This window comes from Nocardioides guangzhouensis (assembly GCF_004519545.1).
Lineage (GTDB): Bacteria > Actinomycetota > Actinomycetes > Propionibacteriales > Nocardioidaceae > Nocardioides > Nocardioides guangzhouensis.
The window spans coordinates 1-56187 of the sequence record NZ_SDKM01000011.1; the positions used below are offsets into that span (position 1 = coordinate 1).

A 56187-nucleotide genomic window follows, 5' to 3' on the forward strand; every position below is an offset into this window, starting at 1 on the left:
GCCCGGTCTTGCTGGCCGAGGTGCCCGGTCTTGCGCGAGAGGCCAGGTCTTGCGCGTCGAGAGGCCAGCTCCTGCGCAAGAAGTGGCCCCTCGCCCCGCAAGAAGTGGCCCTTCGGCGCGCAATTCGGGGCACCTCGGCGGGGTTGGTCAGCCGAAGGTGAGGGCGAAGTCCGTGATCGTGAAGGAGGCGACGGGGCGAGCGCCGGCGAGGTGGGCGAGCGGGCCGTTGGGGGCGAACTCCCAGTGCGAGCGGGCCGGGAGAGCCCGGCCGCGGCCGGCGACGCGGGCCTCGACCAGGGTGCCGGTGGGGCCGCCGGTGCGCTCGTCGTGCGTCTGGTGGGTGCGGAACCGGAACGGCACCGGCGGGGCCAGCGCCGAGACGTCGGTGAACCGGGCGCCGGCGATCGGGCGGTTGTCGAGCCCCGCGTGCCACGACGTACGGCGCACAGGGCCGGAGGCGGACGAGTCCAGGCCGAAGTCGGCCAGGTCCTTGGGGATCGCCCACAGGGCCCGGCCGCCCTCGAGCGAGTCGGGGGAGTCGACCCAGATCTCGGTGATCGTGATGGTGACCGGCACCCGCCTCTGGGGCACATCGGCGAGCCGGGCCACCAGCAGCTCGTGGTACGTCAGCGACGACGGCTCGCGGTAGCGCACCCAGGCGGCGCCGTACAGCCCGTCCCGGTGCGTGGAGACGCGGCGCACCCGGAACAGGGACAGCCACATGTCGCCGTGCAGCCGCCACGGCGCCGGGGGATGGGGCACGTCAGTCCTCGGGGTCGTCGAGCCGGGCCAGCCAGGTCGCGAACCGCTCGACCGCGGTCTCGAACTCCGGGTGCGTGTCGGTGAACTCCTGCAGCCGCTCGGCGAGCCACTCACACGTGAACTCGTCGTCGCCCCGACGTTTCAGGAGCTCCTCGATCCCGCGGTCCGTGAAGTACATCAGTACTGCTCGGTGGCCGCCTGGCGCGGGTTCGGCTCCGCGAACGCCCGCGCCAGCAGGTCCTTCTGCTCCTCCTGGTGGCGCTTCGCGACACCCACCGACGGCGAGGCCGAGGGGTCGCGCGACACCCGCTCGACGGTGATCCCGAGCTCGCCGGCCACGTGCGGCCAGACGTTGAGCTGGAAGTGCGGCCACGGACCCATGTTGGCGGGCTCGTCCTGCACCCAGCGGATCGCCTCGAGGTTGGGGTAGCGCTTCGCCTCCGCCACGATCTGGTCGTACGGCGAGGGGTAGAGCTGCTCGATCCGGGCGATCGCCACCGACGCGGCGTCCTCGCGCTTCGCCCGGGCGACCATGAGGTCCCAGGTGATGCGGCCGGAGCACAGCAGCAGCGTGCGGACCTGGTCGTCCTGTGCCTGGGTGTCGCCGATCAGCGGCCGGAAGCTGCCCTCGGTGAAGTCACCGGGCTGCGACGCGGCCTCCTTGCGCTTGAGCATCGACTTCGGGGTGAACACGACCAGCGGGCGGTGCTCCTCGCCGAGCGAGTGCCGCCGCAGCAGGTGGAAGTACGACGCCGGGGTCGACGGCTGCGCCACCACCATGGTGTCCTCGGCGCACATCGTCAGGAACCGCTCGATGCGTGCGGAGGAGTGGTCGGGGCCCTGGCCCTCGTAGCCGTGCGGCAGCAGCATCACGACGCCCGACTGCTGGCGCCACTTGGTCTCGCCGGAGCTGATGAACTCGTCGATCACGGTCTGCGCGCCGTTGACGAAGTCACCGAACTGCGCCTCCCACAGGACCAGCGCGTCCGGACGGGCGACGGAGTAGCCGTACTCGAACCCGAGGGCGGCGTACTCCGAGAGCAGCGAGTCGTAGACGTGGAACCGGGCCTGGTCCTCGGTGAGCGTGCTCAGCGGGGTCCACTCGTCGGCGTTGTGCCGGTCGATGATCGTGGCGAACCGCTGCACGAACGTGCCGCGGCGGGAGTCCTGGCCGGACAGGCGGACCGGGCGGCCCTCCATGAGCAGCGCGCCGAACGCGAGGATCTCGCCGGTGCCCCAGTCGATCGGGCCTTCGGTGATCGCCGCGGCGCGGCGCTGCAGCTGCGGCATCACCTTCGGGTGCACGGTGAAGCCGTCCGGAGGCGTGGTGTAGGCGTCGGCGATCCGCTTCATCACCTCGTTGCTGACCGCGGTGGTCGTCTCGCCGGCCGGCTTCTCCGGGTAGTCGGGGACCGTGGTCCACTCGTCCGGTGCGCCGGTGGCCTCGCGGACCTCGGTGAAGACCCGCTCCAACTGCTGCTGGTAGTCCTTGAGGACCTGCTCGGCCTCTTCGATCGTGATGTCGCCACGACCGATGAGCGACTCGGTGTAGAGCTTGCGGACCGAGCGCTTCTGCTCGATGAGGTCGTACATCAGCGGCTGGGTGTACGACGGGTCGTCGCCCTCGTTGTGACCGCGCCGGCGGTAGCAGACGAGGTCGATGACGACGTCCTTGTTGAACGCCTGGCGGTACTCGAAGGCGAGCCGGGCGACGCGGATGCACGCCTCCGGGTCGTCGCCGTTGACGTGGAAGATCGGCGCCTGGACCATCCGCGCGACGTCGGTGCAGTAGAGCGACGAGCGCGAGGAGCCGGGCGAGGTGGTGAACCCGACCTGGTTGTTGACGACCACGTGGATGGTGCCGCCGGTGCGGTAGCCGCGCAGCTGCGACAGGTTCAGGGTCTCGGCGACCACGCCCTGTCCCGCGAACGCGGCGTCGCCGTGCACGAGCAGCGGGAGCACGGGGTACGCCGCACCACGGTCGAGCACGTCCTGCTTGGCCCGGGCGATGCCCTCGAGCACCGGGTCGACCGCCTCGAGGTGCGACGGGTTCGCGGCGACCGACACCTTGATCTTGTCGCCGGAGTCGGCGATGAACTCGCCCTCGGCGCCGAGGTGGTACTTCACGTCGCCGGAGCCCTGGACGGTGCGCGGGTCGATGTTGCCCTCGAACTCCCGGAAGATCTGGGAGTACTTCTTGCCGACGATGTTGGCCAGCACGTTGAGGCGGCCGCGGTGCGCCATGCCGATGGTGACCTCGTCGAGGCCGGTCTCGGCGGCGGCCTCGCAGATCTCGTCGATCACCGGGACGGTGGTCTCGCCACCCTCGAGGCTGAACCGCTTCTGGCCGACGAACTTGGTCTGCAGGAAGGTCTCGAACGCCTCGGCCTGGTTGAGCTTCAGCAGGATCCGCAGCTGCTCCTCGCGGGGCGGCTTCACGTGCGGCTGCTCGACCCGCTCCTGGATCCAGCGGCGCTGCTCGGGGTCCTGGATGTGCATGTACTCGATGCCGGTGGTGCGGCAGTAGGAGTCACGCAGGATGCCGAGGATGTGGCGCAGCTTCATGAAGCGCCGGCCCTCGCCGCCGAACGAGCCGGTGGCGAACTCGCGGTCGAGGTCCCACAGGGTCAGGCCGTGCGACTCCACCTCGAGGTCGGGGTGGCTGCGCTGCTTGTACTCGAGCGGGTCGGTGTCGGCCATCATGTGGCCGCGCACGCGGTAGGCGTGGATAAGCTCGAGGATCCGGGCCTGCTTGCTGATGTCGTCGTCGTGCGACGTCGCGATGTCCTTGGACCAGCGGATCGGCTCGTAGGGGATCCGCAGCGAGCGGAAGATCTCGTCGTAGAACCCGCCCTCGCCGAGCAGCAGTGCGTGCACGCGGCGCAGGAAGTCGCCGGACTGCGCGCCCTGGATGACGCGGTGGTCGTACGTCGACGTCAGCGTCATGACCTTGCTGATCGCGTTGCGCGCCAGCGCCTCGTCAGAGGCCCCCTGCCACTCCGGGGGGTACTCCATCGCGCCGACGCCGATGATCGCGCCCTGGCCCTTCATCAGGCGCGGGACCGAGTGGTTGGTGCCGATCGTGCCCGGGTTGGTGAGCGAGATCGTGGTGCCCTGGAAGTCGGCGACCGTGAGCTTGTTGTTGCGGGCCTTGCGGACGACCTCTTCGTACGCCGTCCAGAAGCCGGCGAAGTCCATGGTCTCGGCGGCCTTGATCGACGGCACCAGCAGCTGGCGGGTGCCGTCGGGCTTCTGCATGTCGATCGCGAGGCCGAGGTTGATGTGGGCCGGGGTGATGAGGTTCGGCTTGCCGTCGATCACGTCGTACCCGACGTTCATCTCGGGCATCGCGCGCAGCGCCTTGACCAGCGCGTAGCCGATGATGTGGGTGAAGCTGACCTTGCCGCCGCGGGCGCGGGCGAGGTGGTTGTTGATGACCGTGCGGTTGTCCCACAGCAGCTTCACCGGCACCGAGCGGACCGAGGTCGCGGTCGGGACGCTCAGCGAGATGTCCATGTTCTGCGCGGTGCGCATCGGGGCGCCCCGCAGGACCGTGAGCTCGGGCTGGTCGGTGGCCTCGGCCTTGGCGGTCGGCTTCGCGTCGCGCGACTCGGGCGAGGTGGTGCCCTTGGACGGCTCGTCCGCTGCGGAGTCGGGGCGCGGCTTGGCGGCCGGGGCGGGGGAGGTCGCGGCCGTACCGGTCATCGCGGGCTGGGCCTTCGCGGGCTGGGCCTCGGCGGGCTCGGTCCTCGCCGGCGCCGCCTCCGCAGGAGCCTGCTGCGCGGCCGGTCGCTCCTCGGTCTTCGTGCTCGCCTGCGCGCCCTGCTGGGTCGACTGCTGCGTCGACTGCTGGGTCGCGGTCGACCCGTTCGCACCGCTTCCGTTGGCCTGGAAGTACGCCGTCCACTCGGGGCCCACCGAGGCGGGGTCCTTCGTGTACTTGTCGTACATCTCCTCGACGAGCCAGTCGTTGGCTCCGAAGTCTGCGAGTGGGTTGTTCTGAGAAGACTCAGCCACGGCTTGGTTCGCCTCTTCCGGTGCGGCTATTCAGGTGGGTTTGTTCAGACGTCAAGGCTAGACCCCATCCGCAACAAATGCAGACGCGGCCCACCCCCGGACAACACCCCTGTTCCGTCAGCCGACCTGGCCACCCACGAGGGTGCCGATGAGGTAGGTCACCAGCATGGCCAACAGGCCGCCGCCGACGTTGCGGACCACCGCCTTGCCGACCGGGCTGGCACCCAGGGTGGCGCTCAGCCAGCCGGTCCCGGCCAGGGCCACGACGACTGTGAGCATCGTCACGGGAACCCGGGCGCCGTCGGGCACCAGGACGATCGTCAGCAGCGGCAGCAGCGCGCCGGCGGTGAACGCCACCATCGACGCCCAGGCCGCGTGCCAGGGGTTGGTGAGGTCGTCGGGGTCGATGCCGAGCTCGGCCTCGGCGTGCGCGCCGAGCGCGTCGTGCTCGGTCAGCTGCTGGGCCACCTCGAGGGCCAGCTCGTCGGTCAACCCCTTCTGGACGTACAGACCGGCCAGCTCGGCGAGCTCCTCCTCGGGCGTCTCGGCGAGCTCGCGACGCTCCTTCTCCAGCAGCGCCTTCTCGGAGTCGCGCTGGGTGCTGACCGAGACGTACTCGCCCGCCGCCATGCTCAGCGCGCCGGCGAACAGGCCGGCGACACCAGCGACGAGGATCGCGGTGCGGTTGGTGGTCGCGCCAGCGACGCCGACCACGAGGCCGGCGGTGGAGACGATGCCGTCGTTGGCGCCGAGCACCGCGGCCCGCAGCCAGTTCAGGCGGGTCCCGAAGCTCGCGTCGTGCGGTTCGTCCTCGTGCGGTCCGATCGGTGCGTCGACGTCGCTGGCTCCCTCGGTCATGTCCGAAATCGTCGGCCAGCCCGGACGACCCCGCAAGCAAGGCAAGGCTGACCAACCCGCACCTGGTGCCGGCCGGTGACACGCACCCCAATGGTCGGTTCGGGTGGTGGTGTGTTGCATGGTGGGGGCGCACCGACCCCGACCCGGAGACCGCCATGCCACGACCTGCCTCCCGGCGTACGTCGACCGCCGCCGTCCTGCTGGCGCTGGCCCTGACCGCCGGTGCCTGCTCCGGGGACGACGACGGAGACGAGGCCTCGGACTCGCCGTCCTCGGACGCCACCGCACAGCCGGCACCGGAGATGAAGGTGCAGTCGCGGGTGATGACCGTCGCCGGCGAGCTGTCGAAGCGGAAGCGGCGGGTGGTCGCCCGTGACGTCGGCGCGGTGGTCGACCGCTGGTTCGACGCGGCGTACCTCGGAGGCGACTACCCGCGCAAGCACATCGGGGACGCCTGGCCCGGCTTCACCGTCGGCGCGCGGCGGCTCGCGAAGCGCGAGCGGACGCTGACCAGCAACGCGCTGCTCGTCGACAACATCGACGGCGTCGAGGCCGTGCGGAAGGTCGTGCGGGTCGACGTGTTCAGCCCGAAGCGCCGGCCGGCCGGTGCGACCGCACGGTTCCGTCTGGTCTACGACACCACCGGTGACATCGCCCGCCGTGTCGACGTCCGCGGCCGGCTCCTCCTCACGCGCACCCAGGGGAGATGGAGGGTGTTCGGCTTCGACATGGTCCGGTCCACCCGGCCCCGCAAGGGAGTGGAGGCGTCGTGACCACCCGTCCCGTCCTGGTCCGGTCGCTGCGCACCGCCGCGCTCGGCGTGGTGCTCGCGCTGACCATGCTGCTCGTGCCGAACTCATCGGTGAACCCGACCGACTCCGCACTGGTGCGGGTGCCGCGCGCCGAGGGCGTCGACCTGTCGCCCGACGTGATCTGGATCCTCGCGCTCGGATCCGACGCCCGGCCGGGCCAGAGCGTCACCCGCAGCCGCGCCGACGCGATCCAGCTGGTCGGCATCAACACCCGGACCGGGGCCGCCACCTCGATCGGCGTACCCCGCGACTCCTGGGTGGGCATCCCCGGCCACGGCAACGAGAAGATCACTGCCGCGATGTACTTCGGCGGCCCGAAGCTGATGGCGAAGGCCGTGGGCGACCTGGTCGGCATCGAGCCCGACTACGTGATGGTCAGCAGCTTCTGGGGGCTGCGGCACATGGTCGACGCGATCGGACCGATCACCATCAGCTCACCGGTCGCGTTCTCCGACCCGCACCTGCGACCGCAGGGCTTCAGGAAGGGTCGGCAGCAGGTCGGCGGGATGGGGGCCCTGGCGTTCTCGCGGACCCGCAAGGCGCTGCTGCGCGGCGACTTCGACCGCTCGGCGAACCAGCAACGCACGATCCGGGCGATCCACGCGAAGATCCGGGCGAAGCAGGCGAAGCCCGGGTTCATCGAGAAGGGTGTGCTCGCCGTGCTCACGAACATGGACGCGCAGGTCCCGCCGGCGGAGCTCTACCGGATCGCGCAGGCAATCACCCAGGTCAGGCCGGGCAGGATCACCACCTGCGTGGTCCTCGGGGGCATCGGCAACGTCGGCGGGGCCAGCGTCGTCTTCCCGAACCGGTCCCAGGCCCGCCGCTACGGGCACGACGCCCGCAAGGACGCCACGATCCGCAGCTGCTGAGCCCTGGCCCGAGGGCCACGGGACGGGTGCGGGCTCGACCCGGCGGTCAGGCACAGCGAGCCGTGCCACGGGGGACGACCACCGGGTCGAGCGCTGGAGGATGTCAGCACCAGGTGAAGTGGACCGACATCCGCAATTCTGTCTCGCTGGCACCAGCGGTCACATGGGACGGATGTGGCGGATCCGACTGGTCCCGACGTACTAGACGGCCGTGCACCGGGCCGGAAGATCGCCGTACGGCGGGTCCCGGCGGCGGCCCGTCAGGACGGCGGGAGCAGCCCCTCGCGGACCGCGATCGCCAGCGCCTCGAGCTTGGAGTGCGCGCCGAGCTTCGCCGACAGGTTGGCGACGTGGTTGCGGACCGTGTGCACGCTGACCACGAGCCGGTCCGCGATCGCGGCGTTGGACAGGCCCTCGGCCAGCAGTGTCAGCACCTCGCGCTCGCGCTCGGTCAGGCTGTCGTGGGGCTGCGGCTCGGTGGCACGCAGGCGGGGGAGCAGGCGGGCCAGCATCTCGGGCGAGATCACGGACTCGCCGGCGGCCGCGGCCCGGACCGCCTGGGTCACGTCGCCGAGGTCGCGGGTCTTGGACACGAAGCCGGACGCGCCGGCCTCGATCGCGGCCACCAGCACGTGGTCGGCGGTGGAGGCGGTCAGCACCACGAACCGCGCCTCGGGCGCGACCCGGCGCAGGTCGCCGATCGCGGCGACGCCGTCGCCGTCGGGGAGGCGGTGGTCGAGCAGCACGACGTCGGGGGAGGAGGTGGCGAGGAGCGCGCGGGCCTTCTCGAGCGAGGCGGCCGTGCCCACGGCCTCGAGGTCGGGCTCCGCGTCGAGCACCATGCCGAGACTGGAGGCGAGGACGGCGTGGTCGTCGACGATGGCGACCCGCACGGTCTCCGCGGTGCGCGCCCCCGTCGGTGACTGCGACATCTTCGTGCCCCCTCGACCGGCCGCCGGTTCTGGACGGCGTGCACTCGCCTCTCGTAGCGCCAACGTACTAGACGCCTAGTGCGCGGGGTGGGCTGTTAAGCGCTTTCGCCCGGGTGAGGATGAGGGGTCGGCAGTTCCGGGTCCCGAGGAGAGTCATGGCCGTGCACCGCGTCGTCGTGGCCGATGACGACGACATGATGCGTTCCGCTCTCGTCGACGTGCTGCGCGCCGACCACCGGTTCCAGGTGGTCGCGGCCGTGGCCACCGGCCGGGGGCTTCCCGACGTGGTTGCCCGGCACCAGGCCGACGTGGTGCTGCTCGACGTGCGGATGGAGGAGGGCGGCCCCGACGCCGCCCGGCGTCTCACCTCCGCCCCCGAGGGCGGGCCGGTGGTGATCGCCGTCTCGGCCGAGGTGGGCACCGTGCGGGTGCTCGAGATGCTGCGCGCCGGCGCCACCGGCTACCTCGCCAAGGGCCGCCTCGGCGGCTCGTTGCCGGACCTCGTCGCCCGCTGTGCCCAGGGCGAGGTGCTGCTGGCCGTGCCGACCGCCAGTGCCGCCGTACGGCACCTCCTGGCCAGCGACCGCTGACCTGGTTCCGGACCTCACGATCCACCGGTCAACCGATGAACCGGTGCGTGGTGATCGTCGGGTGGAGCGCGGTGCTCGGCACAGCAACGTGAAGGAGTACCCCCGGTAGGATTCGAACCTACGCTCCCGCCTCCGGAGGGCGGTGCTCTATCCCCTGAGCTACGGGGGCCCGGGTGGGAAGAACCCTACAACCCCGACGCCCGCACGCCGAAACCAGCCCCGCGGCGAGCCGCGGGAGGCCCGCGTGCCAGCAGCCGATATCGGTGTGAGGCGGCCCGGGCCGCGCGGATAGGCTGGTGCGGTGACCCCGGAGCAGCTCTCGACCACCCTCGTCCACGCCCTGACCACGCTCGTCGAGCGCGGCGACGTGACCCTGCCGGACGGAGTGCCGCAGGCGGTGACGGTGGAGCGACCCAAGGTCCGTGAGCACGGCGACTACGCCACGAACGTCGCGCTCCAGCTCGGCAAGAAGGCGGGCATGGCGCCGCGCGACCTCGCCGCCCTGCTGGCCAAGGAGCTTGAGAGCGCGGACGGCATCGGCGAGGTCGAGATCGCCGGGCCCGGCTTCCTCAACATCCGGGTCGACGCCGGTAGCCAGGGCAAGGTGGCGGCCGACGTGGTCGCGGCCGGCGCGGCGTACGGCCGCAACGACGCGTTCGCCGGCGAGAAGATCAACCTCGAGTTCGTGTCCGCGAACCCGACCGGCCCGCTGCACATCGGCGGCACCCGCTGGGCGGCGGTCGGAGACGCGCTCGGCCGGGTGCTGGAGTTCTCCGGCGCCGCGGTCACCCGCGAGTACTACTTCAACGACCACGGCGCCCAGATCGACCGGTTCTCGCGCTCGCTGCTCGCCAACGCGCGCGGCCGGGCGGTCCCCGAGGACGGGTACGGCGGCGACTACATCGGGGAGATCGCCGGCCAGGTCCTCGCGCAGCGACCGGACGCCGCGGACCTGCCCGACGCGGAGGCCCAGGAGGTCTTCCGCGAGATCGGCGTCAACCTGATGTTCGACGAGATCAAGCAGTCGATGCACGACTTCGGGGTGGACTTCGACGTCTACTTCCACGAGGACAACCTGCACAAGTCCGGTGCCGTGCAGAAGGCGATCGACCGGCTCACCGAGCTCGGCAACGTCTACGAGCACGACGGCGCGCTGTGGCTGCGCACCGAGCAGTACGGCGACGACAAGGACCGGGTGATCGTCCGGTCGAACGGCGAGCCCGCCTACCTCTCCGGCGACCTCGCCTACTACCTCGACAAGCGGGAGCGCGGGTTCGACCGCTGCTTCATCATGCTCGGCGCCGACCACCACGGGTACGTCGCCCGGATGATGGCGATGTGCGCCGCGTTCGGCGACACCCCGCACGTCAACCTCGAGATCATGATCGGCCAGATGGTCAACCTGCTCTCCGACGGCGCCCCGCTCCGGATGTCGAAGCGGGCCGGCACGGTGATCACGCTCGAGGACCTGGTCGAGGCGGTCGGCAAGGACGCGGCCCGCTACGCGCTGGCCCGCTACTCCACCGACAGCACCATCGACATCGACCTCGACCTGTGGGCCAAGGCCTCCAACGAGAACCCGGTCTACTACGTCCAGTACGCCCACGCCCGGGTCGCCTCGCTGCTGCGCAACGCCGCGGACCTCGGCCTCAGCCCCGACGGCGCGGACGTGAGCCTGCTGGTGCACGAGAAGGAGGGCGAGCTGCTGCGCGCCCTGGCCGAGCTCCCGAGGGTGGTGGCCTCGGCCGCGACCCTGCGCGAGCCGCACCGGGTGGCGCGCTACCTCGAGGACACCGCGGCGTCGTACCACCGCTTCTACGACAACTGCCGGGTGCTGCCGATGGGCGACGAGGAGCCGAACGAGCTGCACAAGGCGCGGCTGCTGCTGGTCGCCGCGACCCGCACGGTCATCGGCAACGGCCTCGCGCTGCTCGGCGTCTCCGCCCCCGAGCGGATGTGATCCGGTGCCGCACGCACACGAGGCCGGCTGGGCCCACGCCGACGGTGCGCTGCGCGGACCGTCGTGGCTGCGGGAGCCCGTGGACCCCAACGCACTGGTCGACCACCTCTGGTCGCTGACCGCCACCAAGGAGGACGGCGTCCTCACCATCGGCGGCGTCGCGATGACCGACCTGGCCCGCGACCACGGCACCCCGGCGTACGTCCTCGACGAGGCCGACTTCCGCTCCCGTGCCCGGGCGTTCCGGGAGGCGTTCGCCGACTACGACGTCTACTACGCCGGCAAGGCGTTTCTCTGCTCCAGTGTGGTCGGCTGGGTCGCCGAGGAAGGGCTGAGCATCGACGTCTGCTCCGACGGCGAGCTGACCGTGGCGCTGCGCGCCGGCTTCGACCCGGCCCGGATCGGCTACCACGGCAACAACAAGACGTACGCCGAGCTGCGTCGCGCGCTGGAGGCGGGCGTCGGCCGGGTCATCGTCGACAGCGTCGACGAGATCGCCCGGCTGGAGCGGCTGGCTGCCGAGGGCCTGACCGCCCGCGTGATGGTGCGGGTCACCGCCGGTGTGGAGGCGCACACCCACGAGTACATCGCCACTGCACACGAGGACCAGAAGTTCGGGTTCTCGATCACCGGCGGCGACGCGATGGAGGCCGTACGCCGGCTCCAGGCGGCCGCGGGCATCGAGCTGCTCGGCCTGCACAGCCACATCGGCAGCCAGATCTTCGACACCAGCGGCTTCGAGGTCGCGGCCCGCCGGGTGCTGGCGCTGCACGCCCGGATCTCCGAGGAGCTCGGCGTCGACCTGCCCGAGCTCGACCTCGGCGGCGGCTTCGGCATCGCGTACACCACCCAGGACGACCCGTCCGAGCCGGCGCAGCTCGCGACCGAGATGACCAAGATCGTCGAGCACGAGTGCCGGGCGCTCGACGTCGCGGTGCCGCGGCTCTCGATCGAGCCGGGCCGCGCCATCGTCGGCCCGAGCACGTGCACCCTCTACGAGGTCGGCACGGTCAAGGAGGTCGCGCTCGACGGCGGCGCCCGGCGCACCTACGTCTCGGTCGACGGCGGCATGAGCGACAACATCAGGACCGCGCTCTACGACGCCGACTACTCCTGCACGCTCGCTTCGCGCGGGTCCGACGCGCCGCCGGTGCTCGGGCGCGTGGTCGGCAAGCACTGCGAGGCCGGCGACATCGTCGTGAAGGACGAGTTCGTGCCCGGTGACATCGCCGCGGGCGACCTGCTCGCCGTGCCCGGGACCGGCGCCTACTGCCGCTCGATGGCCAGCAACTACAACCACGCGCTCCGGCCGCCGGTGATCGCGGTTCGGGACGGGGTCGCGCGCACCGTCGTACGCCGGGAGACTGTCGAGGACCTGTTGTCGACGGATGTCGGAGTGGAGAGCAACTCGTGAGCGAGGGTGACAAGGCCCTCAAGGTGGCACTGCTGGGCTGCGGCTCGGTGGGTTCGCAGGTGGTCCGGCTGCTGACCGAGCAGGCCGGCGACCTGGCCGCCCGGGTGGGGGCGCGGGTGGAGCTGGTCGGCGTCGCCGTACGCCGGCTCGAGGCGCAGCGCGAGGTCGAGGTCCCGGCCGACCTGCTCACGACCGACGCCGCGGGCCTGGTCCGCGGCGACTTCGCCGGGCCGGTCGACCTGGTGATCGAGGTGATCGGCGGCATCGAGCCGGCCCGGTCCCTGATCCTGGCCGCCCTCGAGAGCGGTGCGTCCGTGGTGACCGCCAACAAGGCGCTGCTCGCCGAGGACGGCTCGACACTGTTCGAGGCGGCCGAGAAGGCCGGCCGCGACCTCTACTACGAGGCCGCCGTCGCCGGCGCGATCCCGATCCTGCGCCCGCTGCGTGAGTCGCTGGCCGGTGACACGGTCACCCGGGTGCTCGGCATCGTCAACGGCACCACCAACTTCATCCTCGACCAGATGGACACCACCGGCGCCGGCTTCGCCGACGCGCTGGAGGAGGCCCAGGAGCTCGGGTACGCCGAGGCCGACCCGACCGCCGACGTCGAGGGCTTCGACGCCGCCGCCAAGGCCGCGATCCTGGCCAGCCTCGCGTTCCACACCCGGGTCACCGCGGCCGACGTGCACCGCGAGGGCATCTCCGAGGTGACCGCGGCCGACGTGCAGTCCGCCCGCGAGATGGGCGCGGTGGTCAAGCTGCTCGCGATCTGCGACCTGCGCGACGGCGCGGTCAGCGCCCGCGTGCACCCGGCGATGATCCCGCGGGCCCACCCGCTGGCGTCGGTCCGCGGCGCGTTCAACGCGGTGTTCGTGGAGTCCGAGGCGGCCGGCGAGCTGATGTTCTACGGCCCGGGCGCCGGCGGTGCGCCCACCGCCTCCGCGGTGCTCGGCGACCTGGTGACAGTGGCCCGCAACCGGCTCGCGGAGACCCGCGGCGCGGGGGAGTCGTCGTACGCCGACCGCGCGGTGCTGCCCATGGGGGAGACCCTGACCCGCTACCACGTGAGCATCGACGTGGACGACCGCCCGGGCGTGCTGGCCGCGGTCGCGACCGCGTTCGCCGAGCAGGGCGTGTCCATCCAGACCGTCCGGCAGGAGGGCCGCGAGGACGACGCGCACCTCGTCGTCGTCTCGCACCGGGCCACCGACTCGGCGCTGGCCGCCACGGTCGCGCACCTGCGGACCATGGAGATCGTCCGCGACGTCACCTCGGTGATGCGGGTCGAGGGCGGCGACGAATGAGGTCCTCCACCGCGACCCACCAGTGGCGCGGCGTGATCGAGGAGTACCGCCCGCTGCTCGCCATCCCCGAGGGCACCCCGACCGTGACCCTCGGCGAGGGCGGCACCCCGCTGGTCCGCTCGGCGTGGCTCTCGTACGCCACCGGTGGCGAGGTCTGGCTCAAGGTCGAGGGGGACAACCCGACCGGCTCGTTCAAGGACCGCGGCATGACCACCGCGATCTCGGTGGCCGTGCTCGAGGGCGCCCGGGCCGTGGTCTGCGCGTCCACGGGCAACACCTCCGCGTCGATGGCGGCGTACGCCGCGCGGGCCGGGCTGAAGCCCCTGGTGCTGGTCCCCGAGGGCAAGATCGCTGCCGGCAAGATGGCGCAGGCGATCATGCACGGCGCCCAGGTGATCATGGTGCGCGGCAACTTCGACGACTGCCTGCGGCTCTCGCGCGCGCTCGCCGACCACTACCCGGTGGCGCTGGTGAACTCCGTCAACCCGATCCGGCTCGAGGGGCAGAAGACCGCGGCCTTCGAGATCGTCGACCGGCTCGGCGACGCACCCGACTTCCACCTGCTCCCGGTCGGCAACGCCGGCAACATCTCGGCGTACTGGCTCGGCTACCGGCAGTACGCCGATCTCGGCCGGGCCACCCGCAGGCCGGTCATGCGCGCCTACCAGGCCGAGGGCGCAGCTCCGCTGGTCACCGGGCAGCCGTTCCCGCGCCCCGAGACCAAGGCGACCGCGATCCGCATCGGCAACCCCGCCTCGTGGAGGCTCGCCGAGCAGGCCGCGGCCGAGTCCGGGGGCCGGTTCCGGTCGCTGACCGACGACCAGATCCTCACGGCGCAGCGTGAGCTGGCGCGCCGCGACGGCGTGTTCGTCGAGCCCGCGTCGGCGGCGGGGGTCGCGGGCCTGCTGCAAGACCTCGAGCTGGGCGACTCGTACGCCGGCGCGACGGTCGCGATCACCGTCACCGGACACGGGCTCAAGGACACCGCGACCGCGCTGGAGGGATTCGGCGACCTCGTCGACACCGTCGTGGACGCCGACGTGGACGCGGCCGCCGCGGCCGCCGGGCTCGGCTGATGCCGCAGCTCGTCGACGGACCCGTACGGGTCTCGGTGCCGGCGACGTCCGCCAACCTCGGGCCCGGCTTCGACGCGCTCGGCCTCGCGCTCAGGCTGCGCGACGAGCTGGAGGCGGAGGTCGTCCCGTCCGGGCTCACCATCGACGTGACCGGCGAGGGCGCCGACGCGGTGCCCCGCGACGAGACCCACCTCGTGGTCCGGGCCATGCGCGCGGCGTTCGACCAGATGGGCGCCCGACCGCCCGGCCTGCGACTCTGGTGCAGGAACGTGATCCCGCACAGCCGCGGCCTCGGCTCGTCGTCCGCGGCGATCGTCGCCGGGGTGACCCTGGCCCGCGGCCTGGTCGCCGGCGGCGGCCTGCTCATGGACGACGACCAGGTGCTGGCGCTGGCCGCCGACCTGGAGGGCCACCCCGACAACGTGGCGCCGGCCTTCCTCGGCGGTTTCGTGATCTCCGGGCACGACGACGACGGGTGGTACGCCACCCGTGCAGCCGTCGACCCACGGGTCTCCGTGGTCGTCTTCGTGCCGCCCGACCCGGTCGCGACCGAGGTCGCGCGGGGTCTGCTGCCGGCTCAGGTCCCGCACGCCGACGCGGCCGCGAACGCCGGGCGGGCCGCGCTGCTCGTCGCCGCGCTGGCCGGGCGCCCCGAGCTGCTGCACCGCGCCACCCGCGACCTGCTCCACCAGGACCAGCGCGAGCCCGCCATGCCCGCCTCCCTGGCCCTGGTCCGGGCGCTGCGCGCCGAGGGCCATCCGGCGGTCGTGTCTGGCGCCGGTCCGACCGTGCTGGTGTTCACCGACGGTCCCGTGCACCCGGTGGCGGACTGGTCGACGGGGCCGCGCGAGCTGCTCGCCCGGTGCCCCGGGGGATGGGCCGCGCACCACCTCGAGGTGGACACCCGGGGAGCGGTCGTCACCGGCTGATCCACGGCGTACCGGCTGCCGGGAACGGCCGACTTTCGGTGGAAATGTGCCCCCTGCCACATTTCTCCGGACCCGGTGTTAAGGTGGGAACGCGCCACAATCGTTGGCGCCCACCGCATCCATCGAGCCATCGTCGCGATGCCTCGGGCCGATGCACCCCTTCTTCCTGACGCCCTCGCCGACCTCTGTCGGGCGGTCGTCACGAGGGAGCCACCCGAGAAGCCGACGGCAGTCGAGCCGGTTCGGCACTGATACGTGGGAAGGACCTCACGTGACGGAAACCATCGAAGCCACCACCCCTGCCGCGGACGGCTCGTCCGCCGGCGCCGCTGCCTCTGAGCGCAGCGGCAAGAAGCGCGGTGGCGGGCTCAACTCCATGCTGATCGCCGACCTCAAGTCGATGGCCGGCGGCATGGGCATCCCGGGCGCCGGGGCGATGAAGAAGGCGCAGCTCATCGAGGCCATCAAGGCCCACCAGTCCGGCCAGCAGTCGGGCCAGCCGTCCGGGGGCGAGACCCGGGAGCAGAAGCAGGACCAGAAGCAGGACCAGAAGCAGGACCGCCAGCAGGATCGCGGAGAGCGCGCCGAGGCCCGCGCGGGCGAGGAGCACGCAGGCCGCGACCGCGAGGAGCAGGCCGGCCGCACCCGCGGCGAGAACCGGGAGGACAACCGCGGCCGCGCCGACCGCGGCAGCCGCGAGGAGAACCGGACCCGTGAGGCCAACCGTGAGGGGGCCCAGGACAAGGACGGCCAGGCGGGCAACCGCAACCAGAACCAGAACCGTGCAGACAACCGGGGCGAGAACCGGGCCGACAACCGGAACGACAACCGGAACGACGACGGGCAGGGCAGCAGCCGCTCGCGCCGCCGCCGCGGCCGCGACCGGGACCGGGGCGGGGACCGTGGCCCCGAGCGCCGCGGCAACCGCAACGAGCCCGACACCACGATCCTCGAGGACGACGTCCTGGTGCCGGCCGCCGGCATCCTCGACGTCCTCGACAACTACGCGTTCGTCCGCACCAGCGGCTACCTCGCCGGCACCGAGGACGTCTACGTCTCGCTGTCGATGGTCCGCAAGTACGGCCTGCGCCGGGGCGACGCGATCGTCGGCCAGGTGCGCCAGCCCCGCGAGGGCGAGCGCAAGGAGAAGTTCAACCCGCTGGTGCGGATCGACTCCGTCAACGGTGCCGACCCCGACACCGCGAAGGACCGGGTCGACTTCGCCAAGCTGACCCCGCTCTACCCGAGCGAGCGGCTCCGCCTCGAGACCGAGCAGACCAACCTGATCGGCCGGGTCATCGACATCGCGTCGCCGATCGGCAAGGGCCAGCGCGGCCTGATCGTCTCGCCCGCCAAGGCCGGCAAGACGATGATCATGCAGTCGATCGCGAACTCCATCACCACCAACAACCCCGAGTGCCACCTGATGGTGGTCCTCGTCGACGAGCGCCCCGAGGAGGTCACCGACTTCCAGCGGTCGGTCAAGGGCGAGGTCATCTCCTCGACCTTCGACCGTCCGGCCAGCGACCACACTACGGTCGCGGAGCTCGCGATCGAGCGGGCCAAGCGCCTCGTCGAGCTCGGCCACGACGTCGTCGTGCTGCTCGACGGCATCACCCGCCTGGGCCGCGCCTACAACCTGGCCGCCCCGGCCAGCGGCCGGATCCTCTCCGGCGGCGTTGACTCCGCGGCGCTCTACCCGCCGAAGAAGTTCTTCGGCGCCGCCCGCAACATCGAGAACGGCGGTTCGCTGACCATCCTCGCCACCGCGCTCATCGAGAGCGGCTCGAAGATGGACGAGGTGATCTTCGAGGAGTTCAAGGGCACCGGCAACATGGAGATCCGGCTGCGCCGCGACTTCGCCGACAAGCGGATCTTCCCGGCGATCGACGCCGTCCAGTCCGGGACCCGCCGCGAGGAGCTCCTGATGAGCAAGGAGGAGCTCGCCATCGTCTGGAAGCTCCGCCGCGTGCTCTCGGGCCTCGACGGGCAGCAGGCGCTCGAGCTGCTGCTGGAGCGGCTGAAGAGGTCGCACAGCAACATCGAGTTCCTGATGCAGGTGCAGAAGACCACGCCCGGCGGTTCGAACGGTCGCGACGACGACTGATTCACTAGAGTTCGCCCATGGCCAGAATCGTTGTAGCTGACGACGACGAAGACATCCGGGAACTGGTCGTCTTCAAGCTCCGACAGTCGGGGCACGAGGTGGTGGCGGTCGGCGACGGTGCCGCCGCGGTCGCCGCTGTCCAGGAGGAACGCCCCGCACTGGTCCTGCTCGACGTGATGATGCCGGGCATGAGCGGCCTCGACGCCGCTCGTGTCCTTCGTCAGTCACCCGACACCGCGACCATCCCCGTGATCATGCTGACGGCCCGCGCCCAGGAGAGCGACATCGAGCAGGGCTTCGCCGCCGGCGCCGACGACTACGTCACCAAGCCGTTCTCCCCGCGCGAGCTGGCCTCTCGGGTCGCCGCCGTGCTCGCGCGGAGTGGTGAGTGACCGTACTCGCCTGGTTGGTCGTCGGCCTCTGCGCAGTGTCCGCAGGGCTGGTGCTCCTGCTGGTCGTGCTCCGGGTCTCCGCGGACCTGCGCGAGCGCCGACGGGCGCACGCGCACGCGGTCACGCGTGAGCTGGTGCTCACCGTGCTCATGGGGGAGCCGGACGAGGTGCTGAAGGCCCGGGACGAGCTGGCCCGGCTCACCGGCGAGGAGGGCCGGCAGGCGGAGGCACAGATCTTCTCCTACCTTCCCAAGGTGTCCGGGGAGACCCGCACCCTGCTGGTGGAGCTGGTGCTCGAGCGGGACGCGGCCGACCGCGCCCGCGACCTGTTGCACTCGTGGTCCTCCGTGCGCCGCTGCCGAGGCGCCTACCGCCTCGGCGCGCTGCACCGCACGGACGCCGTTCCGCTGCTGATCCCGATGCTGAGGGACCGCACCTTCCTGGTCCGCCGGGTCGCGCTCCGCGCGCTCGGCTCCATCGGCGACCCGACCGCCGTGGTGCCGATCCTGCGCAGCTGTGGTGGCGACGACCGGCTCACCCGTGACGTGGTCTCGGCGCTGGAGCGGATCGGCCAGCCCGGTGCCGCCGCGATGCGCAACGAGCTCGCCAAGGGCATGGCCCGCTCCTCCGGCAGCGGCCGGCACGCGGAGCTGGCGACCGTCGGGCTGGGGCTGATCGGTGACGTCGGCTCGGTCGACCTGCTCGTCCAGGCCCTGGGCACACCCCGTGCTGCGCTGCAGGCGGCGGCGGCCGAGGCACTGGGCCGGATCGGGGCGCCGTCCGCGATCCCCGCGCTGGTCAGTGCGCTCGGCGGTAGCGACGAGCTTGTCCGGGCCTCCGCGGCCGGTGCGCTCGGTGACATCGGCGACCCGGCCGCGGCCGAGGGCCTCGGCCAGGCGCTCGACACCGCACCGCGGCTGACCAGCCGCTCGCTGGCCGCCGCCCTGCTCCGGCTCGGCGAGCCCGGGCTCGACACGCTGCGTCGCCACCCCTCGCCGTACGCCGCCGAGGCGCTCGCCGTCCACGGGCTACGGGGTGTGATGTGAGGGTGGTGACCTGAGGTGGACTGGGTCGAGGTGTTCTCCGACGTCATCACGGCGATGGGCTGGTTCTTCATCGTCTACTCCCTGCTGATCAACTCCAGCTTCCTGCTGCTCACCGTGTTCGCGGTCGGCGACTTCATCGGCTACCGCCGGCGGGTCGAGTTCGCGGCGTACGACGAGTCGTTCGGTGAGCCGCTGGCCCGCGGCATCTCGGTGCTGATGCCGGCCTACAACGAGTCCGAGACGATCATCGAGTCCGTCCAGGCGATGATGGCGATGCGCTACCCCGACTTCGAGGTGATCGTGGTCGACGACGGGTCGAAGGACGACACCGTCGCCAAGCTGGTCGCCGAGTTCGACCTGGTGCAGGTGCCGCTGGTCGTCGACGAGCTGGTGCCGATGAAGGGCGAGGTCAGCGCGACGTACCTCTCCCGCCGCGGCAGCCACAACCTCGTGCTGGTCACGAAGACCAACGGCGGCAAGGCCGACGCGCTCAACGTGGGCATCAACCTGGCCCGCAAGGAGCTGGTCTGCATGGTCGACGCCGACTCGCTGCTCGACCCCGACTCGCTGCTGCACGTCTCGCGACCGTTCGCCGACCACCCCGACCAGGTGGTCGCGGCCGGCGGCGTCATCCGGGTCGCGAACGGTTCCACCGTCACCCAGGGCCGCGTCACCGACGTGCGGATGCCGCGTCGCTGGCTGGCCCGGGTGCAGGTCGTCGAGTACCTCCGGGCGTTCATGATCGGGCGGGCCGGCTGGTCCGCGACCGGAGGCCTGCTGATCATCTCCGGGGCGTTCGGCATGTTCCGCAAGGACGTCCTGGTGACCGTCGGTGGGATGGCCACCGACTGCATCGGCGAGGACGCCGAGCTGGTGGTCCGGATCTACCGCTGGCTGGGGGAGGAGAAGATCGACGGCAAGGTGGTCTTCGTCTCCGAGCCGGTCGCGTGGACCGAGGCCCCGGACAGCCGACCGGTGCTGCGCAGGCAGCGCCGGCGCTGGCACCGCGGCCTGGCGGAGATCCTCGGCCGGCACCGCGACATGCTGCTGCGCCCGAAGTACGGCGTGATCGGGATGCTGACGATGCCGTGGTTCGTGCTCTTCGAGCTGCTGGCGCCGTTCCTCGAGATCTTCGGGCTCGCCTACTTCGTCGTGGTGGTGGTGCTGTTCGGCCTCGAGGAGGTCGGCTGGATGCCCTACGACCTCGTCGACGGCTGGTTCGTGCTGCTGCTGCTGATGGCCTCGATCTTCTACTCGTTCCTGCTCACGATGGTGGCCCTGCTCGCCGAGGAGATGTCCTACCGCCGCTATCGCGGCGTGGGCGACCTGCTCCGCGCGGTCTGGGCCGCGGTGGAGGAGAACTTCGGCTACCGCCAGCTCAACGCCTGGTGGCGGATGGGCGGCGCCATCGAGGCGATGCGCAAGTCGCAGCACGAGTGGGGTGACATGCAGCGGAAGGGTTTCGGTACCACCCCGTGATGGGACGGACCGTCGGGCAGCGGGTGGCCAGGGTGGTGCTCGTGGCGGCGGTCCTCGTGCTCGTGGTGGGTGGTGTCGGCATCGCCGGCCTGGTGGCCACCAGCCGCACCAGCGACCTCCTCCTCGACCGGGTCGAGCCGGCCCGGCAGGCCAACGACGGGGTGCTGCAGGACCTCACCGACGCCGAGACCGGCATCCGCGGCTGGACCCTCAGTGGTGACCAGGGCGCCCTCGTGCCGTTCCTCGACGCGATGGAGTCGCTGCCGGAGCACCAGGGCGTCCTGGTCCGCCTCTCCCCGGACGACGCACACCTGGCGGACCTCGTCGCCCCCCAGGACGACGCCGTCGACGCGTGGATCGAGCAGTACGCCAACCCGCGGCTCGACGCGGGGACCGGTCACTACGACCCGGAGCTGTTCACCACCGGGCGAGCGCTGTTCGCGGACGTACGCGCCGCCAACGCCCGGGTGGACCGCGAGCTGGGCCGGATGGCGGTGGACGCGCGGGCGGAGAACCGGTCGGCCTGGACGACCAGCGTCGCGCTCATCGCCGGCGCGGTGGTGCTCGGCCTGGCCGCGGTCGCCGGCCTCGGGCGCAGCCTGGTGCGGAGCATCCAGCGTCCGCTGGCCGCCCTCGCCTCGGTGCTCCAGCGGCTCGCGGCGGGCGAGACGGGGGCCCGGGCCGCGACCGAGGGCCTGCGCGAGATCGGTGCGGTGGGCGAGGCGGTCAACCAGCTCGCCGTCGAGAACGAGCACGGGCGCGCGGTCGAGACGGAGGTCCGGGAGACGCTGTACGAGCTCGACCGGACCCGGAGCGACTTCGTCTCCAACGTCTCCCACGAGCTGCGCACCCCGCTCACCAGCATCCGTGGCTACCTCGAGCTGCTCGAGGGCGAGGCGGACCCCGCGGGCCCCGAGCGGCGGATGTGGGAGGCGGTCGACCGCAACGTCGAGCGGCTCAGCCTGCTCATCGAGGACCTACTGATGTTGTCGAAGGTCGAGGCGCGCGGCACCGCGCTCACCGAGATCGACCTGCGCGAGGTGGTGCGGGAGGTGGTGGCCGACCTCCAGCCGGTGGCCGCGCGCCGCGACGTACGCGTCGAGCTCGACGTCCCGTCCGGGCCGCTCCGGGTGCTCGCCGACGAGACCCAGATCCTGCGCGCGATCCTCAACGTCACCGCGAACGCCGTGAAGTTCACCCGACCCGGCGGCTGGGTCCGGGTACGGGTCGGCGAGACCGGCGAGGACGCGCTGGTGACCGTCGAGGACAACGGGATCGGCATCCCGGCCGGCGAGGTCGCAGGTGTCGGACGACGCTTCTTCCGCGGGTCGAACGCGGTCGACCAGCAGGTCGCCGGCACCGGCCTGGGCCTCCGGATCGTGCAGACGATCATGGACCGGCAAGCGGGGTCGGTGACCCTCGAGTCGATCGAGGACGAGGGCACCACGGTCCGGCTCCGGATGCCGCTCCGGGGCGCCGGTCCGCCGCCCGAGGACCCTGCCGCGAAGCCCGTCCCGGCCGTCACCTGAGGCCCCGCGTCCGGCGGGAATGCCCGGATTGGCCCTGGCGTTGCGACGGGTGGCAGAATTGCTCGCTGGTTCCGGTTCACGTCCCCCACTCAGGGCGGACGACCCGGCGACCGACAACCGAGGAGAGACTGTGAAGAAGGACATCCACCCCGACTACGTCGAGACCCAGGTGACCTGCACCTGCGGCAACTCGTTCACCACGCGCAGCACCGCGACCAACGGCACCATCCACGCCGACGTCTGCTCGCAGTGCCACCCGTTCTACACCGGCAAGCAGAAGATCCTCGACACCGGCGGCCGCGTCGCCCGCTTCGAGGCCCGCTACGCCAAGAAGAAGTAGCTGCACCACGGCGCCGGTCCCCGCACTCGCGGGAGACCGGCGCCGTCGTGTTTGTCCACAGGAAGTCCGTCACCGCCACGGTGAGTCGGCACACGATGTGCCGGGTCACCGTCGACATCCAGCGCCGAGTCGGCACAAGATGTGCCGGGTCACCAGGGGAGGGTCCGTGTTCGAAGCCGTCGCCGGTCTCGTCGACGAGCACGCCGAGCTCGAGCGCCGGCTCGCCGAGCCCGAGACGCACGCCGACCAGCGGTTGGCCAAGACCCTCAACCAGCGGTACGCCGAGCTGTCGGCGATCGTGCGCACCTGGCGGGAGTGGCAGCAGCTCGGCGACGACGCCGACGCCGCCCGCGAGCTGGCCGCGGAGGACCCGGCGTTCGCCGAGGAGGCCGAGGAGCTGACCGCGCTCCGCGGCACCGCCGAGGAGCGGCTGCGCCACCTGCTGGTGCCGCGGGACCCGAGCGACGCCAAGGACGCGATCCTCGAGGTGAAGTCCGGCGAGGGCGGCGAGGAGTCGGCGCTGTTCGCCGGTGACCTGCTGCGGATGTACACCCGCTGGGCCGAGCGCCGCGGGTGGCGGACCGAGGTGCTCGACGCCACCGAGTCCGACCTCGGCGGCTACAAGTCCGTGACGGTCGCGGTGAAGGCCAAGGGAACCCCCGCGCCCGGCGAGGCGCCGTACGCCCTGCTCAAGTTCGAGGGCGGCGTGCACCGCGTGCAGCGGGTCCCGGTGACCGAGTCGCAGGGGCGGGTGCACACCAGCGCCGCCGGCGTCCTCGTGCTGCCCGAGGCCGAGCAGCTCGACGTCACCGTCGACGAGAACGACCTGCGCATCGACGTCTTCCGCTCCAGCGGCCCCGGCGGCCAGAGCGTCAACACGACCGACTCCGCGGTGCGGATCACCCACGTGCCCACGGGGATCGTGGTCAGCTGCCAGAACGAGAAGTCCCAGCTGCAGAACCGCGAGCAGGCGATGCGGATCCTGCGCTCCCGGCTGCTCGCGCTCGCCGAGGAGGAGGCCGCCGCCGAGGCCTCCGACGCCCGCCGGTCCCAGGTGCGCACCGTCGACCGGTCCGAGCGGATCCGCACCTACAACTTCCCGGAGAACCGGATCTCCGACCACCGCACCGGCTACAAGTCCTACAACCTCGACGCGGTGCTCGACGGTGACCTCGACGCGGTCGTGACCAGCTGCGTGGAGGCCGACCTGGCCAGCCGGCTCGAGGCGCTCGAGCAGTGAGCCACCTGCGATGAGCCGGGCGCTGCGGCGCGCCGCCGCCGACCGGCTGCGCGAGGCGGGCGTCGCCTCGCCCGAACGGGACGCCGACGAGCTGCTCGCGCACGTCCTCGGCGTCACCCTCGGCCGGCTGCCACTCGTCGACGAGGTCGCGCCCGCCGACGCCGCGACGTACGACGTGCTGGTCGGCCGGCGGGCCGCCCGCGAGCCGCTGCAGCACCTGCTCGGCACCGCCGCCTTCCGCCACGTCGAGCTGCAGGTCGGCCCCGGGGTGTTCGTGCCGCGGCCGGAGACCGAGCTGCTGGCCGGCTGGGCGATCGAGCAGGCGGCACCCCTGGCCACGCCGGTCGTGGTCGACCTGTGCACCGGGTCCGGGGCGATCGCGCGGGCCGTCGCCGACGAGGTGCCCCGTGCCCGGGTGCACGCGGTCGAGCTCGACGAGCGGGCGCACGCCTGGGCCGCCCGCAACCTGGCCGGCACCGGGGTCGAGCTCCGGCAGGGCGACATGGCCGACGCGTTCGAGGACCTGGCCGGCACCGTCGACGTCGTCGTCTGCAACCCGCCGTACATCCCGCTCGAGGCGTGGGAGTCCGTCGCCCCCGAGGCCCGCGACCACGACCCCCACCTCGCGCTGTTCTCCGGCGACGACGGGCTGGTCGCGATGCGGGTGCTCGAGGCCCGCGCGGCCCGGCTGCTGCGACCCGGAGGAGTGGTCGGCGCCGAGCACGCCGACGTCCAGGGGACCTCGGCCCCCGCGGTGTTCAGCGGCACCGGTCGGTGGTCGGAGGTGCGCGACCATCCCGATCTCGCCGGGCGTCCGCGCTACCTGACCGCGCGACTGGCACGATGACCCCGTGAACACCCCACGACGTTCTCCGTCTCCTCCGCTGCGCTCCTTCGACGGACAACGGCCCGGGGGCCACGCATGAGCACCCGCTACCCGGTCCTGCCCGACGGCGACGCCGCCGACCGCGAGGCGGCGATCGACGCCGCGAGCCTCGCCGTACGCCGGGGCGAGCTGGTCGTGGTGCCGACCGACACCGTCTACGGCCTCGGCGCGGACGCCTTCGACCCGGCCGCCGTACGCCGCCTGCTCAAGGCCAAGGGCCGCGGTCCCGAGATGCCGCCGCCGGTGCTGGTGAGCGCGGCCACCACGCTGGACGCGCTCGCGGTCGGCGTCCCCGGCTACGCGCGCGCCCTGGTGGAGCACTTCTGGCCCGGTCCGCTGACCCTGGTCTGCACGCAGCAGGCGTCGCTGCAGTGGGACCTCGGCGACACCCGTGGCACGGTCGCGGTGCGGATGCCCGACCACGAGGTCGTGCTCGAGATCCTCGAGCGCACCGGCCCGCTGGCGGTCAGCTCGGCCAACCTCACCGGGCGGCCGCCGGCCGCCGACGCGGACGCCGCCGAGGAGATGCTGGGCGACGAGGTCTCGGTCATCGTCGACTGCGGTCCCGCACTGCGCGACGAGCCGTCCACGATCGTCGACGTCACCGGCCAGCAGGGCCGGGTGCTGCGCCTCGGCGCGCTCTCCCTCGACGAGCTGAACGCCGTCCTGGAGCCGCTCGGGGCCACCCTGACGGACGAGGGCTAGGCGGCGGATGCGCGAGTACCTCCTGGTCTTCCTCGTCGCGGCGTCGGTGACCTACCTGCTCACCGTGATCGCGCGGGAGGTCGCGCTGCGCACCGGTGCGGTGGCGCAGGTGCGCGACCGCGACATGCACGCCGTACCGATCCCGTACTTCGGCGGCCTGGCCATGCTCGGCGGCCTGATCGCCGGGTTCGTGGTCGCGCGCGAGCTGCCGTTCCTCTCGCTGAGCGCGCCCAACGTGTTCCGCGACGCGGCCGTGGTGCTGGTCGCCGGCGCGATGATCTGCGCGATCGGCGTGATCGACGACCTGGTCGAGCTGGACGCGCTCACCAAGCTCGGCGGGCAGGTGCTGGTGGCCGGCTTCCTCATCTACTTCGACGTGCAGTACCGCTTCTTCCCGTTCCCGGCGCCCGGCGGCGGGCAGTTCTCGCTGGAGCAGTCGCAGGCGGCGCTGCTGACCGTGATCACGGTGGTGGCGACGATCAACGCGGTGAACTTCGTCGACGGGCTCGACGGCCTCGCCGCCGGCGTCATCGGCGTGGGCGCGACGGCGTTCTTCCTGTTCTGCTACCAGCTCGCGAACCTCAACGACGTCTCGCTGGCGGTCACCGGGGCGCTGCTCAGCGCCGCGCTCGCCGGGGTGTGCGCCGGCTTCCTGCCGCACAACTTCTACCCGGCCCGGCTCTTCATGGGGGACAGCGGCTCGATGCTGCTCGGCCTCATGCTGTCGGCGTCCGCGCTGACGCTGACCGGGCAGTTCGCGATCACCGACATCCAGCAGGGCGGCGGCGGCTCCGAGGCCAGCCTGCTGCCGACGCTGCTGCCGATCATCGTGCCGCTGTCGATCCTGGTCGTGCCGTTCGCCGACCTCCTGCTCGCCGTGGTGCGCCGGACCCGCCGCGGCCAGATGTTCTACCACCCCGACAAGCAGCACCTGCACCACCGGATGCTCGAGATCGGGCACTCGCACCGGCGCGCGGTCGTGATTATGTGGCTGTGGGCCGGGTTGATCGGCTTCGGCACCGTCGTCGGCAGCCTGTACGCCGGCCGCCTGACCTGGCTGGCCCTCGGCCTGTGGTTCGTGATGACCGCAGCCCTCACCTTCCTGGTCCCGCGGTTCCGGGGACTGCACCCCGTCGAGTAGGCCGCCGGACGGCCACGAATTGCGGGTCGAGCGGCCAGCTCTTGCGCACGACCTGGCCGCTGGAGGCGCAAGAACTGGAGGCTCGGCGCACGAGGCGGCGTGGCTCGGCCGGGGTGGGAGAGGGGCGGTTGGCGGCGCTCCCGGACTTTGTGCTACTTTTCACAAGCGTTCGAAGGACGCACGAAATCCACCGAATAGAACGGCCGCCGCCATGACGACCGAGACGCCCAGGAGCACCCCGTTCGCGGGGGGAAGTGTGCTCCTCGGCGCGGCGGTGGCGGCCCTCGTGGCCGGGCTGGTCGCGGTGGTCGTCGGCGCGTTCGTCGGCGGCGCGGAGGCGGCGTACGGCGCCCTCGCCGGCGCCCTGGTCGTGGTCGCGGTGTTCTTCCTCGGCGCCGGCCTCGTGCACCTCGTGGCCGGCGTCCTGCCGGCCGCGTCGCTCCTGGTCGCGCTGCTGACCTACACCCTCCAGGTGGTGCTGCTCGCCGCGGTGTTCGTCGGGCTCGACCGGTCCGGCCTCCTCGAGGACGCGCTCGACCGCGCCTGGCTGGGCGGCACCGTGATCGCGTGCACCGTCGTGTGGATGATCGCCCAGATCGTGCTGGCCGCGCGGTTGCGCATCCCGGCGTACGACCTGGGCACCTCGGGGTCTCAGGACCGGCCGGAGGCGGGTGCACGATGACCCACCTGCGCTGCTATTGTCCGGGCTGCGATGGATCAGCAGAGACCCCCGTCTGCAGCTCCCGAGGAGGGAGCCAAGGGCGACCCGTGGCACGCCTTCGGGTACCTCACGTCCGGAGTGCTCGTCTACGGGTTCGGCGGGTGGGCTCTGGACCGCTGGCTGGGGACGTCCTTCCTGGTCGTGATCGGGATCCTCTTCGGCGCGGCGCTCGGCATGTACATGACCTGGGCGAGGTTCCGGCCGGAGGAACCGCAGGACAAGACTTCGCAAGACAAGACGTAGTAGCGCGAAAGGCACAGGAGAAGCTGTGAGTGCGATGGGCAGTGCGGTGATCATGGCCGAGGACGAGTTCACGCCTCCCGGCCCCGGTGACTTCAACCTGCCGCCGATCGGCGGTCACGACACCTTCGAGTTCCTCGGCCAGTCGCAGTACCTCGGCGTCACCAAGCCGATGCTGCAGCTGGTGCTCGCCTCGGTGATCGTCTTCGTCTTCTTCTACCTCGCGTCCCGCAAGCGCGCGATGGTCCCGGGGAAGCTGCAGTTCGTCGGCGAGCAGGCCTACGGCTTCGTCCGCAACTCGATGGGCCGCGACATCATCGGCAGCCACGACTTCATGCGGTTCGTGCCGTACCTCTTCGCGCTGTTCTTCTTCATCCTGCTGAACAACCTCTTCGCGACCATCCCGTTCCTGCAGTTCCCGACCCTGTCCCGCGCCGGGATGGTCTACGGCCTCGCCGGCATGAGCTGGGTCATCTACAACGCGGTCGGGATCAAGAAGCACGGCTTCGGGGGCTACCTCAAGCTCCAGTCCGTCCCCTCCGGCGTCGGCGGCCCGATCCTGCTGCTGCTGGTGCCGCTGGAGTTCCTCTCCAACATCGTGGTCCGACCGGTCACGCTGGCCCTCCGTCTCTTCGCCAACATGCTCGCCGGCCACCTGCTGCTGATCCTGTTCGCGCTCGGCGGCGAGTACCTCCTGATCCACGGTTCGGCGCTGGTCAAGCCGGTCGGCATCCTCGCCTGGGTGCTGTTCGTCGCGATCGCGTTCCTCGAGCTGCTGGTGCAGTTCCTGCAGGCGTACGTCTTCGTGCTCCTCAACGCCATGTACATCTCCGGTGCTCTCGCAGACGAGCACTGAGAGTCGATAGAGAAAAAGAAACCGAAAGGAACTAGCCGTGCTCCCTATGGCTATCGATGGCTCCGCCAACATGATCGGCTACGGCCTGGCCGCGATCGGCCCCGGTGTCGGTATCGGTCTGATCTTCGCGGCCTACATCTCCGGTGTGGCCCGCCAGCCGGAGGCCCAGGGCCGCCTGCAGTCGATCGCGATCCTGGGCTTCGCCCTCGCCGAGGCGCTCGCCATCATCGGTATCGCCCTCGCGTTCGTTCTCTGACCGGACACCGATAGAAGGACCTGCCCATGCAGACTCTGATCACCCCCCTCGCGACGAGGGCGGCCGAGGAGGGCGAGCTCAACCCGCTCGTCCCGCACCCGATCGAGATCGTCCTCTCGCTCGTGGTCTTCGGCCTCCTCTTCTACGCGGTGAAGAAGTGGGTCGTGCCGAACTTCGAGTCGACGTTCGCCGAGCGCACCTCCGCCATCGAGGGCGGCCTGGCCGCGGCCGAGACCAAGCAGGCCGAGGCCGACGCCAAGCTGGCCGAGCTCGAGCAGCAGCTCGCGGACGCCCGGCACGAGGCCGCGCGCATCCGCGAGGAGGCTCGCGAGCAGGGCGCCGGGATCATCGCGGAGATGCGTGAGCAGGCCCAGGCCGAGTCCACCCGGATCGTGGAGCACGGCAAGGCCCAGATCGAGGCCGAGCGCCAGCAGGCGGTCACCTCGCTGCGGGCCGAGGTCGGCACCCTCGCGACGTCCCTGGCCGGCCGCATCGTCGGCGAGAGCCTGGACGACGACGCGCGTGCCAACCGGGTGGTCGAGCGGTTCCTGACCGACCTCGAGACGATCGAGTCGGCGCAGGTCACCCCGAACGGCAGCGGAGCCAACTGATGACGATGCGAGGCGCGTCGGCCGAGGCGTCGGCCACCCTGCACCAGCAGCTGGTGGGGGCGGTCTCCGAGGTCGGCTCCCGCAAGACCGCGCAGGTCGGCGAGGACCTCTTCGGCCTGGCCGGCGTGCTCCGCACGACCGCGAGCCTGCGCCGGGTGGTGACGGACGTGTCCGTCGAGAGCCCGGCCAAGGTGGGCCTGGTCCGTCAGCTGTTCGAGGGCAAGGTCGACGAGATCTCCCTCGGCCTGCTGGTCACCGCGGTGGAGCACCGCTGGACCGCGACCCGTGACCTCGCCGACGTCCTCGAGCAGCTCGGCGTCGAGGCGACGGTGCGGTCCGCGGAGGATGCCAGCCGGGTGGCCGACGAGCTGTTCGCGGTCGGCCGGATGCTGGAGGAGAACCCCGAGCTGCGCAGCGCTCTCGGCGACCCGACTCGCTCGGTGGCCGACAAGCAGGGCCTGCTGCAGGGACTCCTCGAGAACCGCACGCTGGCCGCCACCGCACGGCTGGTCGCGCAGTCCCTGGCCGGCACGCACCGCACGGTGTCGGTGGCGATCCACGAGTACCAGAAGGTCGCGGCCGCCGTGCACGGCGAGAGCGTCGCGACCGTCCGCGTGGCCCGCGAGCTCTCGGACGCCGACCGCCGGCGTCTCCAGGGCGCGCTCGCCGCGCAGTACGGCCGCGACGTGCACCTCAACGTCGTGGTCGACCCCGAGGTCCTGGGTGGTATCCGGGTCGAGATCGGTGACGACGTCATCGACGGCACGGTCGCCAGCCGCCTGCACGACGCCCGCCGCAAGCTGGCCGGCTGACCCACAGACCCCAGTCCCGAACAGACTTCATCGAGCAGACGAACAGTAAGGAAGAGTGATGACGGAGCTTTCGATCCGTCCGGACGAGATCCGGGACGCGCTGCAGCGCTTCGTGTCCGACTACGAGCCCGAGACCGCCACCCGCGAAGAGGTGGGCACCGTGGCCGAGGCCGCGGACGGCATCGCCCGCGTGTCGGGCCTGCCGTCGGTCATGGCCAACGAGCTGCTCGAGTTCGAGGACGGCACCCAGGGCATCGCCCTGAACCTCGACACCCGCGAGATCGGTGTCGTGGTCCTCGGTGACTTCGACAACATCGAGGAGGGCCAGTCGGTCCGCCGCACCGGCGAGATCCTCTCGGTCCCCGTGGGTGAGGGCTACCTCGGCCGCGTGGTCGACCCGCTGGGCACCCCGATCGACGGCCTCGGCGAGATCGAGACCGAGGGCCGTCGCGCCCTGGAGCTCCAGGCTCCGTCCGTGGTCCAGCGCAAGTCGGTGCACGAGCCGCTCGCCACCGGCATCAAGGCGATCGACGCGATGACCCCGATCGGCCGCGGCCAGCGCCAGCTGATCATCGGCGACCGCGCCACCGGCAAGACCACCATCGCGATCGACACGATCATCAACCAGAAGCAGAACTGGGAGTCGGGCGACCCGACCAAGCAGGTCCGCTGCATCTACGTCGCGATCGGCCAGAAGGGCTCGACCATCGCCTCGGTGCGTGGCGCCCTCGAGGAGGCCGGCGCGCTCGAGTACACCACCATCGTGGCGGCGCCCGCGTCCGACTCGGCCGGCTTCAAGTACCTCGCGCCGTACACCGGCTCCGCGATCGGCCAGCAGTGGATGTACGACGGCAAGCACGTCCTCATCGTGTTCGACGACCTGACCAAGCAGGCCGAGGCCTACCGCGCCGTGTCCCTGCTGCTGCGCCGCCCGCCGGGCCGCGAGGCGTACCCCGGCGACGTGTTCTACCTGCACAGCCGGCTGCTCGAGCGCTGCGCGAAGCTGTCCGACGACATGGGCGCGGGCTCGATGACCGGTCTGCCTATCATCGAGACCAAGGCCAACGACGTCTCGGCGTTCATCCCGACCAACGTCATCTCGATCACCGACGGCCAGATCTTCCTGCAGTCCGACCTGTTCGCGTCCAACCAGCGCCCGGCGATCGACGTCGGTGTGTCGGTGTCCCGCGTGGGTGGCTCCGCGATGACCAAGGCGATGAAGACCGTCACCGGTTCGCTCAAGGTCGACCTGGCGCAGTTCCGCGCGATGGAGGCGTTCGCGATGTTCGCCTCCGACCTCGACGCGGCCTCGCGCCAGCAGCTCGACCGCGGCCAGCGCCTGATGGCCCTGCTCAAGCAGCCGCAGTACTCCCCGTACCCCGTCGAGGAGATGACCGTCTCCCTCTGGCTGGGCACCAGCGGCCGCCTCGACCGGGTCCCGGTCCCGGAGGTGCTCCGCTTCGAGCAGGAGTTCCTCGACTACCTCCGCCGCTCGCACGAGGGCATCCTGTCCGGCATCCGCGAGTCGCTGAAGTTCGAGGACTCCACCGAGGAGTCCGTGATCGCGGCGTACGACTCCTTCCTCGACCAGTTCGAGACCTCCGACGGCCAGTCGATCAAGGCCGGCAAGGAGACCCACGAGGCTCTCGAGGACGAGGACGTCGAGCAGGAGCAGATCGTCAAGCAGAAGCGGGGCTGAACTCATGGCCGTATCGCTGCGTGAGTACCGCGCGCGGATCAAGTCGACGGAGTCGATGAAGAAGATCACGCGCGCCATGGAGCTCATCGCTGCGTCCCGCATCATCAAGGCGCAGCAGCGGGCCCAGGCGGCCGCGCCGTACGCCCGTGAGCTGACCCGTGCGGTCTCGGCGGTGGCGACGTTCTCCAACGTCGACCACGCGCTGACCACCGAGCCCGAGAACCCGCGCAAGGCCGCGGTCCTGATCGTGACCAGCGACCGGGGCCTCGCGGGTGCCTACTCCTCCAGCGTGATCAAGGAGGCCGAGCGCCTCACCGAGAAGCTGAAGGAGGAGGGCAAGGAGGTCGAGGTCTACATCTCGGGCCGCAAGGGCGAGGCGTACTTCAAGTTCCGCCAGCGCCCGGTCGTGCAGAGCTGGTCGGGCTTCTCCGACCAGCCCACGTACGACGTGGCGCACGACATCGGCGAGACGCTGATCGGCGCGTTCCTCAACGACGACGACCAGGCCGCCGCGGAGGGTGTCCCGCCGGGCGTCGACGAGGTGCACGTGGTCTACACGCGCTTCCGCTCGATGCTGGTGCAGGAGCCGACCGCCGTACGCCTGCTGCCGCTGGAGGTCGTCGAGGGTGAGGAGCCCCCGGCCGAGGACGAGCTGCTGCCGCTCTACGAGTTCGAGCCGTCGCCGGCGGACGTCCTCGACGCCCTGCTGCCGCGCTACGTCCAGAGCCGGATCTTCTTCGCCCTGCTGCAGGCCGCCGCCTCCGAGCTGGCCGCCCGCCAGAAGGCGATGAAGTCCGCGACGGACAACGCCGACGAGCTCATCAAGAAGTACACCCGAATCGCCAACCAGGCCCGCCAGGCCGGCATTACCCAGGAAATCAGCGAGATCGTCGGAGGCGTCAACGCGCTCGCCGACGCCAACGCCGGGAGTGAGTGAGACCAATGACTGCCACTGTTGAAGAGACCAAGACCGAGGGTCAGCCCGGCGGCGTGGGACGCATCGCCCGGGTCATCGGCCCGGTCGTGGACATCGAGTTCCCGACCGACCAGATGCCGGCGATCTACAACGCGCTGCACGTCACCTTCGAGCTGGGCGGCGAGAGCCACACGATCACCCTCGAGGTGGCCCAGCACATCGGTGACGGCATGGTGCGTGCCATCTCGATGAAGCCCACCGACGGCCTGGTCCGCGGTGCCCAGGTCAGCGACACCGGCGGCCCGATCTCGGTGCCGGTCGGCGACGTCACGCTCGGCAAGGTGTTCAACACCACCGGCGAGTGCCTCAACCTCGAGGAGGGCGAGACCCTCGAGATCAACGAGCGCTGGGGAATCCACCGCAAGGCGCCGGCCTTCGACCAGCTCGAGTCGAAGACCCAGATGTTCGAGACCGGCATCAAGGTCATCGACCTGCTCACGCCGTACGTCCAGGGCGGCAAGATCGGCCTGTTCGGCGGCGCCGGTGTCGGCAAGACCGTGCTCATCCAGGAGATGATCGCGCGCGTCGCGAAGGACCACGGCGGTGTGTCCGTGTTCGCCGGCGTGGGCGAGCGCACCCGTGAGGGCAACGACCTGATCGCGGAGATGACCGAGGCCGGCGTCATCGGCCAGACCTCGCTGGTCTTCGGCCAGATGGACGAGCCGCCGGGCACCCGGCTCCGGGTCGCGCTGTCCGCGCTGACCATGGCGGAGTACTTCCGCGACGTCCAGAAGCAGGACGTGCTGCTGTTCATCGACAACATCTTCCGGTTCACCCAGGCGGGTTCCGAGGTGTCGACGCTGCTCGGCCGCATGCCCTCCGCGGTGGGCTACCAGCCCAACCTCGCCGACGAGATGGGCCAGCTCCAGGAGCGGATCACCTCGACGCGCGGTCACTCGATCACCTCCATGCAGGCGATCTACGTGCCCGCCGACGACTACACCGACCCGGCGCCGGCCACCACGTTCGCGCACCTCGACGCGACCACCGAGCTGTCGCGCGAGATCGCCTCGCTCGGCATCTACCCTGCGGTGGACCCGCTGACGTCGACCTCCCGGATCCTCGACCCGCAGTACATCGGCCAGGACCACTACGACACCGCGATCCGCGTGAAGCAGATCCTGCAGCGCAACAAGGAGCTGCAGGACATCATCGCAATCCTCGGTGTGGACGAGCTGTCCGAAGAGGACAAGATCATCGTGTCCCGCGCCCGCCGCATCCAGCGGTTCCTGTCCCAGAACACCTACGTGGCCAAGCAGTTCACCGGCATCGAGGGCTCCACGGTCCCGATCGCCGAGACCATCGAGGCGTTCACGAAGATCTGCGACGGCGAGTACGACCACGTCGCCGAGCAGGCCTTCTTCATGTGCGGCGGTCTCGACGACGTCGAGGCCAAGTGGGCCGAGATCCAGAAGAACCTCTGATGGCCGACCAGCTGCAGGTCGAGCTCGTCGCCGCGGACCGCCTCGTGTGGTCCGGGGAGGCGAAGATGGTGATCGCCCGCACCACCGAAGGCGACGTGGGCATCCTGCCCGGTCACGCCCCCATCCTGTCGCTGCTCGTCGACGGCGTCGTCGACGTGCAGACCCAGGAGGGGGAGACCTGGGTGGCGGCGGTCGACGCCGGCTTCCTGTCGGTGGCGCACAACCGGGTCTCGATCCTGTCCGAGCACGCCGAGATGTCGCACGAGATCGACCTCGAGAAGGCGCGGGCGGACCTCGAGCGGGCCAAGTCGGCGGGGGAGAACGACGACGAGGCCGAAGAGGCCGTACGCCGGGCCGAGGCCCGGATCCGCGCCGTCGAGCGCGCCGGCTGACCCGGACGTTTCCGGCGGTTCCGGACCGGTTCCTCCAGCCCCCCTCGCGGCGGATAGAGTGACGCGGACGCGTCACCCGACGAAGCGAGGGAGGGCTGGATGCCCCTGTGGCAGTGGATCGCCGACGCCGCCGGCGTGGTCCTCCTGCTGGTCCTCTGCTACGCCATCGCGCTCGTCGTACGGCGGCGCTTCATCCAGCGCAACGGCGGCACCTTCGAGCTCTCGCACCGCGCCCGGTCGGCACCGACCGGGCGCGGTTGGGTGCTCGGGGTCGGGCGCTATTCCGGCGAGACCCTCCAGTGGTTCCGGATCTTCTCTCTCTCGCCGCGCCCGCGGCGCACCTGGCGGCGCACCGGGCTGGCCTACCTCGGACGCCGCGAGCCCGAGGGCAACGAGCAGATGTCGCTGTACGCCGACCACGTCATCGTCACCTGCGGCAGCGAGCTCGGCGACATCGACCTCGCCATGAGCCCCTCCTCGCTGGTCGGCTTCCAGTCCTGGCTGGAGGCCGCCCCGCCCGGCCAGGGCACCGCTCGCCAGGGTCCCGGGCTATGAGCACGACGCACACGCTCACCGCCCGCAACGCGGTGATGATCTCCTTCGCGCTCAACGGGTTCGCGTTCGCCTCGTGGGTCTCGCGGATCCCCGAGGTCCGCCACGAGCTCGACCTCTCCAACGGGGCGCTCGGGCTGCTGCTGCTGGCCGCCGCCTGCGGGTCCGTGCTGACCCTGCCCACCACGGGGGCCCTGATCAACCGCCTCGGTGCCGCGACCGTCGTACGCCTCGCATCGCTGGTCGGGCTGCTGGGCCTCGCGGGTGCCGCCCTGGGGGCCTCGGTGGCCGAGGCGGTCGGCCTGACCGCGGTGGGCCTCTTCTTCTACGGCATGGGCATCGGCGCGTGGGACGTCGCGATGAACGTCGAGGGCGCGGCCGTGGAGCGTCGGCTCGGGCGGACGATCATGCCGCGCTTCCATGCCGGCTTCAGCCTCGGCACCGTGTTCGGCGGCATCATCGGCGCGCTCACCATCGCGCTCGGCGTACCCATGGCTGTGCACCTGCTCGTGGTCGCCCTCGGCGTGCTGGTCGTCATCCAGGCCACCACCGGCGGCTTCCTGCCCCGCGCCGCCGAGGTGGAGCCGGAGCACGAGGAGCTCCCGCAGGCGGCCTGGCGGGCCTGGCTGGAGCCGCGCACGCTCATGATCGGCGCCATGGTGTTCGCGCTCGCGGTCACCGAGGGCACGGCCAACGACTGGCTCGCGGTGGCCCTCATCGACGGGTACGACGTCCAGCGGTGGGTCGGCGTGGCCGGGTTCAGCCTGTTCGTGGCGTCGATGACGGCCGGCCGGCTGGTCGGTCCGGTGCTGCTCGACCGGTTCGGCCGGGCGCCGGTGCTGTGGTCGACGATGGCGGCCGCGTTCGTCGGCGTGCTGCTGATCGTCTTCGGCGGCAGCGCGGTGGTGGTCACCGCCGGCATCGTGCTCTGGGGGGTCGGGGCCTCGCTGGGCTTCCCGGTCGGGATGAGCGCCGCCGCCGACGACGAGAAGCAGGCCGCCGCCCGGGTGAGCGTGGTCTCCACCATCGCCTACACCGCGTTCCTGGCTGGGCCGCCGCTGCTCGGCTTCGTCGGCGACCAGGTCGGCACCCTCGACGCGCTGCTGGTCGTCGCCGTGCTGCTGGTGCCCTCAGCGCTGCTGGTGCCGGCCGCCCGCAAGCCCGAGCCCCAGCCCGCCCGCAGTTGAGTTGCGCCCCGCTGGCGGTTGAGTTGCGCCCCGCTGGGGGTTGAGTTGCGCCCCGCTGGGGGTTGAGTTGCGCCTCCCTGTGGTCTCGGACAGCAGGGAGGCGCAACTCGACGCGCAGGGAGGCGCAACTCAACGGGTCAGGGGGTAACGGTGCCGTTCTCGAACAGGCGGGGGACCGGGTGGTTGGCCGCGAACGTGCCACGCGGGTCCACGGCGCTACGGATCCCCTTGAGCTGGGTCCACCCGTCGTCGGCGTACGCCGAGCGGGTGTCGACCGGGTTCTCGGAGAAGTTGAGGTACTGCTTCCCGTTGGCCCACGGCGCCAGCGCCTGCGTCAGCCGGACGGCGTCCGCGTGCCCCTGGGCGCCCATCTCCGGGGTCGCCGCGATGGCGCCCGCGAAGCTGACGAACGACGCGTCGAGGTGGCTGAGCACGCCGCCGCCCTCGTGAGGACGACCGAGCGCCCCGCCGAGCTGCCGCAGCTCGGCCATCAGCAGCGAGGTCTGCGCGTCCGGCCCGACCTGCTCGAGGAAGGCGTCCACGGCAGCACCGTCGAGGTCGCCGAGCATGGTGCTGTCAGAGGCGAACGGGGCGCCTCCCTCCGGGTCCATGTGCAGGCGGACCAGGCTCTTGGCCGGGACCCGGCCGAACGTGTCGATCTCCGGACGCAGGGCGCGGAGGCCGGCCAGCAGCTGCTCGCCGCGCTCGTCCGAGGAGAGCACGGCGCCGTTGACGATCGCGACCGCCCGGCCGCGCAGGAACTCGGGGAGCTCCGGCATCGGGGGCAGCCGCAGGGCGCGGAACGAGGTGGTGATCTCGTCGGGCGCACCGGGCGCCCAGGCGGACCACTCCCGGAGCACCTTCTCGACGTCCTTCAGGTCCCAGATGAACATGCCGGCGTACGCCGACTCGATCGGGTACATCCGGAACTCGAGCGCGGTCACCACGCCGAGGCTGCCGCCACCGCCGCGCACCGCCCAGAAGATCTCGGGGTGGTTCTGCGCGTCGGCACGCACCAGGGTGCCGTCGCCGATGACGAGCTCGACCGCGGTCAGCGAGTTGGTGGCCAGGCCGAGCTGGCGGGCGTACCACCCGATGCCGCCTCCCAGGCTGTAGCCGGCGATGCCGACGTCGGGCGAGGACCCGTGGAGGACCGCGTGGCCGTGGGCGGCGGCCGCGTCGACCGCGGGCTCCCAGATCGCGCCACCCTCGACGCGGACGATGCCGCGGGTCGGGTCGGCGATCGCGAGGTTCATCTCGCTGGTGCGCACGACGACGACGTCGTCGAGGCCCTGAGCGGCGAGCGGCCCGGCGTTGTGGCCGGTGCTCTGCGGGGCCACCCGGAGGCCCATCTCGGAGGCGACGCGGACGAGGCGACCGACCTCGGCGGCGGTCCGGGGGTAGGCGACCGCTGCGGGGCGCTGGTCGACGGCCACGTTCCACGGCAGGCGGGCGGCGTCGTACGTCGCGTCACCGGGCAGGTGGACACCGCCCGAGGCGAGCCCACGGAGGGCCTCGGCGGGGCGGTCGGTCCCGATCGGCTGGTGGCCGGTGCGGGCTCCGTCGGTGGTCAGGTCGATGGTCATGCTGGGACTCCTGTGTCGGGCTTGTCTCGGGAGCCTCACCGTCTCCCGGGGCGCTTGGGAGCGACTTCGAGCCGACTTGGAGACCCGCTTGGACGGTCCGCCCGGAGAAGACCGCCCGAACGGGCCATCCCGGATCCCGGGGCCGGAAACCGTGCGACCCCGGAGCCGCCCGTCCGTATGCTGCCGCTCGTGGAGGTGGCGGTCCTCGGCCCGGTCGAGGTGAGCATCGGTGGGAGCCCCGTGGACCTCGGCACGCCCAAGCAGCGTGCCCTGGTCGCGGCGCTCGCGCTGTCCGGCGGGCGCCCGGTGTCGGTCGACGCGATCGTCGACCTGCTCTGGGGCGACGCGCCGCCGCCGGGCGTGACCACCACGCTGCAGGCCTACGTCTCCGGGCTGCGCCGGGTCATGGAGCCGGACCGGGAGCGGCGGGCGCCGGCCACGGTGCTGGTGACGGTCGCCCCGGGCTACGCGCTGCGGGTCGCCGACGGGTCGCACGACGCCCGGGTGTTCGAGCGCGCGGTCACGGTCGAGCAGCGCCGGCTCCAGGGGCTCGCGCCGGTCGGGCCGCCCTCCGTGGACGCCGGCACCCTCACGGATGCCGTCGCCCGGCTCGACGCGGCACTCGCGCTCTGGCGGGGCACGCCGTACGGCGAGCTGGAGGACGCCGCGGCGGCGGTCGCCGAGCGGGCCCGGCTCGAGGAGCTCCGCCTGGTCGCCCTGGAGCACCGGCTGCTCGCCGACCTGGCCCTCGGCCACCATGGCACGGCCGCCGCCGAGCTGGAGGCGCTGACCGCCGCCCACCCGCTGCGGGAACGGCTCTGGGGACTCCGGGCCGTGGCGCTGACCCGCTCCGGCCGGCAGGCCGACGCGCTGGACGTGCTGCGCCGGGTCCGCGACGTGCTCTCCGACGAGCTCGGGCTCGACCCGGGCCCCGAGCTGCGCGACCTCCAGGCTGCGGTGCTGCGCCAGGACGGGTCGCTGGGCTGGGTGGCGCCCCCGGCTGCCTCGGCACCCGCCCCGGCGGCCGAGCCGGCCACCGAGGAACCGGCCGCGCAGGCACCCGAGCCGGTCGGGCTGTGGCCGATGGTGGGCCGCGACCGCGACCTCGACGAGCTGGTGGGCGCGCTGGACGCAGCGGGCGCCGGCACCTCGTCGTACGCCGTGGTGACCGGCGAGCCGGGCATCGGCAAGTCGCGGCTGTGCGCCGAGCTGGCCTCGGTCGCCCGGGCCCGCGGGGTGACCGTGCTGGTCGGCCGCTGCTCGCAGGACGACGGCGCCCCGCCACTGTGGGCGTGGGCGCAGGTGCTCGAGGGGCTCGGACTGAGCCTGCCGATCGCCCCGGACGACGCCGGCGACCAGGCCGGCGCCCAGTTCCGCTCCCGCGAGCAGCTGGTCCGCCAGGTCCGCGAGGCGGCCCGCGAACGGCCGCTGCTGATCGCCCTCGACGACCTGCACTGGGCCGACGCAGCGACGCTGCGGGTGCTCCGGCTGCTCGCCGAGACCTCCGCGGACGAGCAGCTGATGGTGCTCTCCACGTGGCGGCCGCACCCGGAGCCGACCGGCGCGCTGGCCGAGGTGGCCGAGGCGCTGGCCCGCCGGCACGCCGTACGGCGCGAGCTCGTCGGCCTGCCCGCCGCGGCGGTGGCCGAGGTGTTCGACTCGGTGGCCCACAACCGGCCGTCGGAGGAGCAGGCGGCGGCGCTGCGGGCGCGCACCGACGGCAACCCGTTCTTCCTCGTGGAGTACGCGCGGCTGGCCGGCGAGCGCAGCGACCTGGCCCGGCTGGTGGCCGAGGAGCACCCGCCGACCGGGGTGCAGGAGGTGCTCACCCGGCGACTCGACCAGCTCCCCGGGGACACGCTGACGGCACTCCGGGCGGCGGCCGTGATCGGCCGGCAGTTCGACCTGCCCACGCTCGGGGCGGTCACCGGCGCCGACCCCGACGACCTGCTCGACGTCGTGGAGCCGGCCCAGGTCGCCGGGCTGGTCCGCGAGGACGGCATCGACCGGTTCCGGTTCTCCCACGCGCTGGTCCGGGACACCCTGGTCGCGGTCACCTCCGCCTCCCGCCGCGCCCGTCTGCACGTCCGCGTGGCCGAGGCGCTGGCGACCGCGCCCGACCGGGCCACCGAGCGGGCCCGGCACTGGCTCGCCGCCGGCCCGTCGTACGCCGCCCGGGCCTGGCCCGCCGCCGTGGACGCCGCCACTCTGGCCAGCCGGCTCTACGCCCACGAGGAGGCCTCGGACCTGCTGCGGGCCGCCCTCGAGGCGCTCGAGCAGGACCCCGAGGCGACCCTGCGACAGCGCTACGACCTGCTGCTCCGGCTCATCGACGCCTACCGCTGGTCCGCGTCGTGGCCCGAGCTGACCGCCACCGTCGAGGTCGCCGTCGGGGTGGCCGAGGAGATGGACGACCCGGAGCTGGTGGCCACCGCCGCGATCTCGACCACGCAGGGAGCGCTCTGGCAGTCCGCGGCGCACGGGCAGGTGCACGGACCGATCGTGGACGCGCTGCGGCGCAGCCTCGACCGGTTGCCGGCCAGCGACGGCGCGCTGCGCTGCCGGACCATGCTCGGCCTGGCCAACGAGCTCTACTACGGCGCCACCTTCGCCGAGCGGCGGGCGCTGGTCGACGAGGCGCTGGCGATGGCCCGGCGGCTCGGGGACGACGCGCTGCTGCTCGATGCGTGCCAGATCGCGTTCGTGTCGCTCTGGACCTGCCGCACCGCTCCCGAGCGGCTGGACCTGGCCACCGAGTCGCTGGACCTGGCCCGCCGCACGGGGGCGGAGCGGGCCTTCGTCGTCTCGGCCTGCCTGCGGGCAGTGGTGCTCGCCGAGCTCGGCCGGCCGGCCGAGATGTGGGAGGCGGTCGCCGAGGCCCGGGTCGAGGCGGAGCGGCAGCGCACGCTCTACGGCCTGATGGTGCTCGACAGCCTGGTGCTGCCCTGGCACGCGATGGCCGGCCGGTTCGACCTGTGCCTGGAGCTGATCGAGCAGATCCGCCGCCTCGACAGCCAGATCTCGCTGGAGCAGTCCGAGGACGCCACCGCCGGCGCGATGATCTCGCTCAGCGCCTGGCAGGGCCGGGCCGCCGACACCGCGCAGATGCTGGCGGAGCTGGCTGACGGTCCCCTGCCGCTCAACGCCACGATCACGGCGTTCTACTGGCGCGGGGGCGACGAGGACGGCGCCCGGGAGTGGTACGCCGGGCACCCGCCGCAGCTCGACACCGACGACTGGTTCTCGCTGCTCGCGTGGGGCAACGCCGCGGAGTCGGCGCTCTACGTGGGCGACGCCGAGGTCGGCGCGGCGACCTACGACCTGCTGGCGCCGCTGGCCGGGCGCAGCTGCGTGGCCGGCTCCGGCAACGCCTGCGGACCGGTCGACGCGTTCCTCGCCCTCGCGGCCGCGGCGGCGGGGGAGAAGGCGATGGCCACCCAGCACGCCGACGACGCCGAGCAGCTCTGCGCCGATTGGGACATCCCGCTGGCCGCGCAGTGGCTGCGCGACCAGCGGGAGCGCTACGGCTTCTGACAGGTGCCCTCGGGGTCAGCCGGCCTTCCGGGCCAGGCGGTCGTGCGCGAACCGGAAGGTCCGCTGCTCGGCCCGCGCGAACCGGCGGTGGGTGAGCCGCCAGATCACGTGGTGCGCCGAGCCGGTGCGGGCGAACAGGTCCGGCAGCGCCGCCGGCGGCACGCCGTGCAGCGCCCACGGAACCAGTGCCACCACCCTGCGGAACGTGATGCCCTCCCGGAACTTCTCGTCCAGGGCGTCCCAGTCCGCCTGCGTGAAGTGCTCCTGGAGCACCCGCATCGCGTCGGTCTCCTCGTGCACCAGGTGCCGGCCCAGGCACTCCCGCGCCGCGACCAGGCGTACGGCGAGCGCCGCCCGCTCGTCCTCGTCGGCACCGGCCGCCATCCGGTCGAACCCGGCGGCCGCCGCGTCGAGCAGCGGGTCGATGCCCTCGTGCTCGGCCTCCATCGCCTCCAGGGTGTCGCGGTCGACCTCGCCCGCGACCTCGAGCAGCGCCGGCCAGAGCCAGGCGTCCTCGCCGGCGTGGTGGTGGTGCAGCGCCTCCGCGAAGAGGGTCCACCGGTCGGCCAGCGACTGCCACGTGACCAGGTCGTCGACCGGGGTGTGCGGCACCGCCGCCGTGAAGGCGGCCAGGTCGCGCCGGAACGCGTGGTGCATGAGGTACATCATGAACATGTCCACCGGGCCCTCCGGGGCCGCCGCCTGGCCCGGCAGCCGGAGCTGCCGGGGCCACTCGGGGCGGCGGTGCTGGTGCGTGGTCATCGTCCTTCTCCTCTCGTCCGTCGTCGGGATCAGCGACCGGCCGGGGCCAAGCCGGGCTCGGTCTCGTCCGTGTCGGTGTCGTCGTCGGTGGTGGCGGCGGCCTCGAGCTCCACGAGCTCGGCCTCCACGTCGATGGTCGGCAGCACCCGGTCCAGCCAGGCCGGGACCCACCAGTTCCACTTGCCCAGGAGTGCCATGGTCGCGGGGACCAGGACCATCCGGACCACGGTGGCGTCGAGGAAGATCGCGGTCGCCATGCCCAGGCCGAGCATCTTCACCACCACGTCGACCTCGGTGGCGAACCCCAGGAAGACGGCGACCATGATCGCGGCGGCGGACGAGATCACCCGGCCGGTGTCGGACAGGCCGCGGATCACGCTGGCGTGCGCGTCCCCGGTGTCGAGCCAGCTCTCCCGGACCCGCGAGAGCAGGAACACCTCGTAGTCCATCGACAGGCCGAACAGGATCGCGAAGATCAGGATCGGCACCCAGCTGGAGACCGGCATCGCGTGGTCGAGGCCGAGCAGCTCCACGCCCCAGCCCCACTGGAAGACCGCCACCAGCACGCCGTACGCCGCGCCGATGGAGAGCAGGTTCATCACCGCCGCCTTGAGCGGCACCAGCACGGACCGGAACACCATGGCCAGCACCAGCACCGAGGTCAGGACCACGAAGGCGATCACCAGCCACAGCCGCTCGGCCAGCATCTCCGCGATGTCCGAGAACATCGCCGTGGTGCCCGTGAGCTGGGCGCCGTCGGGCAGCTGCCTGCGGACCTCGTCGACCAGGCGGGCGGTGCGCTCGTCGGAGGGGCCGAACGCCGGCTCCGCGTCGAACACCAGGATCGCCTTGTCGGGGGACTCCACCGGCGGGGTCACCGCGACGATGTCGTCGCGGGCCTCGAGGTCGGCGGCCACCTGGGCGGCCTCCTCCGGCGTGGTCTTCTCACGGTCGAGGACGACGGTGAGCGGGCCGTTGGCGCCCGGGCCGAACTCGTCGGAGACCAGGTCGAAGGCACGACGGGTGGTGGTCTCGGTCGACTGGCTGCTGGCGTCCTGCGGCCAGGTGCGCATGCCCAGCGCGGGCAGCGCGATCACGATCATCAGCAGGGCCGCGCCGATCGCCCACGGCAGCGGGCGCCCGGCCACGCGCTGCGCCCAGCGGGCGGTGAGCGGGGCCTTCGTGGACTCGCGGCCCTTGCGGACCCGGCGGGGGAGCAGCCGGTGGCCGGCGAACCGGGCGAACACCGGGACCAGGGTGAGCGCGGCGGCGGCCACAGTCACCACGGCGATCGCGGTGGCGAACCCGAACGAGGAGTACGTCGAGAGGCCGGCGAGGCGCAGGCCCATCAGCGAGACCAGCACGGTCGCGGAGGCGAAGACCACCGAGCGGCCGGCGGTGGCGACCGCCCGTCCGGCGGCCTCCGGGACGTCGAGGCCCCGGCGGAGGAACTCCACGTGCCGGGTGACCAGCAGCAGGGCGTAGTCGATGCCGACGCCGAGGCCGACCATGCTGGCGACCATCGGGGCGGCGGTGCTGACGTCCATGGTGCCGGCGAGGATGGTGAGCCCGGCGGAGCCGACCACGAGGCCGATCAGCGCGACGCCCACGGGCAGCCCGGCGCCGATGACCGACCCGAACGCGAGCAGCAGGATCAGCAGCGCGGCGACCACGCCGATCAGCTCGCCGTAGCCCTCCATGGGTGCCGCAGCGGTGCCGGGCAGCTCGCCCCCGAACTCGACCTGGAAGCCGGCGTCGCGGGTGCCGGCGACGGCGTCCTCGAGCGGCTCGAGGTTCTCCATCAGGTCCGGGTGGGTGACCGGCTCGTCGTAGCCGACGACCAGCATCGCGGTGTCGCCGTCGTCGGACATCCGCGGCGGGGTGACGGTCACCGCGTGGTCCATGGCGAGCAGCGCGGCCGTGAGCCGGTCGAGCTGGGCGGTGGACGGCTGCTGGCCGTCCTCGCCGTGCACGACGACCTGGGCCGAGGCGTTGCCGGCACCGGGGACGTGCGCGCGCAGCGTGTCGACGCCCTTCTGGGCCGGGGCGCCGGGGACGTCCCAGTTGTCGACGGGGGTGCCGCCGAACGAGCCGGCGATGCCGAACACGATCGCCGAGGCGAGGACCCAGGCGGCGAGGGTGCGCCACGGGTGGAGCGCGGCCCCACGGCCGAGCCGGTGCAGGAAGCGAGACATGGTGGTTCCTTCGATCAGGTCGTCGTTGACCGGACCAGCGTGCGGCGAGCCGCTTGGCTGCCACTTGGGGGTGACTTGGAGCCCCCTGCACCAGGCTCAGGGGAGCAGCCCGACCACCTCGACGGCCACCCCGACCGGGTCGACCAGCATGTGCAGGTGCCGTCCCGGGAGCGTGCTGACCGGCCAGCCGGCCTCGCGGGCGCGCGCGGCCTCGGCGCCGTACGTCGTGCCGAAGGCGAGGTAGGCACAGCGCAGGTGGGACCACGGCGGTGACGGGACGACCGTGTCGAAGTACGACAACGGCAGCCGCGGCTGCTCGGCGACCACCTCCGCCCGCGTGGCCGGGTCCGGGAACAGCCCGGCCAGGTCCGAGTCGCTCCACCACTCGGTCCAGGGCGGCAGGAGCCCGTCATCGTCACCCGCCAGCGTGGCCAGCTGGTCGCGCATGCCCGGCGGCGCGGTCCGGGTCGGCCCGGTGGCCTCGGGCAGCGCGGCGTCGACGAAGACGCACGCAGTCACCCGACGCTCGGCGGCGAGCGCCGGGACGTAGAGACCGGCGTTGCTGTGCGGGACCAGCGCGAGCGGCCGGTCCTCGGGCAGGTCGGCCAGGGCTGAGGCCAGCACCTCCGCGGGGGTCGTCCCGGCGGTGCGGGCGACCACGACGTCGGCTCCGGCCGTCCGCAGCCGGTCGGCCACGTCCGCCCACACGCGCGGTCCCAGCAGCGGGCTGGGCAGCAGCGCGAGGGCGGGCGAGGTCACTCCGCCGGGCTCTCCGGGATCTCTCCGGAACTTCTCTCCCCGCCGGGTATCCAGAGCACGTCACCGTGCTCCTTGTTGGCGTGACGCGCGAGGATGAACAGCAGGTCGGACAGTCGGTTGAGGTACGTGAGGGCGAGGACGTTCATGGTCTCGCCGTGCTCGTGGTGGGCCGCCCACCCCGCCCGCTCGGCCCGGCGTACGACGGTGCGCGCGACGTGCAGGTGCGCCGCCGCCACCGTGCCGCCGTTGAGGATGAACGACCGCAGCGCCGGCAGCTCCTCGTTGAAGGCGTCGCACCAGGCCTCGAGCCGGTCGACGTACTCCTGCTCGATGCGCAGCGGCGGGTACGTCGGGTCCGGGACCACCGGCGTGCACAGGTCCGCGCCGACGTCGAACAGGTCGTTCTGCACCGTGGTCAGCACCCGCACCACGTCCTCGGACAGTCCGCCGGGAGCCAGGCCGCCGTGCGCCAGCGCCACCCCGAGGTGCGCGTTGGCCTCGTCGACGCAGGCGTAGGCCTCGAGCCGCAGGTCGTTCTTGGACGTGACGCTCATGTCGCCGAGCCGCGTCTGGCCGGCGTCGCCGGTGCGGGTGTAGATGCGGGTGAGGTTGACCATGGCGCCGAGCGTAGTGCCGGCGCCGACCTGCGGGTGTTCCGGGCATGCCTGTGGCCGCTGCGGGTACGACACAGTCAAATTCCAGATGAGATGAAGCAACCCCACAGGCCGATGACGCGTCATGGTGAGTACCGAGCGTCATCAACGGAGACAATCGGGTGTGTCCGATGAGGGAGCGAGTCATGGACATCGTGCACGACGGGCCCCGGCTCGTCCTGACCGGGGAGTTCGACGTCCGCAGCACCATGGACGTGCGCGCCGCCATCCACGAGCGGCTGCGCGGGTGCGACGAGGACCTGATCGTGGACCTGACCGGCGTCACGGCGGTCGACGTGATCGCGCTGCGGGTGCTGGCCGCGGCCACCGTCGCCGCCGAGCGTGAGGGGCGGCACCTGACGCTTCGCGGCGCCGGACCTGCCGTGCGCCGCATGCTCCACCTGTCCCGGCTGATCCGGGTGGTCGAGCTCGAGCGGGCGGTGGCCACCGCCTGACCCTCACCGCGCCCGACGGACGCCCGTGTTGGGTATCCCACAGCCTGTTACCGACGCGTCAGCTTCGCTCTACGCTCCCCTCATGAGCACCTCTGGTGAGTCTGCGCCCGCCCCCGGCCGTCCCGCGAAGGACCGGCCCTGGGTGATGCGGACGTACGCTGGCCACTCGACGGCCGAGGCGTCCAACGCGCTCTACCGCACCAACCTGGCCAAGGGGCAGACTGGCCTCTCGGTCGCCTTCGACCTGCCCACGCAGACCGGCTACGACCCCGACTCCCCGCTGGCGCGCGGCGAGGTCGGCAAGGTCGGCGTGCCCGTGCCGCACCTCGGCGAGATGCGCAAGCTGTTCGACCAGATCCCGCTCACGGAGATGAACACCTCCATGACGATCAACGCGACGGCCATGTGGCTGCTCGCGCTCTACCAGGTCGCCGCGGAGGAGCAGAACTCGGCACTGGACCCGGCCGAGGTGGCCGCCCAGCTGGCCGGCACCACCCAGAACGACATCATCAAGGAATACCTCTCCCGCGGGACCTACGTGTTCCCGCCCGAGCACTCGCTGCGGCTGATCAGCGACGTCATCGCCTACACCGTCCACCAGATCCCCCGGTGGAACCCGATCAACATCTGCAGCTACCACCTGCAGGAGGCTGGCGCGACGCCGCAGCAGGAGCTCGCCTACGCGCTGTGCACGGCGATCGCGGTGCTCGACACCGTGAAGAACTCGGGCCAGGTCTCCGACGAGGACTTCGGGTCAGTGGTCGGCCGGATCTCCTTCTTCGTCAATGCCGGCGTCCGGTTCGTCGAGGAGATGTGCAAGATGCGCGCCTTCGTCGAGCTCTGGGACGAGATCACCCGCGAGCGCTACGGCGTGCAGGACCCGAAGATGCGCCGGTTCCGGTACGGCGTGCAGGTCAACTCGCTGGGCCTGACCGAGGCGCAGCCCGAGAACAACGTGCAGCGGATCGTGCTCGAGATGCTGGGCGTGACGCTGTCGAAGGACGCCCGGGCGCGCGCCGTACAGCTGCCCGCGTGGAACGAGGCGCTCGGCCTGCCCCGTCCGTGGGACCAGCAGTGGTCGCTGCGGCTGCAGCAGGTGCTGGCCTTCGAGTCCGACCTGCTGGAGTACGACGACATCTTCGACGGCTCGCACGTGGTCGAGGCGAAGGTGCGCGAGCTGGTCGAGGGCGCGAAGGCCGAGATGGACCGGGTGCAGGCGATGGGCGGCGCGATCGCCGCCGTCGAGTCCGGCTACATGAAGTCCGAGCTGGTCTCCGCGCACGCCGCCCGCCGGGCCCGGATCGAGTCCGGCGAGGAGAAGATCGTCGGCGTCAACGTCTACGAGACGACCGAGCCGTCCCCGCTCACCGCCGACCTCGACGCCGCGATCATGGCCGCCGACCCGCAGGCCGAGGCGTCCGCGCTGCGCTCGGTGGAGGAGTGGAAGGCGCAGCGCGACGAGTCCGCGGTCGCCGAGGCGCTGGCCCGGCTGGCCTCGGACGCCAAGACCGGCACCAACCTGATGGAGGCCACCCTGGCCGCGGCCCGGGCGGGTGCGACCACGGGGGAGTGGGCCGGGACCCTGCGCGAGGTGTTCGGGGAGTTCCGGGCGCCGACCGGCGTGAGCGGTGCCGTCGGCGCGGCGGACGCGGGGGCCGAGCTGGCCGAGGTGCGCGAGGCGGTCCGGCGCACCGGCGAGGAGCTCGGCGGCCGGCTCCGGCTGCTGGTCGGCAAGCCGGGCCTCGACGGGCACTCCAACGGCGCCGAGCAGGTCGCGGTGCGTGCCCGCGACGCCGGGTTCGAGGTGATCTACCAGGGCATCCGGCTCACCCCGGAGCAGATCGTCGCGGCCGCGGTGGCCGAGGACGTGCACTGCGTGGGCCTGTCCATCCTGTCCGGCTCGCACATGGAGCTGGTGCCCGCGGTGCTCGACGGGCTGGAGGCTGCCGGCCTGGGCGACGTACCGGTGATCGTCGGCGGGATCATCCCCGACTCCGACGCCCGGCGGCTGACCGAGCGCGGCGTGGCCGCGGTCTACACACCCAAGGACTTCGGGCTCACCGGGATCATGGGCGGGATCGTCGAGGTCATCCGGAACGCCAACGGGCTGGACTGATCCGCGCGGTCGGCCCCTAGGGTCGGCGCATGGACGTCCGCTCGCTCGCCTTCCGCACCGACCTCGCCCTGCTGGTCCTCGGCGGCAGCCTGGTCGAGGACCACGACACCCACCTCGTGGTGCGCACCCCGGCCAACCCGGGGTTCCACTGGGGGAACTTCTACCTGCTGGCCTCCCCGCCGGCCGCGGGGGACGTGGACGCGCTGCTGACGGCGTACGACGCGGACTTCCCGGAGAGCACCCACCGCGCCCTCGGGGTGGACGGGACCGCGGACCAGTCGGCGGCACTGGCGCCGCTGGTCGCGGCCGGCCCCGCGCTGGACGCCGGGACCGTGATGACGGCGAGGAGCGTGCACGCACCGCCGCGCCCGAACACCGAGGCGGAGCTGCGGCCGCTGACCTCGGACGACGACTGGGCGAAGCGGGTCGAGGTGTCGGCGGCCTGCCACCCGGAGTACCCCCGCGAGCAGTACCTCGACTTCGCGACCCGCAAGGCGACCTACGAGCGTGGCCTGGTGGAGGCCGGGCACGGCGCCTGGTGGGGTGCGTTCCTCGACGGCCGGCTGGTCTCGGGGATGGGGCTGATGCGGGCCGGCGCGGGCCTGGCGCGATTCCAGAGCGTGGAGACGCACCCCGACTTCCGGGGCCGGGGCCTGGCCGGCACCCTCGTGCACCACGTCGGGGCCTGGGGCCTCAGCGAGCTCGGCGCCCGCACCCTGGTCATGGTCGCCGACCCGGAGTACCTCGCGGCGCGGATCTATCGATCGTGCGGCTTCGTCGACTCCGAGGTGCAGACCCAGCTGGTCCAGCTCACGCGCTCTTGACCCGCGGGCGGCCAGGTCGAGCGCACCGCTGGTCGAGGAGCCAGCGCCAGCGAGCATCTCGAAACCGAGGGGGCACCCGCGGGCGGCCTTGGTTTCGAGACGGGCGCAGCCCGCCCTCCTCAACCAGCGGTCCGCCGAGCCGTGGGAAATGGCGGGCTACCAGCCCCAGGAGCCGGGCGGACCCTTGAACGGTCCGACCACGCGATCGGTGATCCAGCCGCCGTAGAAACCGCCCTCCTGGGCCCGGACCACCTCGCCGTCGACGGTGCACCGGTCGACCAGGGCGGGCATCACGGCGACGTGGTCGAGGAGCGCCTCGAAGCCGCCGGTCGGCTCCGGGTAGGTCCACGCCGCGCGCGCCGCCGTACGGCGTGGGATGACGAGGTCGAAGTACGCCGCCCGCCCCTTCCACTCGCAGTACGTCGCCCCGACGACCGCATGGAGCACGTCGGCGGCGAAAGCCGAACGAGGCAGGTAGTACGTCGGCGGATGACTGGTCTCGAGCACCCGCAGACTGCGGTCGGTGCTGGCGACGACGATGCCGCCCAACTCGACCTCGACCCGCTCGGGACTCGGCGCGACCCGCGGCGGGCGCGGGTAGTCCCAGACCGACTCCTGGCCGGCTCCGGCCGGCTCGGGGACGGGTCTGCGCACGCCCCCAACCTACGACCGTCGCACGAGGTGGCCGTTCGGCGCGCAAGACGTGGCCGCTCGGCGGGGTCAACGGCCGTTCTGGCTGAAGTGCTGGAAGTCCTTCAGGCTCGACCAGGTTCCGCCCCAGCCCCAGCCGATCGCGGCGAACGCACGCACCGCCGGGCCGTCGGGCGTGATCATGCCCGGTCGGACCCAGCCGCGGTCGAGGTACGACGAGGCGAGCTCGGGGAGGACGAGGTCGCCCCGGTGGTAGGGGTTCTGGAACGGGTCGAGGTCGATCGCGAGGCCATACGCGTGCTGGGAGAACGTGGTGCTGCCTCGCACCGGACGGCACGCGAAGGCCCCGGTCACGTTGCCGTCGCCGGTCGGCGGGGCGTCCTGGTCGGCCTTCGTGGTGATGCCCATGGACTCGATGGGGAACCTCGCGCGGTAGAGCCGCCGGAACACGCCGACCACGTCGTCGGCCACGGACGCGTTGACCAGCATCTCCCCGGAGTGCCGGGCGCCGTCGAAGCCCCGGTAGGCCATCCGGACCCAGGCCAGGTCCTGCTTGCCGACCGGGCACCCGGGCCGCCAGGTGCTGCGGGCGATGACGTCCGCCGGCGCGGGTGACACCACCCGGGCGGTGAAGCCGGTGCCCGGGAGCGGCGCGACGGTGTCGGGGGTGTTCCAGCGGCGCACCCGCATCACCGCAGGCGTGGGCCGGACCTCGCCGAAGCCGTCGGCGGTCCGGGGGAGCACCCGCTTCCCGAGCCAGGCTGGCGGCGTGGTGCCGGGCGCGGGCTCGTGGGACGGCGTCGCCGGTGCCGTGGTGGTCGACGGCGCTGACGGCGCCGGCGGTGCCGCGCTCGTGGGCGCCGGGCTCGTCTTCGTCGGGCTCGTCGCGGGCGCCGACGGGGACCGCGTGCCGGACGGGGTGCCCGACGGTGCGGCGGTCTGCCCGGTCCCGCAGCCGGCGAGCAGGCAGGCCGCCAGCAGGAGCCCCGGCAGCGACCTCCGCATGGCGCCCGGCACGACGTCCACCCCCGCGGCCGGCTACCGGCCGGCCAGCGGCTGCGCCGGCCGCTTCGGGTAACCGACGGGGAGCACCCGGACCCCGCGGACGTGCTGGTAGAGCACCCGCCAGTGCCAGTACCCCGCGTAGGCGCTGGGGGAGCGCTGCAGGTTCCGGGCGTACGCCGTCACCGCGCCGACGTACCGGTCCGACGGGTTGTAGTGCCACAGCGCGCCGGCCATGTCGCGCGGCGCCCCGTGCCGCGCCAGGAGCCGAGCCGCCGCGGGGATCGCGTCGCGCGGGTCCTCGATGTCCCCGCCGGCGCCGTAGAGCTGCCACGTCGACGGGAGGAACTGCATGGGTCCGCGGGCCCCGGCGCTGCTGACCCCGTCGATCCGTCCCATCCGGGTCTCGACCAGGTGGATCGCGGCGAGGTACTCCCACGGCACCCCGGTGCTCCGCTCTGCCCGGCGGTAGAGCCGCAGCAGCTCGGCCGGCGGGGGCGGGGCGACGATCCGCCAGCGCGGCAGCCGCGGCGCGGGTGCGGACATGCCGTGCAGCAGCATCGCGGCCCGTACGTCGTTGCGGGTGGCACGTGCGGTCGCCGGTCGGAGCCGGTCCGTGACCCGGACACGGAAGCGCGGCGGTGCCTCGGCCAGGGCCCGGGCGGCGAGCTGCTGGAGCTCGCCGGCCCGGCGAACGTCGGCAGCCCGGGCGCCCGGGTCGCGCAGGGTGGCCGCGGCGCGGTCGAGCTGGCCGGCCAGCGCGGGCGCCTGCCGGGCCGGCACCGCGGGCAGGACCGGGCGTGTGGTCGGGTCAGTGGTCGGGCCAGTGGTCGGCGCCGGCTCCCGGCCGTCGGGTCGGACGGTCGCCGTCGGCGACGCGACCGGCGTCTCCGGACCGTCGCTGCGGTCCGGTCCCGCGCTGCTGCAGGACACCAGCACGCAGCCGGCGGCCGCGAGCGCCACCGGCCGCAGGCTCCCGGTCGCGCGTCTCGGGCCTCGCCGTAGGGGCATCGACGTCCCACCTCCCGTGCTGTCAAGCATGCGGTCCGCCCGGGGCCGCATCAAGCGACGGGTCCGGGGCCGCCGCCGGCGGGCTACCGTGGCGGCATGAGCGACCTGCAGTGCCCGGCGCGGGTGTTCCTCGCACGTCACGCGGAGGCGTCGTGCGACGGGCCCGACGGCTCCGGCCCGGCCGGCGAGCCGCTGAGCGAGCGAGGCCGGCAGCAGGCCCGGGCGCTGGGCGAGGGGCTGCGTGGTGCCCGGATCGCCCGGGTCTACACGAGCCCGATGCCGCGGGCAGCGCGGACCGCGGCGGTGGCCGCCGAGGCGCTGGCGGTGGGGGTCGAGGAGGTCGGGGCCCTGGTCGAGGTGGGCGCCCTGCCCGAGGAGGCCGCGGGCGACGTGGTGACCCGGATGCTCGGGGCGCTCGAGGACATCGCGGACCGGCACCGCGGCGAGGCGGTGCTGGTGGTCGGCCACCTGGCCGCCATCGGGCTCACCCTGCCGCACCTGCTGGACGGGTCCGCCCGCCCCGACCCGGGCCTGGACCCGGGCGCCTGGCTCGCGCTCGAGGGCGACGCCGACGGCTGGGTGCTGCGGGGCTGAGGCCGAGCCCGGTTGCCCACGACGGACCACGCGAGGCCGGCGCCCAGCCGGCCCCATCCGGTCCTCGCCCGCGACCCGAATCGCGAGACCACATGTCTTAGGTTAGGCATGCCTAATTACGTCTGCTACCGTCCTCGCCCGTGGGCAAGAAGAAGGCCATGCCGAAGAGCAAGTGCTGCGTGTCGAAGGACCGCTGCAAGCGCTGCCCCATCCGCATGCTCAAGGAGGGCACCCTCCCTGCGGGCTACACCGTGAAGAAGCGGAAGCTGGTCAAGGTCTCGAAGAAGGCCGGCAAGAAGGTCGGTACGCTGCCCACGGCAGCCTGAGCCATCCCCCCCGCCGGACCGAGGAGTACGTCGTGCCCGCAGCCCGTTTCGTCGAGCAGCTCAACACCCAGATCGGCAACGAGCTCGCCGCCCACAACCAGTACCTCGCCTGTGCGGTCTACTACGACGCGCTGACCATGCCGCGGATGGCGTCGTTCTTCTACGCGCAGGCGCTCGAGGAGCGCGCGCACGCGATGATGATGGTGCAGTACCTCCTCGACACCGACGCCGACGTGGTGATCCCCGGTGTCGACGCCCCGGTCGCCGTCTTCGCCGACCTGGTCGCGCCGGTCTCGCTGGCCCTCGACCAGGAGAAGCGGGTCACCGAGCAGGTCAACGGCCTGCTCCGGACCGCCCGCGACGAGTCCGACTTCGCCTCCGAGCAGTTCATGTCATGGTTCATCAAGGAGCAGGTCGAGGAGGTCGCCACGATGAGCGACCTGCTGGCCGTGGTGCAGCGCAGCTCGCACGACATCGAGGCGATCGAGGAGTACGTCGCCCGCGAGCAGGGCGTCGAGGGCACCGACCCGACCGCGCCGCGCCAGGCCGGCGCCTGAGCCGGGGGCCGATCCGTCAGCCGGGCGGTCGCGACGTCGCTGTCGAGTTCGGGCAGAACGCCTCGCGCGGCGAGCCCGTGTGCAGCTCCTCGGGCAGCGTGACCGTCACGTCGTCGTCCAGCACCCCCATCCGCTCGGTGCTCACCCGCACCTCGGTGACGAAGCTGCCGGCCCGGGCCGAGAGGGTCTCGCAGCCGCCCATGCGCAGCACCAGGGTGACCGGCTCGAACTCCCCGGCGGCGATGGTGACCTCGCCGCCTCCCGGGGCTCCGATCGAGCGGTAGGCGAACAGTCGGGACGGCGGCTGCCGGCCGGCCAGCCCGGTGACCGTCAAAGGCACCTCTCCGTCGTTGCGCAGCCGGAAGGCGTAGACCAGCGTCCCGCGATCGGCGTACCGCACCTGCCGCACCGTCCGGTCGCCAACCCTGAACACCGCGGTGGCCCCGGTGCCGTCGACCCGGGTGGGCCCGCCGGCGCCGAGCTCCGGGGCGGCCGCGGCCAGCGCCGAGCCGCCCCCGCCGGCGAGCACGCCGACCACGGCCACCGAGGCCAGCACGCTACGCCGCACGACGCAGCCTCCGGCCCACGCCGAGCAGCACGGTCAGCCCGGCGACCGCCACGAGCGGCGAGGTCGGGGACGGCCCGTCGCGGCCACCCGTCGTCGCGGCCGGCAGGCCGTCGAGGGGACCGCCGGTGCTGCCGTCCGAGGACGGCTTCTCCGGCGTCGCGAACCACTCGCAGGCGGGCGGGTTCCGCCAGGTCTCGTCGTTGCGGTCGTACTGGCTGCAGGAGAGGAACCCGGCGTCCTTGACCGGTGCGCCCGGCGACATCAGCGAGCCCCCGTCGGCGCACGACGGCGGGTCGACGAGGAAGTTGTCGGTGCGCTCGCCGCGGGAGTAGGTGTTCCCCTCCCAGCAGTTGCCCTCGCCCTGGTCGTCCCACCAGTGGTCGAGCCCGTTGTGCTCGTGGGCGCCGGACGGCGTGATCCCCATGTGGTTGTCGGTGGTGTGGTTGTGGTGCGAGGTGTCCTGCTGCCTGGCCGGGTCGTACTCGTCCCGCAGGGCGGCCGGCACCCAGAACTGCATGGTGCCGTAGCGCCAGTTGTCGTAGATCCAGTTGTGGTCGGTCGAGTCGAAGTTGCCGCCGGCGATCAGCACGCCGGTCCCGACCGGCGTCGGTACGACGGGGCACACGGTGCCGGACAGGTAGCCGCGTTCCTGCATCGGCTTGGCGCAGATCCCTGTCTGGACGAACTTCTCGTAGTAGTTCGAGTTGTTGGAGTGGATCCTGTTCCGGGACCAGCGCGCGTGGTCCTGGGGCAGCCCGGGGTGCCCGGGGAACAGGGAGTCCGTCGCGATGCCGGTGGCGTTGTCGTAGAACTCGTTGTGGTGGGCGTAGATCGAGTTCCCGGCGGTGCCGGAGTAGCCCAGCGTGTTGTCGTGGCTCCGGTTGTGCCGGATCTCGATGGCGTAGCGGGTCGGCTCGAACTCGGTGTTGTCGGCGTTGAGGTCGGAGCCGGATCCGGGGTAGATCCCGGAGTCGCCGTTGAAGTACGCGTTCGATCGGGTGATCAGGCCGTGGTCGCTGGCGAACGCGAGGATGCCGTACTCGTCGTTCGCGCGCGCGGTCACCCGGTCGATCACGAACCCGTCGGTCTCGAGGACGTAGACGGCGTTGAACTCCGCCTGCTGGACCGTGAAGTTGCGCAGCAGTACGCCGCCGGCCCGGTCGGCGCGGATCGCGTTGAGCTTGGCGAACCTGTTGTCGATGACCACGTCGGACATCCGCCGGCCGGTGCCGACGACCTGCGTGCCGCAGAACCGGCTGTCGCAGTCGATGCTCCGGTTGCCCGGCGTGCGGTCGCCGAAGATCGAGATCAGGTTGAGGTTCGTGGGGCAGCGCCGCTGGTCGGCGTACGACAGCGCGATCGGGTCGCTCTCGCCGCTCCCGTCGGCGGCGGGCCCGGCGCCGGTGTCGGGAGAGGAGATCGACCCGATGTACTCCGAGGCCGGAAGCGGGCTGTCGGACCCGGTCTTCAGGTGCGAGCAGTACGACGAGCGCTGCTTCGTGGCCCACGTCCGCTCGGTGTAGGTCCCGGGCAGCACGTAGACCGAGGTGTTGCGCCGGGAGATCGACCGCACCGCGTCCTGGATCGAGCGGAACCGGCAGTCGGCGAGCATCCGGGTGCTGCGGCGCTTCGCGGGGCCGTCGGGCATCGCTGCGACCAGGTCGCGGCTGGCCGGCGTGCACACCACCCGCCGCCGCGGGTTGTCCCAGCCCAGGAATGCCGGCCTCCTGCCGTCGCCGTCGGGGAAGACGGCTGGTCGCTCCTCGTGCGCCGAGGCCGGGCTGCCGCCGGTCGTGGTGAGCAGGCCGAGCGCCAGCAGCGGAGCGAGCAGGAGCAGGGGGACGAGCCGGGTGGGTCGGGGCATCGGCGGCCTTTCGTCGTCGGTCCCTCCCTCCCCGGCAACGAGCCCGGCGCCGTCCGGGTTACGCGTCGGTAGCCGACGCGGGGATCGGCACGGCGGCGCCGGTCACCCGGACCTGCGGGTCGTCGGGCCGCACCTCCACCCGGAGCCGGCTCGGCCGCCCCATGTCGTCGCCCTGGTGCACGGTGACGGTGCGCGGCCCGGTGACCAGCCCGAGCGCCCGCAGGTAGCCGCCGAACGCGGCCGCCGCGGCGCCGGTCGCCGGGTCCTCGACCACGCCGCCCACCGGGAACGGGTTGCGCGCGTGCCACAGGTCGTCGGACTCGCGGACCAGCAGGTCGGCGGTCACCGCGTCGTGGGCACGCAGGAGGGCGGCCAGGCCGTCGAAGTCGTAGTCGAGCGCGGCCAGCCGCTCCCGGGACCGGGCCACCACGACGGCGTGCCGGGCACCCGCGAACGCCCAGTGCACCGGGTACGCCGGGTCCAGGTCGCCGGGCGCCCAGCCCAGCGCCCCGAGCAGCGCCAGCACCTCGGACTCGGACGCCGGCTGCGAGGAGGCCGGAACGCTGGTGAGCGTCGCCGTCCCGCCGTCCGCCTCGACCTCCACCGGTCCCGC

54 protein-coding genes and 1 tRNA gene (1 of these 55 only partly in view) are annotated in these 56187 nt (G+C 72.3%); 38 read left to right on the forward strand and 17 right to left on the reverse strand.

Annotated features, from left to right (window positions below; genetic code table 11):
* Nucleotides 1-147: 147 nt before the first annotated feature.
* From EKO23_RS08880 to EKO23_RS08890, 4 genes are all read right to left on the reverse strand, one after another.
* The gene (locus EKO23_RS08880) at nucleotides 148-762 is read right to left on the reverse strand and encodes an acetoacetate decarboxylase family protein (RefSeq protein ID WP_134716348.1); all 615 of its coding nucleotides are present in this window, start codon (nucleotides 760-762) and stop codon (nucleotides 148-150) included.
* A gap of 1 nt (nucleotide 763) precedes the next feature.
* Complete coding sequence (locus EKO23_RS25165) at nucleotides 764-940, reverse strand: DUF6104 family protein (RefSeq protein WP_167880388.1); 177 nt, start codon at nucleotides 938-940, stop codon at nucleotides 764-766.
* Entirely contained in the window at nucleotides 940-4779 is a 3840-nt protein-coding gene (locus tag EKO23_RS08885) for a multifunctional oxoglutarate decarboxylase/oxoglutarate dehydrogenase thiamine pyrophosphate-binding subunit/dihydrolipoyllysine-residue succinyltransferase subunit (RefSeq protein WP_175582679.1), read from the reverse strand. The genes EKO23_RS25165 and EKO23_RS08885 overlap by 1 nt, the downstream gene beginning before the upstream one ends.
* Before the next feature lie 117 nt (nucleotides 4780-4896).
* Complete coding sequence (locus EKO23_RS08890) at nucleotides 4897-5637, reverse strand: VIT1/CCC1 transporter family protein (protein WP_134716352.1); 741 nt, start codon at nucleotides 5635-5637, stop codon at nucleotides 4897-4899.
* Between the two features lie 155 nt (nucleotides 5638-5792).
* Here EKO23_RS08890 and EKO23_RS08895 point away from each other — a divergent pair, with 155 nt between their 5' ends.
* Nucleotides 5793-6410, forward strand: coding sequence for a hypothetical protein (locus tag EKO23_RS08895; protein ID WP_134716353.1), 618 nt, complete (start codon nucleotides 5793-5795; stop codon nucleotides 6408-6410).
* Nucleotides 6407-7321 (forward strand): LCP family protein, encoded by a 915-nt coding sequence (locus tag EKO23_RS08900; RefSeq protein WP_246050981.1) that lies wholly within the window; start codon nucleotides 6407-6409, stop codon nucleotides 7319-7321. The genes EKO23_RS08895 and EKO23_RS08900 overlap by 4 nt, the downstream gene beginning before the upstream one ends.
* A gap of 260 nt (nucleotides 7322-7581) precedes the next feature.
* On the opposite strand, the gene EKO23_RS08905 is transcribed toward EKO23_RS08900, so the two are convergent.
* Nucleotides 7582-8253, reverse strand: a complete 672-nt coding sequence (locus EKO23_RS08905) for a response regulator (protein WP_134716357.1) — start codon at nucleotides 8251-8253, stop codon at nucleotides 7582-7584.
* A gap of 155 nt (nucleotides 8254-8408) precedes the next feature.
* On the opposite strand from EKO23_RS08905, the gene EKO23_RS08910 reads away from it, so the two are divergent.
* Entirely contained in the window at nucleotides 8409-8843 is a 435-nt protein-coding gene (locus EKO23_RS08910; protein WP_167880389.1) for a response regulator, read from the forward strand.
* 97 nt (nucleotides 8844-8940) lie between these two features.
* Here EKO23_RS08910 and EKO23_RS08915 read toward each other — a convergent pair.
* Nucleotides 8941-9012 (reverse strand) — tRNA-Arg (locus EKO23_RS08915).
* 132 nt (nucleotides 9013-9144) lie between these two features.
* Here EKO23_RS08915 and argS point away from each other — a divergent pair.
* The 27 genes from argS (at nucleotide 9145) to EKO23_RS09050 (ending at nucleotide 36117) form a co-directional block, all read left to right on the forward strand.
* A complete protein-coding gene (gene argS, locus EKO23_RS08920; RefSeq protein WP_134716361.1) occupies nucleotides 9145-10803 on the forward strand; it encodes an arginine--tRNA ligase in 1659 nt (552 codons plus the stop codon).
* A 4-nt stretch (nucleotides 10804-10807) separates the two neighbouring features.
* On the forward strand, nucleotides 10808-12217 hold the full coding sequence (gene lysA, locus EKO23_RS08925; RefSeq protein ID WP_134716363.1) for a diaminopimelate decarboxylase: 1410 nt from the start codon (nucleotides 10808-10810) through the stop codon (nucleotides 12215-12217).
* The gene (locus tag EKO23_RS08930; protein ID WP_134716365.1) at nucleotides 12214-13521 is read left to right on the forward strand and encodes a homoserine dehydrogenase; all 1308 of its coding nucleotides are present in this window, start codon (nucleotides 12214-12216) and stop codon (nucleotides 13519-13521) included. The genes lysA and EKO23_RS08930 overlap by 4 nt, the downstream gene beginning before the upstream one ends.
* On the forward strand, nucleotides 13518-14597 hold the full coding sequence (gene thrC, locus EKO23_RS08935) for a threonine synthase (RefSeq protein ID WP_134716367.1): 1080 nt from the start codon (nucleotides 13518-13520) through the stop codon (nucleotides 14595-14597). The genes EKO23_RS08930 and thrC overlap by 4 nt, the downstream gene beginning before the upstream one ends.
* Entirely contained in the window at nucleotides 14597-15526 is a 930-nt protein-coding gene (gene thrB / locus EKO23_RS08940; protein ID WP_134716369.1) for a homoserine kinase, read from the forward strand. The genes thrC and thrB overlap by 1 nt, the downstream gene beginning before the upstream one ends.
* 376 nt (nucleotides 15527-15902) lie before the next feature.
* Nucleotides 15903-17633 carry a transcription termination factor Rho gene (gene rho / locus EKO23_RS08945; RefSeq protein ID WP_246050995.1) on the forward strand — a complete coding sequence of 577 codons (1731 nt, stop codon included), beginning with the start codon at nucleotides 15903-15905 and terminating at the stop codon, nucleotides 17631-17633.
* A gap of 17 nt (nucleotides 17634-17650) precedes the next feature.
* Entirely contained in the window at nucleotides 17651-18025 is a 375-nt protein-coding gene (locus tag EKO23_RS08950) for a response regulator (RefSeq protein WP_134716373.1), read from the forward strand.
* Entirely contained in the window at nucleotides 18022-19071 is a 1050-nt protein-coding gene (locus EKO23_RS08955; RefSeq protein WP_134716375.1) for a HEAT repeat domain-containing protein, read from the forward strand. The genes EKO23_RS08950 and EKO23_RS08955 overlap by 4 nt, the downstream gene beginning before the upstream one ends.
* A gap of 15 nt (nucleotides 19072-19086) precedes the next feature.
* Nucleotides 19087-20550 carry a glycosyltransferase family 2 protein gene (locus EKO23_RS08960; RefSeq protein WP_217702550.1) on the forward strand — a complete coding sequence of 488 codons (1464 nt, stop codon included), beginning with the start codon at nucleotides 19087-19089 and terminating at the stop codon, nucleotides 20548-20550.
* Nucleotides 20550-22079: an ATP-binding protein gene (locus tag EKO23_RS08965; protein ID WP_134716377.1), complete on the forward strand. Its 1530-nt coding sequence runs from the start codon at nucleotides 20550-20552 to the stop codon at nucleotides 22077-22079. The genes EKO23_RS08960 and EKO23_RS08965 overlap by 1 nt, the downstream gene beginning before the upstream one ends.
* A 130-nt stretch (nucleotides 22080-22209) precedes the next feature.
* Nucleotides 22210-22419 carry a 50S ribosomal protein L31 gene (gene rpmE, locus EKO23_RS08970; RefSeq protein ID WP_134716379.1) on the forward strand — a complete coding sequence of 70 codons (210 nt, stop codon included), beginning with the start codon at nucleotides 22210-22212 and terminating at the stop codon, nucleotides 22417-22419.
* A gap of 166 nt (nucleotides 22420-22585) precedes the next feature.
* Nucleotides 22586-23659 carry a peptide chain release factor 1 gene (prfA, locus tag EKO23_RS08975; RefSeq protein ID WP_134716381.1) on the forward strand — a complete coding sequence of 358 codons (1074 nt, stop codon included), beginning with the start codon at nucleotides 22586-22588 and terminating at the stop codon, nucleotides 23657-23659.
* A gap of 10 nt (nucleotides 23660-23669) precedes the next feature.
* On the forward strand, nucleotides 23670-24506 hold the full coding sequence (gene prmC / locus EKO23_RS08980; RefSeq protein ID WP_134716383.1) for a peptide chain release factor N(5)-glutamine methyltransferase: 837 nt from the start codon (nucleotides 23670-23672) through the stop codon (nucleotides 24504-24506).
* Between the two features lie 75 nt (nucleotides 24507-24581).
* The gene (locus EKO23_RS08985; RefSeq protein ID WP_134716386.1) at nucleotides 24582-25250 is read left to right on the forward strand and encodes an L-threonylcarbamoyladenylate synthase; all 669 of its coding nucleotides are present in this window, start codon (nucleotides 24582-24584) and stop codon (nucleotides 25248-25250) included.
* Between the two features lie 7 nt (nucleotides 25251-25257).
* The gene (locus EKO23_RS08990) at nucleotides 25258-26391 is read left to right on the forward strand and encodes a glycosyltransferase family 4 protein (RefSeq protein ID WP_134716388.1); all 1134 of its coding nucleotides are present in this window, start codon (nucleotides 25258-25260) and stop codon (nucleotides 26389-26391) included.
* Between the two features lie 211 nt (nucleotides 26392-26602).
* On the forward strand, nucleotides 26603-27073 hold the full coding sequence (locus tag EKO23_RS08995) for a hypothetical protein (protein WP_134716390.1): 471 nt from the start codon (nucleotides 26603-26605) through the stop codon (nucleotides 27071-27073).
* A gap of 30 nt (nucleotides 27074-27103) precedes the next feature.
* Nucleotides 27104-27355 (forward strand): AtpZ/AtpI family protein, encoded by a 252-nt coding sequence (locus EKO23_RS09000; protein WP_134716392.1) that lies wholly within the window; start codon nucleotides 27104-27106, stop codon nucleotides 27353-27355.
* Between the two features lie 34 nt (nucleotides 27356-27389).
* Nucleotides 27390-28208 (forward strand): F0F1 ATP synthase subunit A, encoded by an 819-nt coding sequence (gene atpB, locus EKO23_RS09005; protein ID WP_134716578.1) that lies wholly within the window; start codon nucleotides 27390-27392, stop codon nucleotides 28206-28208.
* A gap of 46 nt (nucleotides 28209-28254) precedes the next feature.
* On the forward strand, nucleotides 28255-28464 hold the full coding sequence (atpE, locus tag EKO23_RS09010) for an ATP synthase F0 subunit C (RefSeq protein ID WP_134716580.1): 210 nt from the start codon (nucleotides 28255-28257) through the stop codon (nucleotides 28462-28464).
* A 26-nt stretch (nucleotides 28465-28490) separates the two neighbouring features.
* On the forward strand, nucleotides 28491-29075 hold the full coding sequence (locus tag EKO23_RS09015; protein ID WP_134716394.1) for a F0F1 ATP synthase subunit B: 585 nt from the start codon (nucleotides 28491-28493) through the stop codon (nucleotides 29073-29075).
* Nucleotides 29075-29887 carry a F0F1 ATP synthase subunit delta gene (locus EKO23_RS09020; protein ID WP_134716396.1) on the forward strand — a complete coding sequence of 271 codons (813 nt, stop codon included), beginning with the start codon at nucleotides 29075-29077 and terminating at the stop codon, nucleotides 29885-29887. Before EKO23_RS09015 ends, EKO23_RS09020 begins: the two co-directional genes overlap by 1 nt.
* Before the next feature lie 58 nt (nucleotides 29888-29945).
* The gene (atpA, locus tag EKO23_RS09025; RefSeq protein WP_134716398.1) at nucleotides 29946-31586 is read left to right on the forward strand and encodes a F0F1 ATP synthase subunit alpha; all 1641 of its coding nucleotides are present in this window, start codon (nucleotides 29946-29948) and stop codon (nucleotides 31584-31586) included.
* Between the two features lie 4 nt (nucleotides 31587-31590).
* Nucleotides 31591-32523, forward strand: a complete 933-nt coding sequence (locus EKO23_RS09030) for a F0F1 ATP synthase subunit gamma (protein WP_134716400.1) — start codon at nucleotides 31591-31593, stop codon at nucleotides 32521-32523.
* 5 nt (nucleotides 32524-32528) lie between these two features.
* Nucleotides 32529-33986, forward strand: a complete 1458-nt coding sequence (atpD, locus tag EKO23_RS09035) for a F0F1 ATP synthase subunit beta (RefSeq protein ID WP_134716402.1) — start codon at nucleotides 32529-32531, stop codon at nucleotides 33984-33986.
* Complete coding sequence (locus EKO23_RS09040; RefSeq protein WP_134716404.1) at nucleotides 33986-34378, forward strand: F0F1 ATP synthase subunit epsilon; 393 nt, start codon at nucleotides 33986-33988, stop codon at nucleotides 34376-34378. Before atpD ends, EKO23_RS09040 begins: the two co-directional genes overlap by 1 nt.
* 99 nt (nucleotides 34379-34477) lie before the next feature.
* Complete coding sequence (locus EKO23_RS09045; protein WP_134716406.1) at nucleotides 34478-34933, forward strand: DUF2550 domain-containing protein; 456 nt, start codon at nucleotides 34478-34480, stop codon at nucleotides 34931-34933.
* A complete protein-coding gene (locus tag EKO23_RS09050; RefSeq protein WP_134716408.1) occupies nucleotides 34930-36117 on the forward strand; it encodes an MFS transporter in 1188 nt (395 codons plus the stop codon). The genes EKO23_RS09045 and EKO23_RS09050 overlap by 4 nt, the downstream gene beginning before the upstream one ends.
* Nucleotides 36118-36254: 137 nt before the next feature.
* Here the strand turns inward: EKO23_RS09050 and EKO23_RS09055 are convergent, their stop codons facing one another.
* The gene (locus EKO23_RS09055) at nucleotides 36255-37703 is read right to left on the reverse strand and encodes an FAD-binding oxidoreductase (RefSeq protein ID WP_134716410.1); all 1449 of its coding nucleotides are present in this window, start codon (nucleotides 37701-37703) and stop codon (nucleotides 36255-36257) included.
* A 189-nt stretch (nucleotides 37704-37892) separates the two neighbouring features.
* Here EKO23_RS09055 and EKO23_RS09060 point away from each other — a divergent pair, with 189 nt between their 5' ends.
* Complete coding sequence (locus EKO23_RS09060; protein ID WP_167880390.1) at nucleotides 37893-41237, forward strand: ATP-binding protein; 3345 nt, start codon at nucleotides 37893-37895, stop codon at nucleotides 41235-41237.
* Nucleotides 41238-41252: 15 nt separating this feature from the next.
* Here the strand turns inward: EKO23_RS09060 and EKO23_RS09065 are convergent, their stop codons facing one another.
* The 4 genes from EKO23_RS09065 to EKO23_RS09080 form a co-directional block, all read right to left on the reverse strand.
* Complete coding sequence (locus tag EKO23_RS09065; protein ID WP_134716414.1) at nucleotides 41253-41999, reverse strand: hemerythrin domain-containing protein; 747 nt, start codon at nucleotides 41997-41999, stop codon at nucleotides 41253-41255.
* A gap of 29 nt (nucleotides 42000-42028) precedes the next feature.
* A complete protein-coding gene (locus EKO23_RS09070; protein ID WP_134716416.1) occupies nucleotides 42029-44194 on the reverse strand; it encodes an MMPL family transporter in 2166 nt (721 codons plus the stop codon).
* Between the two features lie 96 nt (nucleotides 44195-44290).
* Nucleotides 44291-44953, reverse strand: coding sequence for a hypothetical protein (locus tag EKO23_RS09075; RefSeq protein WP_134716418.1), 663 nt, complete (start codon nucleotides 44951-44953; stop codon nucleotides 44291-44293).
* Nucleotides 44950-45570: a cob(I)yrinic acid a,c-diamide adenosyltransferase gene (locus tag EKO23_RS09080; protein ID WP_134716420.1), complete on the reverse strand. Its 621-nt coding sequence runs from the start codon at nucleotides 45568-45570 to the stop codon at nucleotides 44950-44952. Before EKO23_RS09080 ends, EKO23_RS09075 begins: the two co-directional genes overlap by 4 nt.
* A gap of 182 nt (nucleotides 45571-45752) precedes the next feature.
* On the opposite strand from EKO23_RS09080, the gene EKO23_RS09085 reads away from it, so the two are divergent.
* The 3 genes from EKO23_RS09085 to EKO23_RS09095 all read left to right on the forward strand — a co-directional run bounded on the left by EKO23_RS09085 (nucleotide 45753) and on the right by EKO23_RS09095 (nucleotide 49001).
* On the forward strand, nucleotides 45753-46061 hold the full coding sequence (locus EKO23_RS09085; RefSeq protein ID WP_134716422.1) for an STAS domain-containing protein: 309 nt from the start codon (nucleotides 45753-45755) through the stop codon (nucleotides 46059-46061).
* A gap of 82 nt (nucleotides 46062-46143) precedes the next feature.
* Nucleotides 46144-48177, forward strand: a complete 2034-nt coding sequence (locus tag EKO23_RS09090; protein ID WP_134716424.1) for a protein meaA — start codon at nucleotides 46144-46146, stop codon at nucleotides 48175-48177.
* 29 nt (nucleotides 48178-48206) lie between these two features.
* A complete protein-coding gene (locus EKO23_RS09095) occupies nucleotides 48207-49001 on the forward strand; it encodes a GNAT family N-acetyltransferase (protein ID WP_134716426.1) in 795 nt (264 codons plus the stop codon).
* A 156-nt stretch (nucleotides 49002-49157) separates the two neighbouring features.
* On the opposite strand, the gene EKO23_RS09100 is transcribed toward EKO23_RS09095, so the two are convergent.
* Nucleotides 49158-49655, reverse strand: a complete 498-nt coding sequence (locus EKO23_RS09100) for a DUF427 domain-containing protein (protein WP_134716428.1) — start codon at nucleotides 49653-49655, stop codon at nucleotides 49158-49160.
* 66 nt (nucleotides 49656-49721) lie between these two features.
* Nucleotides 49722-50396, reverse strand: a complete 675-nt coding sequence (locus EKO23_RS09105; protein WP_246050982.1) for a M15 family metallopeptidase — start codon at nucleotides 50394-50396, stop codon at nucleotides 49722-49724.
* A 25-nt stretch (nucleotides 50397-50421) separates the two neighbouring features.
* Between EKO23_RS09105 and EKO23_RS26110 the strand changes: the two genes are divergently transcribed.
* Nucleotides 50422-50730, forward strand: coding sequence for a hypothetical protein (locus tag EKO23_RS26110; protein ID WP_246050983.1), 309 nt, complete (start codon nucleotides 50422-50424; stop codon nucleotides 50728-50730).
* On the opposite strand, the gene EKO23_RS25815 is transcribed toward EKO23_RS26110, so the two are convergent.
* Nucleotides 50691-51617, reverse strand: a complete 927-nt coding sequence (locus tag EKO23_RS25815) for a lytic transglycosylase domain-containing protein (RefSeq protein WP_217702551.1) — start codon at nucleotides 51615-51617, stop codon at nucleotides 50691-50693. The two genes, EKO23_RS26110 and EKO23_RS25815, sit on opposite strands and share 40 nt — an antisense overlap.
* Before the next feature lie 144 nt (nucleotides 51618-51761).
* Between EKO23_RS25815 and EKO23_RS09115 the strand changes: the two genes are divergently transcribed.
* The 3 genes from EKO23_RS09115 (at nucleotide 51762) to EKO23_RS09125 (ending at nucleotide 53142) form a co-directional block, all read left to right on the forward strand.
* The gene (locus EKO23_RS09115) at nucleotides 51762-52259 is read left to right on the forward strand and encodes a histidine phosphatase family protein (protein WP_134716430.1); all 498 of its coding nucleotides are present in this window, start codon (nucleotides 51762-51764) and stop codon (nucleotides 52257-52259) included.
* A gap of 158 nt (nucleotides 52260-52417) precedes the next feature.
* The gene (locus tag EKO23_RS09120) at nucleotides 52418-52585 is read left to right on the forward strand and encodes a hypothetical protein (protein WP_167880391.1); all 168 of its coding nucleotides are present in this window, start codon (nucleotides 52418-52420) and stop codon (nucleotides 52583-52585) included.
* Between the two features lie 32 nt (nucleotides 52586-52617).
* Nucleotides 52618-53142: a ferritin gene (locus EKO23_RS09125; RefSeq protein WP_134716434.1), complete on the forward strand. Its 525-nt coding sequence runs from the start codon at nucleotides 52618-52620 to the stop codon at nucleotides 53140-53142.
* A gap of 16 nt (nucleotides 53143-53158) precedes the next feature.
* Here the strand turns inward: EKO23_RS09125 and EKO23_RS09130 are convergent, their stop codons facing one another.
* The 3 genes in view from EKO23_RS09130 to EKO23_RS09140 are tightly spaced (at most 58 nt apart) and all read right to left on the reverse strand, a layout consistent with a single transcriptional unit that may run on beyond the window.
* The gene (locus tag EKO23_RS09130) at nucleotides 53159-53710 is read right to left on the reverse strand and encodes a hypothetical protein (protein WP_134716436.1); all 552 of its coding nucleotides are present in this window, start codon (nucleotides 53708-53710) and stop codon (nucleotides 53159-53161) included.
* On the reverse strand, nucleotides 53700-55574 hold the full coding sequence (locus tag EKO23_RS09135; RefSeq protein ID WP_134716438.1) for a right-handed parallel beta-helix repeat-containing protein: 1875 nt from the start codon (nucleotides 55572-55574) through the stop codon (nucleotides 53700-53702). Before EKO23_RS09135 ends, EKO23_RS09130 begins: the two co-directional genes overlap by 11 nt.
* A gap of 58 nt (nucleotides 55575-55632) precedes the next feature.
* Nucleotides 55633-56187 carry the 3' portion of a PhzF family phenazine biosynthesis protein gene (locus tag EKO23_RS09140; RefSeq protein ID WP_134716440.1) on the reverse strand. The gene runs 282 nt beyond the window's last position, so the window shows 555 of its 837 coding nt (coding positions 283-837); its start codon lies beyond the right edge, outside the window; its stop codon occupies nucleotides 55633-55635.

Excerpts from the sequence above, each read along its gene's own strand:
- EKO23_RS25165 (WP_167880388.1), bottom strand. The coding sequence starts at position 940 with ATGTACTTCACGGACCGCGGGATCGAGGAGCTCCTGAAACGTCGGGGC.
- EKO23_RS08890 (WP_134716352.1), bottom strand. The coding sequence starts at position 5,637 with ATGACCGAGGGAGCCAGCGACGTCGACGCACCGATCGGACCGCACGAG.
- EKO23_RS08895 (WP_134716353.1), top strand. The coding sequence starts at position 5,793 with ATGCCACGACCTGCCTCCCGGCGTACGTCGACCGCCGCCGTCCTGCTG.
- EKO23_RS08905 (WP_134716357.1), bottom strand. The coding sequence starts at position 8,253 with ATGTCGCAGTCACCGACGGGGGCGCGCACCGCGGAGACCGTGCGGGTC.
- EKO23_RS08910 (WP_167880389.1), top strand. The coding sequence starts at position 8,409 with ATGGCCGTGCACCGCGTCGTCGTGGCCGATGACGACGACATGATGCGT.
- thrC (WP_134716367.1), top strand. The coding sequence starts at position 13,518 with ATGAGGTCCTCCACCGCGACCCACCAGTGGCGCGGCGTGATCGAGGAG.
- thrB (WP_134716369.1), top strand. The coding sequence starts at position 14,597 with ATGCCGCAGCTCGTCGACGGACCCGTACGGGTCTCGGTGCCGGCGACG.
- rho (WP_246050995.1), top strand. The coding sequence starts at position 15,903 with ATGCTGATCGCCGACCTCAAGTCGATGGCCGGCGGCATGGGCATCCCG.
- EKO23_RS08950 (WP_134716373.1), top strand. The coding sequence starts at position 17,651 with ATGGCCAGAATCGTTGTAGCTGACGACGACGAAGACATCCGGGAACTG.
- EKO23_RS08965 (WP_134716377.1), top strand. The coding sequence starts at position 20,550 with ATGGGACGGACCGTCGGGCAGCGGGTGGCCAGGGTGGTGCTCGTGGCG.
- prmC (WP_134716383.1), top strand. The coding sequence starts at position 23,670 with ATGAGCCGGGCGCTGCGGCGCGCCGCCGCCGACCGGCTGCGCGAGGCG.
- EKO23_RS08985 (WP_134716386.1), top strand. The coding sequence starts at position 24,582 with ATGAGCACCCGCTACCCGGTCCTGCCCGACGGCGACGCCGCCGACCGC.
- EKO23_RS08990 (WP_134716388.1), top strand. The coding sequence starts at position 25,258 with ATGCGCGAGTACCTCCTGGTCTTCCTCGTCGCGGCGTCGGTGACCTAC.
- EKO23_RS08995 (WP_134716390.1), top strand. The coding sequence starts at position 26,603 with ATGACGACCGAGACGCCCAGGAGCACCCCGTTCGCGGGGGGAAGTGTG.
- EKO23_RS09000 (WP_134716392.1), top strand. The coding sequence starts at position 27,104 with ATGGATCAGCAGAGACCCCCGTCTGCAGCTCCCGAGGAGGGAGCCAAG.
- atpB (WP_134716578.1), top strand. The coding sequence starts at position 27,390 with ATGGGCAGTGCGGTGATCATGGCCGAGGACGAGTTCACGCCTCCCGGC.
- atpE (WP_134716580.1), top strand. The coding sequence starts at position 28,255 with ATGGCTATCGATGGCTCCGCCAACATGATCGGCTACGGCCTGGCCGCG.
- EKO23_RS09015 (WP_134716394.1), top strand. The coding sequence starts at position 28,491 with ATGCAGACTCTGATCACCCCCCTCGCGACGAGGGCGGCCGAGGAGGGC.
- EKO23_RS09020 (WP_134716396.1), top strand. The coding sequence starts at position 29,075 with ATGACGATGCGAGGCGCGTCGGCCGAGGCGTCGGCCACCCTGCACCAG.
- atpA (WP_134716398.1), top strand. The coding sequence starts at position 29,946 with ATGACGGAGCTTTCGATCCGTCCGGACGAGATCCGGGACGCGCTGCAG.
- EKO23_RS09030 (WP_134716400.1), top strand. The coding sequence starts at position 31,591 with ATGGCCGTATCGCTGCGTGAGTACCGCGCGCGGATCAAGTCGACGGAG.
- atpD (WP_134716402.1), top strand. The coding sequence starts at position 32,529 with ATGACTGCCACTGTTGAAGAGACCAAGACCGAGGGTCAGCCCGGCGGC.
- EKO23_RS09040 (WP_134716404.1), top strand. The coding sequence starts at position 33,986 with ATGGCCGACCAGCTGCAGGTCGAGCTCGTCGCCGCGGACCGCCTCGTG.
- EKO23_RS09045 (WP_134716406.1), top strand. The coding sequence starts at position 34,478 with ATGCCCCTGTGGCAGTGGATCGCCGACGCCGCCGGCGTGGTCCTCCTG.
- EKO23_RS09050 (WP_134716408.1), top strand. The coding sequence starts at position 34,930 with ATGAGCACGACGCACACGCTCACCGCCCGCAACGCGGTGATGATCTCC.
- EKO23_RS09055 (WP_134716410.1), bottom strand. The coding sequence starts at position 37,703 with ATGACCATCGACCTGACCACCGACGGAGCCCGCACCGGCCACCAGCCG.
- EKO23_RS09065 (WP_134716414.1), bottom strand. The coding sequence starts at position 41,999 with ATGACCACGCACCAGCACCGCCGCCCCGAGTGGCCCCGGCAGCTCCGG.
- EKO23_RS09070 (WP_134716416.1), bottom strand. The coding sequence starts at position 44,194 with ATGTCTCGCTTCCTGCACCGGCTCGGCCGTGGGGCCGCGCTCCACCCG.
- EKO23_RS09080 (WP_134716420.1), bottom strand. The coding sequence starts at position 45,570 with ATGGTCAACCTCACCCGCATCTACACCCGCACCGGCGACGCCGGCCAG.
- EKO23_RS09085 (WP_134716422.1), top strand. The coding sequence starts at position 45,753 with ATGGACATCGTGCACGACGGGCCCCGGCTCGTCCTGACCGGGGAGTTC.
- EKO23_RS09090 (WP_134716424.1), top strand. The coding sequence starts at position 46,144 with ATGAGCACCTCTGGTGAGTCTGCGCCCGCCCCCGGCCGTCCCGCGAAG.
- EKO23_RS09095 (WP_134716426.1), top strand. The coding sequence starts at position 48,207 with ATGGACGTCCGCTCGCTCGCCTTCCGCACCGACCTCGCCCTGCTGGTC.
- EKO23_RS09115 (WP_134716430.1), top strand. The coding sequence starts at position 51,762 with ATGAGCGACCTGCAGTGCCCGGCGCGGGTGTTCCTCGCACGTCACGCG.
- EKO23_RS09120 (WP_167880391.1), top strand. The coding sequence starts at position 52,418 with ATGCCGAAGAGCAAGTGCTGCGTGTCGAAGGACCGCTGCAAGCGCTGC.
- EKO23_RS09135 (WP_134716438.1), bottom strand. The coding sequence starts at position 55,574 with ATGCCCCGACCCACCCGGCTCGTCCCCCTGCTCCTGCTCGCTCCGCTG.